Source organism: Paraburkholderia sp. HC6.4b (assembly GCF_014200875.1).
In the GTDB taxonomy this organism is placed as follows: domain Bacteria; phylum Pseudomonadota; class Gammaproteobacteria; order Burkholderiales; family Burkholderiaceae; genus Paraburkholderia; species Paraburkholderia tuberum.
In genome coordinates, this window is the sequence record NZ_JACHDC010000009.1 from 172722 (window position 1) to 230392 (window position 57671).

Annotated in this window: 57 protein-coding genes (2 of these 57 cut by a window edge); 47 read left to right on the plus strand and 10 right to left on the minus strand. The window is 58.7% G+C overall.

Features of this window, described 5'->3' with window-relative positions:
- The 3 genes from HDG34_RS15830 to HDG34_RS15840 all read left to right on the plus strand — a co-directional run.
- On the plus strand, nucleotides 1-1405 hold the 3' portion of the coding sequence (locus tag HDG34_RS15830) for a hypothetical protein (RefSeq protein WP_184061190.1). 1238 nt of this gene lie to the left of the window's left edge; the window shows 1405 of its 2643 coding nt (coding positions 1239-2643); the start codon falls outside the window, past its left edge; its stop codon occupies nucleotides 1403-1405.
- Nucleotides 1406-1423: 18 nt separating this feature from the next.
- Nucleotides 1424-3133, plus strand: coding sequence for a hypothetical protein (locus HDG34_RS15835; protein WP_184061191.1), 1710 nt, complete (start codon nucleotides 1424-1426; stop codon nucleotides 3131-3133).
- Between the two features lie 67 nt (nucleotides 3134-3200).
- Complete coding sequence (locus HDG34_RS15840; protein ID WP_184061192.1) at nucleotides 3201-5447, plus strand: hypothetical protein; 2247 nt, start codon at nucleotides 3201-3203, stop codon at nucleotides 5445-5447.
- Between the two features lie 70 nt (nucleotides 5448-5517).
- Here the strand turns inward: HDG34_RS15840 and HDG34_RS15845 are convergent, their stop codons facing one another.
- Entirely contained in the window at nucleotides 5518-5796 is a 279-nt protein-coding gene (locus HDG34_RS15845) for a hypothetical protein (protein WP_184061193.1), read from the minus strand.
- Between the two features lie 316 nt (nucleotides 5797-6112).
- Here HDG34_RS15845 and HDG34_RS15850 point away from each other — a divergent pair, with 316 nt between their 5' ends.
- The 3 genes from HDG34_RS15850 (at nucleotide 6113) to HDG34_RS15860 (ending at nucleotide 11608) form a co-directional block, all read left to right on the plus strand.
- Nucleotides 6113-8581: a type VI secretion system Vgr family protein gene (locus tag HDG34_RS15850; protein WP_184061194.1), complete on the plus strand. Its 2469-nt coding sequence runs from the start codon at nucleotides 6113-6115 to the stop codon at nucleotides 8579-8581.
- The gene (locus HDG34_RS15855) at nucleotides 8578-9930 is read left to right on the plus strand and encodes a hypothetical protein (RefSeq protein WP_184061195.1); all 1353 of its coding nucleotides are present in this window, start codon (nucleotides 8578-8580) and stop codon (nucleotides 9928-9930) included. Before HDG34_RS15850 ends, HDG34_RS15855 begins: the two co-directional genes overlap by 4 nt.
- A gap of 1018 nt (nucleotides 9931-10948) precedes the next feature.
- Nucleotides 10949-11608 (plus strand): hypothetical protein, encoded by a 660-nt coding sequence (locus HDG34_RS15860; protein ID WP_184061196.1) that lies wholly within the window; start codon nucleotides 10949-10951, stop codon nucleotides 11606-11608.
- A gap of 145 nt (nucleotides 11609-11753) precedes the next feature.
- On the opposite strand, the gene HDG34_RS15865 is transcribed toward HDG34_RS15860, so the two are convergent.
- From HDG34_RS15865 to HDG34_RS15875, 3 genes are all read right to left on the minus strand, one after another.
- Nucleotides 11754-12983: a hypothetical protein gene (locus HDG34_RS15865; RefSeq protein WP_184061197.1), complete on the minus strand. Its 1230-nt coding sequence runs from the start codon at nucleotides 12981-12983 to the stop codon at nucleotides 11754-11756.
- Nucleotides 12984-13030: 47 nt separating this feature from the next.
- Nucleotides 13031-13666 carry a hypothetical protein gene (locus HDG34_RS15870; protein ID WP_184061198.1) on the minus strand — a complete coding sequence of 212 codons (636 nt, stop codon included), beginning with the start codon at nucleotides 13664-13666 and terminating at the stop codon, nucleotides 13031-13033.
- Nucleotides 13667-14174: 508 nt separating this feature from the next.
- A complete protein-coding gene (locus tag HDG34_RS15875) occupies nucleotides 14175-14978 on the minus strand; it encodes a hypothetical protein (protein WP_184061199.1) in 804 nt (267 codons plus the stop codon).
- 119 nt (nucleotides 14979-15097) lie between these two features.
- Between HDG34_RS15875 and HDG34_RS15880 the strand changes: the two genes are divergently transcribed.
- From HDG34_RS15880 to HDG34_RS15940, 13 genes are all read left to right on the plus strand, one after another.
- Nucleotides 15098-15439 (plus strand): hypothetical protein, encoded by a 342-nt coding sequence (locus HDG34_RS15880; RefSeq protein ID WP_184061200.1) that lies wholly within the window; start codon nucleotides 15098-15100, stop codon nucleotides 15437-15439.
- Nucleotides 15440-15467: 28 nt separating this feature from the next.
- Nucleotides 15468-15884 (plus strand): hypothetical protein, encoded by a 417-nt coding sequence (locus tag HDG34_RS15885; protein WP_184061201.1) that lies wholly within the window; start codon nucleotides 15468-15470, stop codon nucleotides 15882-15884.
- 105 nt (nucleotides 15885-15989) lie between these two features.
- On the plus strand, nucleotides 15990-17009 hold the full coding sequence (locus tag HDG34_RS15890) for a hypothetical protein (RefSeq protein WP_184061202.1): 1020 nt from the start codon (nucleotides 15990-15992) through the stop codon (nucleotides 17007-17009).
- A 108-nt stretch (nucleotides 17010-17117) separates the two neighbouring features.
- On the plus strand, nucleotides 17118-17411 hold the full coding sequence (locus HDG34_RS15895) for a hypothetical protein (protein WP_184061203.1): 294 nt from the start codon (nucleotides 17118-17120) through the stop codon (nucleotides 17409-17411).
- A 24-nt stretch (nucleotides 17412-17435) separates the two neighbouring features.
- The gene (locus HDG34_RS15900; protein WP_184061204.1) at nucleotides 17436-17942 is read left to right on the plus strand and encodes a hypothetical protein; all 507 of its coding nucleotides are present in this window, start codon (nucleotides 17436-17438) and stop codon (nucleotides 17940-17942) included.
- A gap of 198 nt (nucleotides 17943-18140) precedes the next feature.
- A complete protein-coding gene (locus HDG34_RS15905) occupies nucleotides 18141-18599 on the plus strand; it encodes a hypothetical protein (RefSeq protein WP_184061205.1) in 459 nt (152 codons plus the stop codon).
- A complete protein-coding gene (locus HDG34_RS15910; RefSeq protein ID WP_184061206.1) occupies nucleotides 18511-19176 on the plus strand; it encodes a hypothetical protein in 666 nt (221 codons plus the stop codon). Before HDG34_RS15905 ends, HDG34_RS15910 begins: the two co-directional genes overlap by 89 nt.
- A complete protein-coding gene (locus HDG34_RS15915; protein ID WP_184061207.1) occupies nucleotides 19169-19666 on the plus strand; it encodes a hypothetical protein in 498 nt (165 codons plus the stop codon). The genes HDG34_RS15910 and HDG34_RS15915 overlap by 8 nt, the downstream gene beginning before the upstream one ends.
- Nucleotides 19663-20103, plus strand: a complete 441-nt coding sequence (locus tag HDG34_RS15920; protein WP_184061208.1) for a hypothetical protein — start codon at nucleotides 19663-19665, stop codon at nucleotides 20101-20103. The genes HDG34_RS15915 and HDG34_RS15920 overlap by 4 nt, the downstream gene beginning before the upstream one ends.
- A gap of 10 nt (nucleotides 20104-20113) precedes the next feature.
- Nucleotides 20114-20533: a hypothetical protein gene (locus HDG34_RS15925; protein WP_184061209.1), complete on the plus strand. Its 420-nt coding sequence runs from the start codon at nucleotides 20114-20116 to the stop codon at nucleotides 20531-20533.
- Nucleotides 20502-21029, plus strand: a complete 528-nt coding sequence (locus HDG34_RS15930; protein ID WP_184061210.1) for a hypothetical protein — start codon at nucleotides 20502-20504, stop codon at nucleotides 21027-21029. Before HDG34_RS15925 ends, HDG34_RS15930 begins: the two co-directional genes overlap by 32 nt.
- 8 nt (nucleotides 21030-21037) lie before the next feature.
- On the plus strand, nucleotides 21038-21445 hold the full coding sequence (locus tag HDG34_RS15935; protein WP_184061211.1) for a hypothetical protein: 408 nt from the start codon (nucleotides 21038-21040) through the stop codon (nucleotides 21443-21445).
- 15 nt (nucleotides 21446-21460) lie between these two features.
- Nucleotides 21461-21868, plus strand: coding sequence for a phage DNA polymerase-associated SH3 family protein (locus tag HDG34_RS15940; protein WP_184061212.1), 408 nt, complete (start codon nucleotides 21461-21463; stop codon nucleotides 21866-21868).
- A gap of 383 nt (nucleotides 21869-22251) precedes the next feature.
- On the opposite strand, the gene HDG34_RS15945 is transcribed toward HDG34_RS15940, so the two are convergent.
- Nucleotides 22252-22686, minus strand: a complete 435-nt coding sequence (locus HDG34_RS15945; RefSeq protein WP_184061213.1) for an SET domain-containing protein — start codon at nucleotides 22684-22686, stop codon at nucleotides 22252-22254.
- 140 nt (nucleotides 22687-22826) lie between these two features.
- Between HDG34_RS15945 and HDG34_RS15950 the strand changes: the two genes are divergently transcribed.
- Nucleotides 22827-25028 carry a family B DNA polymerase gene (locus HDG34_RS15950; RefSeq protein ID WP_184061214.1) on the plus strand — a complete coding sequence of 734 codons (2202 nt, stop codon included), beginning with the start codon at nucleotides 22827-22829 and terminating at the stop codon, nucleotides 25026-25028.
- Between the two features lie 51 nt (nucleotides 25029-25079).
- Nucleotides 25080-25403: a hypothetical protein gene (locus HDG34_RS15955; RefSeq protein ID WP_184061215.1), complete on the plus strand. Its 324-nt coding sequence runs from the start codon at nucleotides 25080-25082 to the stop codon at nucleotides 25401-25403.
- A gap of 27 nt (nucleotides 25404-25430) precedes the next feature.
- Here HDG34_RS15955 and HDG34_RS15960 read toward each other — a convergent pair whose 3' ends face one another.
- Nucleotides 25431-26549: a hypothetical protein gene (locus tag HDG34_RS15960; RefSeq protein WP_184061216.1), complete on the minus strand. Its 1119-nt coding sequence runs from the start codon at nucleotides 26547-26549 to the stop codon at nucleotides 25431-25433.
- 390 nt (nucleotides 26550-26939) lie between these two features.
- On the opposite strand from HDG34_RS15960, the gene HDG34_RS15965 reads away from it, so the two are divergent.
- The 13 genes from HDG34_RS15965 (at nucleotide 26940) to HDG34_RS16025 (ending at nucleotide 41118) form a co-directional block, all read left to right on the plus strand.
- Nucleotides 26940-28988, plus strand: a complete 2049-nt coding sequence (locus tag HDG34_RS15965; protein WP_184061217.1) for a hypothetical protein — start codon at nucleotides 26940-26942, stop codon at nucleotides 28986-28988.
- Nucleotides 28989-29160: 172 nt separating this feature from the next.
- Nucleotides 29161-30660 carry a hypothetical protein gene (locus tag HDG34_RS39845; protein WP_184061218.1) on the plus strand — a complete coding sequence of 500 codons (1500 nt, stop codon included), beginning with the start codon at nucleotides 29161-29163 and terminating at the stop codon, nucleotides 30658-30660.
- Nucleotides 30661-30768: 108 nt separating this feature from the next.
- Nucleotides 30769-31386, plus strand: a complete 618-nt coding sequence (locus HDG34_RS15975; protein ID WP_184061219.1) for a hypothetical protein — start codon at nucleotides 30769-30771, stop codon at nucleotides 31384-31386.
- A 138-nt stretch (nucleotides 31387-31524) separates the two neighbouring features.
- Entirely contained in the window at nucleotides 31525-31971 is a 447-nt protein-coding gene (locus HDG34_RS15980) for a hypothetical protein (protein WP_184061220.1), read from the plus strand.
- Nucleotides 31968-32660, plus strand: a complete 693-nt coding sequence (locus tag HDG34_RS15985) for a hypothetical protein (RefSeq protein WP_184061221.1) — start codon at nucleotides 31968-31970, stop codon at nucleotides 32658-32660. Before HDG34_RS15980 ends, HDG34_RS15985 begins: the two co-directional genes overlap by 4 nt.
- Nucleotides 32587-33306: a hypothetical protein gene (locus HDG34_RS15990; RefSeq protein ID WP_184061222.1), complete on the plus strand. Its 720-nt coding sequence runs from the start codon at nucleotides 32587-32589 to the stop codon at nucleotides 33304-33306. The genes HDG34_RS15985 and HDG34_RS15990 overlap by 74 nt, the downstream gene beginning before the upstream one ends.
- Entirely contained in the window at nucleotides 33293-34408 is a 1116-nt protein-coding gene (locus HDG34_RS15995) for a hypothetical protein (RefSeq protein WP_184061223.1), read from the plus strand. The genes HDG34_RS15990 and HDG34_RS15995 overlap by 14 nt, the downstream gene beginning before the upstream one ends.
- The gene (locus HDG34_RS16000; RefSeq protein WP_184061224.1) at nucleotides 34408-35307 is read left to right on the plus strand and encodes a hypothetical protein; all 900 of its coding nucleotides are present in this window, start codon (nucleotides 34408-34410) and stop codon (nucleotides 35305-35307) included. Before HDG34_RS15995 ends, HDG34_RS16000 begins: the two co-directional genes overlap by 1 nt.
- 88 nt (nucleotides 35308-35395) lie before the next feature.
- Nucleotides 35396-36079 (plus strand): hypothetical protein, encoded by a 684-nt coding sequence (locus HDG34_RS16005; protein ID WP_184061225.1) that lies wholly within the window; start codon nucleotides 35396-35398, stop codon nucleotides 36077-36079.
- A 216-nt stretch (nucleotides 36080-36295) separates the two neighbouring features.
- The gene (locus tag HDG34_RS16010; protein WP_184061226.1) at nucleotides 36296-37861 is read left to right on the plus strand and encodes a hypothetical protein; all 1566 of its coding nucleotides are present in this window, start codon (nucleotides 36296-36298) and stop codon (nucleotides 37859-37861) included.
- 3 nt (nucleotides 37862-37864) lie between these two features.
- Entirely contained in the window at nucleotides 37865-39355 is a 1491-nt protein-coding gene (locus tag HDG34_RS16015; protein ID WP_184061227.1) for a hypothetical protein, read from the plus strand.
- A 73-nt stretch (nucleotides 39356-39428) separates the two neighbouring features.
- The gene (locus HDG34_RS16020) at nucleotides 39429-40796 is read left to right on the plus strand and encodes a hypothetical protein (RefSeq protein WP_184061228.1); all 1368 of its coding nucleotides are present in this window, start codon (nucleotides 39429-39431) and stop codon (nucleotides 40794-40796) included.
- 73 nt (nucleotides 40797-40869) lie between these two features.
- Entirely contained in the window at nucleotides 40870-41118 is a 249-nt protein-coding gene (locus HDG34_RS16025; RefSeq protein WP_184061229.1) for a hypothetical protein, read from the plus strand.
- Between the two features lie 414 nt (nucleotides 41119-41532).
- Here the strand turns inward: HDG34_RS16025 and HDG34_RS16030 are convergent, their stop codons facing one another.
- Complete coding sequence (locus HDG34_RS16030; RefSeq protein WP_184061230.1) at nucleotides 41533-41928, minus strand: hypothetical protein; 396 nt, start codon at nucleotides 41926-41928, stop codon at nucleotides 41533-41535.
- Between the two features lie 117 nt (nucleotides 41929-42045).
- Here HDG34_RS16030 and HDG34_RS16035 point away from each other — a divergent pair, with 117 nt between their 5' ends.
- The 5 genes from HDG34_RS16035 (at nucleotide 42046) to HDG34_RS16055 (ending at nucleotide 49254) form a co-directional block, all read left to right on the plus strand.
- Entirely contained in the window at nucleotides 42046-44346 is a 2301-nt protein-coding gene (locus HDG34_RS16035) for a hypothetical protein (RefSeq protein ID WP_184061231.1), read from the plus strand.
- The gene (locus HDG34_RS16040; protein WP_184061232.1) at nucleotides 44343-46331 is read left to right on the plus strand and encodes a hypothetical protein; all 1989 of its coding nucleotides are present in this window, start codon (nucleotides 44343-44345) and stop codon (nucleotides 46329-46331) included. Before HDG34_RS16035 ends, HDG34_RS16040 begins: the two co-directional genes overlap by 4 nt.
- 73 nt (nucleotides 46332-46404) lie before the next feature.
- Nucleotides 46405-47934, plus strand: a complete 1530-nt coding sequence (locus HDG34_RS16045; RefSeq protein WP_184061233.1) for a hypothetical protein — start codon at nucleotides 46405-46407, stop codon at nucleotides 47932-47934.
- A gap of 145 nt (nucleotides 47935-48079) precedes the next feature.
- A complete protein-coding gene (locus tag HDG34_RS16050; RefSeq protein WP_184061234.1) occupies nucleotides 48080-48646 on the plus strand; it encodes a DUF4262 domain-containing protein in 567 nt (188 codons plus the stop codon).
- The gene (locus HDG34_RS16055) at nucleotides 48646-49254 is read left to right on the plus strand and encodes a hypothetical protein (RefSeq protein WP_184061235.1); all 609 of its coding nucleotides are present in this window, start codon (nucleotides 48646-48648) and stop codon (nucleotides 49252-49254) included. Before HDG34_RS16050 ends, HDG34_RS16055 begins: the two co-directional genes overlap by 1 nt.
- Here the strand turns inward: HDG34_RS16055 and HDG34_RS16060 are convergent.
- The 3 genes from HDG34_RS16060 to HDG34_RS16070 form a co-directional block, all read right to left on the minus strand.
- The gene (locus HDG34_RS16060) at nucleotides 49235-50485 is read right to left on the minus strand and encodes a Replication protein O (RefSeq protein WP_184061236.1); all 1251 of its coding nucleotides are present in this window, start codon (nucleotides 50483-50485) and stop codon (nucleotides 49235-49237) included. The two genes, HDG34_RS16055 and HDG34_RS16060, sit on opposite strands and share 20 nt — an antisense overlap.
- A 251-nt stretch (nucleotides 50486-50736) precedes the next feature.
- The gene (locus HDG34_RS16065; RefSeq protein WP_184061237.1) at nucleotides 50737-51729 is read right to left on the minus strand and encodes a ParB N-terminal domain-containing protein; all 993 of its coding nucleotides are present in this window, start codon (nucleotides 51727-51729) and stop codon (nucleotides 50737-50739) included.
- On the minus strand, nucleotides 51729-52931 hold the full coding sequence (locus tag HDG34_RS16070; protein ID WP_311734764.1) for an AAA family ATPase: 1203 nt from the start codon (nucleotides 52929-52931) through the stop codon (nucleotides 51729-51731). Before HDG34_RS16070 ends, HDG34_RS16065 begins: the two co-directional genes overlap by 1 nt.
- Before the next feature lie 849 nt (nucleotides 52932-53780).
- Between HDG34_RS16070 and HDG34_RS39195 the strand changes: the two genes are divergently transcribed.
- From HDG34_RS39195 to HDG34_RS16105, 8 genes are all read left to right on the plus strand, one after another.
- On the plus strand, nucleotides 53781-53903 hold the full coding sequence (locus tag HDG34_RS39195) for a hypothetical protein (RefSeq protein WP_260321189.1): 123 nt from the start codon (nucleotides 53781-53783) through the stop codon (nucleotides 53901-53903).
- Between the two features lie 227 nt (nucleotides 53904-54130).
- On the plus strand, nucleotides 54131-54472 hold the full coding sequence (locus HDG34_RS39200) for a hypothetical protein (RefSeq protein ID WP_260321190.1): 342 nt from the start codon (nucleotides 54131-54133) through the stop codon (nucleotides 54470-54472).
- Between the two features lie 62 nt (nucleotides 54473-54534).
- Nucleotides 54535-54849 (plus strand): hypothetical protein, encoded by a 315-nt coding sequence (locus HDG34_RS16080; protein ID WP_184061238.1) that lies wholly within the window; start codon nucleotides 54535-54537, stop codon nucleotides 54847-54849.
- Nucleotides 54846-55154 carry a hypothetical protein gene (locus HDG34_RS16085; protein WP_184061239.1) on the plus strand — a complete coding sequence of 103 codons (309 nt, stop codon included), beginning with the start codon at nucleotides 54846-54848 and terminating at the stop codon, nucleotides 55152-55154. The genes HDG34_RS16080 and HDG34_RS16085 overlap by 4 nt, the downstream gene beginning before the upstream one ends.
- Before the next feature lie 189 nt (nucleotides 55155-55343).
- On the plus strand, nucleotides 55344-55772 hold the full coding sequence (locus HDG34_RS16090) for a hypothetical protein (protein WP_184061240.1): 429 nt from the start codon (nucleotides 55344-55346) through the stop codon (nucleotides 55770-55772).
- A 128-nt stretch (nucleotides 55773-55900) separates the two neighbouring features.
- The gene (locus HDG34_RS16095) at nucleotides 55901-56203 is read left to right on the plus strand and encodes a hypothetical protein (RefSeq protein WP_184061241.1); all 303 of its coding nucleotides are present in this window, start codon (nucleotides 55901-55903) and stop codon (nucleotides 56201-56203) included.
- Between the two features lie 119 nt (nucleotides 56204-56322).
- Nucleotides 56323-56553 carry a hypothetical protein gene (locus HDG34_RS16100; protein WP_184061242.1) on the plus strand — a complete coding sequence of 77 codons (231 nt, stop codon included), beginning with the start codon at nucleotides 56323-56325 and terminating at the stop codon, nucleotides 56551-56553.
- Between the two features lie 425 nt (nucleotides 56554-56978).
- A protein-coding gene (locus HDG34_RS16105; RefSeq protein WP_184146075.1) for a toll/interleukin-1 receptor domain-containing protein crosses the window boundary here: on the plus strand, nucleotides 56979-57671 show its 5' portion. The gene runs 264 nt beyond the window's last position; the window shows 693 of its 957 coding nt (coding positions 1-693); the start codon lies at nucleotides 56979-56981; its stop codon lies off the right edge, out of view.

Consider the following 57671-nt stretch of genomic DNA (forward strand, 5'->3'; position numbering starts at 1 on the left):
GAGCCCTCTCATTCCGGTACTGGAATCGGGCCAGCTGATCGTCAGCCTGCCCTACAACCTGCAGAGCAACGTCACGGCGTGGGAATACAACGAAGACGGCACCCTGCTTGGGTATTACCCGCATGCAAGCGGTGGCGTGTATGTCTGCCAGAACAGCGACTGTGCACTCGTCGAGGTGATCTACGGTGCGGCCAGCCAGCTGCCCGACGACACCTACGGACAGGCGTCGCAGGTGATCGACCCGCGGCTCGACTACCGGATGTACACGTGCGACATCGCGTCGGTGACTGGCAAGCCGCTCCTGAACTGGACCGATGTGACCGGCAGCAGCCAGTATGCGATCCAGGACGGCATTCTTACCTGGCTAATCGACACCACGAAGACTTACACTTGCGTGAGAAGCAACCGGACGATGCTCGCGTACACGCTCTACATCCAGCCGCAGGAAGGCATCCTGCCGATCACGATCCAGCAGCAGGGCATTCTTGACTACGTGCTCCAGCTCTTCTCGATGCAGATCCCGATGGGCCAGCTCGACGTGTTCGTGAACGGCCGCTCGATGATCCAGGACCTGGACTATGTGATGCGGTTTCCGGTGATCATGATTAACAACGTCTCGGCCCTCTCCTTTCCGCAAGACAGACAGCAACAGATCACACTACGCTGGACGGGCTTCTGCAATAGTGATCTGTCAATTCCGCTGCATCGCGATGTCGGCTGGGTGCAGTATGGGCTTCTGTCGAACAATAACCGCTACAACATCCGCGACGACGATGTCACGCGCATCGTGGTCGGTGGCGGTGTATTTCCGAAGTCGAACCTGAAGTTCGCCGAGGATGACGCCAACATTCTCTCGCCGCTGCCGATCAATGGCCTGCCCTATCAGGTCCAGAAGGTGATCGTGCCGATGCTCGGCGTCACGAACGAGGACACCTGGACCTACTTCGACCGCGCCCTTGCCGTCGACCGCGCGGTCGAGGACTACATGACCCTCTACTATCCACTGCCTGCACCTGGCGTAGCAAGTGGCCCCGATGTCATCGAAGCACTCTATCCGCTGTTCAGCCCCTTCTGCTGCAAGATCATCTACGACCTCGTGCTCGGCATCATCGACGAGACGCCCCTCCAGTCGTTCTACAACGACGACTTCGTGCGCGAGGTCTGTCAACCCTATGAGTACCTGCTGGCGTTCGACCCGACCCAGCCAGCCAATACACAGGATCCGCGGTTCGTGACGATCCGGCCGCACAACCTCACGGTGACCATTGCGCTCGAGATCTATGCGTACAACTTCGTGAATAACGCGATCCGGATCTACCTTGGAAACCAGGTGCTGCTGAACAACTACGTCTCCATCGCCGACCTCACGGGTAGCAACGCGATCACCAGCGCAACCAGCAGTTGAAGCACAGCGGAGATTTTCATGGCCGACATCTTATCCGGTGCCGTCGAGCTGCCGGTCGGCACCGACGGCGGCGTCCCGATCAGGGGTCCTGACAACAGTCTGTGGGAGATATGGGCATACCAGAATCTCTGGCTCGGCGCCGCGGGCACTAACAAGTACATCCCGAAGGTCAACGACTACGTCTGTGACTACACCATCAACCAGTGGTGGCGCGTGACGCTCATCGACCCCATCACGTATGTACCGACACTGGTGCCGCTCACCACCACGCCCAACGCGGCCATGACCGAAGGAGACCTGCTGCAGGGTGTAGGCCCGGGCACACTTGCCGACACCTTTCGTGTGTATCTGGACACCAGCGTCATTCCCTTCATTCTGGCCGTCGATGGCCGACTCTGGTACCCGGGGCCCGATGTGGCTTCGGTCAAGCTGTTCACGGGGTCGGATTTCACGACCAACGAAAACTGCGTCAGCGGCTACTACGATCAGTCCGGCACGCTCGTCTCCCAGGCCATCACACTCGCGCCCGTCACAGTCCAGTTTCCCGATGGTTCGACCGGCACCGTTTCAGGTGTGCCGGTTTGCTATACGAACGTGCGTCTGGCCGACGCCACGCCGGTGACCGCCGTCGCCTATTCATCGACAGGCGCGGTCGTCTCCATCCGCCAGTTGCTGATCCAGAATACCGGCTGCATCCGCCTGGCCGACTCCGGCGTGAAGTATGTCGTCGGCATCGAGCTCAGGACACCCTTCCTGTCGAGCTCAGACCCGACGCTCATCCAGTTCCCCATTAACGTGATCCTCGCGAACCTGAACCTGATGGGCATCGTGCGGTACAGCGACGGCACGAGCGCCATGCTGCCAGTCGACAACACAAAATTCCAGATACTCGGCTTCAACGCCTTCGTCTCGACGATCGTCGGGCAGTCGTTTGACGTGGTGCTCAAGTACAACCTTTCACCCGACGAAGCGGTCTTCAATGCGAACTCGGTCGATCAGGTCGGCTTCATCACGCGGGCCTACCGCATGACGTCCATCAATTCGGCCGGCGCCTACGCGCTGAAGCTTCTCGCGTTTCCCGTGTGGCGTGACAGCATCACGGGTTACCGGCTCGACTGGTTCCTGTACAACCTCGATCGCAGCACGTGGTGGAACGTCACGAGCCTGGTGCAGTTCTCGCCGGCGTTCCCGCCATTCCAGCCGCTGCAATATGGTGTCCAGCAGGACATCAACGCGCAGGTACAGTTGAACAAGGTGGATCCCAGCTTTACGAACTATCTGTTCAGCGCAACCGTGGCCATCACCCTGCTCGGGCCCGGTATGCAGGATTCCCCGTGGCAGATCCAGTTCGAACCCGGGCAGATGCCCCCTTACGGTCCCGGCAACGTCGCGGCCGTTAATGAAGTTCAGGCCAACCAGTACACCATCAATATCGCGAGCGGCTACCGGAAGCAGGCTGACTGGCTGCAGGCCCTCTACTACAACACGCTGCCTCTCACCGACCCGGCCACCGAGGCGCAACTGCCCGTGCCGACGCATTTCGCCATCCAGATGCCAGATGGCAGTGCTCCGATCGTGTGCCCGATTTCGCAATGGGCGTCGACCTTCAGCACAGGCGTGACGATTCCCGACGACAGCACGCTCTATGTGACCTTCTACATGCGCACGACGACAAACGACCTGCAGCTGAGCATCTGCGGCCTGCCGGTGCGCTATCCAGGTACGTAGCGGACACAGAGCCGGCATGCGGCCCCCTCCCCTGCGAGGGAGGCAAGCCTCAAGCGGAGGCGACCAGATGATCCTCTTCCTCGACGACTTCAGACAGTATCCGCAGGCGATCATCGACACCGACACTTCCAACCAGAGCTTTCTGAGGCTTGCGACGATCTACCGCCGGATGTCGGTGCACAACAATGCGTTTCTCCTCGCCCTCATCAACCCGGATCTTCAGGGCGTGGATCCCTTCTCCGCCGATCTCACGCTCGAACAGATGGCTGCAATCGCGCTCGAGTGCAAGTCAAACCCCTTCTATTTCTTCCGCGAGGTATGCCGTATCCCGGTGAGCGGCACCAACGAGGCAGTCCCCTTCCAGGCCAACCGCGGCAACATCGCGCTCATCTGGTGTTTCTTCAATCACCTGATGATCTTCCTGATGATGATCCGGCAGACCGGCAAGTCTGTGGCGGTCGACTCGCTCATGGTTCTGCTGCTGAATTTCATCTGCGTGAACACCGAGCTCAACCTGCTCACCAAGGACGAGGTCCTGCGCCGCACGAACGTCGACCGCGTCAAGAAGATCATCGACGAACTCCCTCCCTACCTCCAGCAGCGCACCCGCCAGGACACCCACAACGGCGAAGAGATCACGATCAACCGCCTTGGGAACAAGTACAAGACGCACGTGCCCCAGGGTTCCGAAAAGGGTGCCTACAAGGTCGGGCGCGGCCTTACCACCCCCGTGATACAGATCGACGAGGGGCCGTTCCAGCCGAACGTGAGCATTGCCGTTCCCTCGGCGCTTGCCGCGCGCAACGCGGCGGTCGACGCCGCGCGTGCGAACGGCTCGCCCTATGGCGTGATCTTCACCAACACCGCGGGCAAGATCGACGACCGTGATGGCGCCTTCATCTACCGGATGCAGGGCAGCGCCGCACCATGGACGGAGAAATTCTACGACGCGGAAAACGCCGAAGAGCTCGAGCGTCTGGTGCGAAAGTCCTCGCATGGGGAAAAGACCCCGGACGGCAGCCGGCGCAGCGTGTACCGTGTCAATATCACGTTCAATCACCGACAGCTCGGCAAGACGGACGGATGGTTGCGCGAGAAGATCGAGGAGGCCGCCGTAACCGGCGATGATGCGAACCGCGACTTCTTCAACATGTGGACCTCCGGCACGCAAACGCATCCCCTGCGGCGCGAGATCCTCGAGCTGATCGTGAGAAGCCGGCAGGAACCGAAACACATGGAGATCAGCCGGGAAGGCTACATCACACGCTGGTATGTGCAGGAGCGCGAGATCGAGGCCAGAATGCGCCTGGGCCGCTTCGTGATCGGACTCGATCCGTCCAACGCTTCGGGCGGCGACGACATCTCTCTCGTGGCACTGGACATCGACACCCTCGAAGTGATCGCCGCCGGCACCTACAATGAGACCAACATCCTGCTCTTCTGCGGCTGGGTAGCCCAGTGGCTTATCCGCTGGGATACCACGACACTCGTCATCGAGAACCGCAGCCTCGGCCAGGCGCTGATCGACTACCTGCTCTACATGCTGCCAGGCCACGGCATCGACCCGTTCCGGCGGCTCTTCAACCGCATCGTCCAGGAGTACGACGAGCTCCCGGCCCGCTATCATGAAATTCAGGTGCCCATGGGGCGCCGCCCGACGGATATCTACACACGCTACAAGAAGGCGTTCGGCTTTACGACCTCCGGCGGCGGCACCTATGCGCGCAGTGAGCTCTACTCGGCCTCGCTGCAGCTCGCCGCAAAACGTGCTGGCTCCAATGCCCACGATCCGGTGCTCATCCAGCAGGTCGCGCACCTGACCACCCGCAACGGCCGTATCGATCACGAAGAAGGGCTGCACGACGACATGGTGATTGGATGGCTCCTCGCGCACTGGCTGCTGACCCGCGGCAAGATGCTGTCCTTCTACGGCATCGACGATCGCCGCATCGGCTCGGCGCTGAATGCCGGAGGGCAGGAAACCATGATCGACCATCAGCGTCGCCGCGAACAGCAGGCGATCCAGGATGAAATCGGGCGTCTGGCCGACGAGCTCTCACGCGAGCCCAATGAATGGGTCGCCGCGCGCATCGAGCATCAGATGCGGCTACTCGATCGACGGATCGTGCTCGAGGAAGGAGAGATCTTCAGCATGGACACGCTTATCAACCAGGCCAAAGAGAAGAAGCGCGAGCGACGGCTCCTGCGCCGCGCAGCTACGCCGGCGGATCCCCCCAACCCGTCGCCCCTGGGATTCTTCAGCGATACCCCGCCCGGTGCCAACATCCACACCCTCAAACGTGGTGGCTGGTAGTGCGACTGTCACGGCAGACAAGCCGCGTCGGGCTTTTCTGCCGCTATACCGCTAGTGCACGTACGAGCACTTACTCGCCGGCCGGGCCCTGCGCTCGCTTCGCCGGGTGCTTTTTGTGATGGTGGTGAGCGCCCTTGCTAGGGACACCCTCATGAGCAGGCTGCGCGTCCTGATCGACTACAGGCGGCTGGGCCTGGACGTCCCTCGCATGTTGCACAATCTGTGCAGCGACATTGTCGTCATGGGTCATGACAATGCCGTTTTCCGTCGTTTGTGCCGATGCTGCGCCTGCCACGAACAACGAAGCGAGCAGCGCAAAAGAGATTTTTTTCATGGTCAGTTTCTTCACGTTGACAATTGGTCGCGAGCCGCTCCACAAAAGTTTGTCACGGCCCGCGCCCGGATTATCCATCAGGGCGTATAGAAAGTGGAACGAGATTCAGGTCAGGAATCGCGTCGTCAGGCAGCGTCCGGTCTCATTTATTTTGAGACAGTTGCGTCTTGACAAGAAATGACAATTCAAAGGGGTCCGAACCGTTGATCCTGACACGATCAAACGTTATAAAGTCAGGTGGACCAATCGCGGTCGCAGTCACGGCTCATCTCAGATTGCAGTTCTACCCTCCGGGCCGTGCCTTCCTTAAATTCCAGGGAGCCACACGCCTATGGCGGACTTGCTGAACGCATTGCAATCCATATCGGGACGGCAGGCGTATTTCCTCGAAGTACCCGGCACCGACACTGCGTCGGCACTGTCGGTCGTGTCATTTGACGCCAATGAGATGATGGGGGCGCCCAATGAAGTGAGCATCGAGATGACCCATCCGATGCAGCTCTCACGAGCGGACTATCTGAATCGCGATGCGGTCTTCACGATCGTGCCCGACGATGGTGTGCCAAAAAAATTCTCGGGCTACATCGAGCGCTTCTCGACGATCCAGACAACAAAGGACTTCACCCGGTATCGGGCCGTACTGAAATCGCACTTCGGGCGCCTGCAGGCCGTCACGAACACGCAGGTCTTCCAGCACCTCACCACCCCGCAGATCATCAGGAAGATCCTCAGCGCCCACGGCATCCGGGATCACCAGATGTCGTTCCGGCTGCGCGGCAAGTACATGAAGCATCTGTGGCGCTTCCAGCACCAGATGACGGACTATGACTATGTGCACATGCTCATGGAGAAGGCCGGCATCTACTGCTATATCGTCGAGTCCGAATACGGCGACCAGATCGTCTTTGGCGACGACATCGACCACTACATCTACGATCCGCGGTTGATTGTTCCTTACCGTGAAGCGGCCGGCCTCGAGGCGGGTGGCGTGGAAGCGGTAACGTCCATCAGCACGCACTCCGTGATCGTGCCGCAATCCGTCGTCGTTGCCGATTACAACCCTGAGCAGGCCTGGGAACGTCTTCGCGACCAGGCCAATATCGCACCGCAGGACGAGACCACTTATGGCCAGAGCTACGTCTATGGTACCAATCATCTGGACCAGGATGGCGCGAAGTGGGAAGCGCAACTGCGTCACGAGGCAGCCATCGCCCGCCAGGTAATCTTCGAAGGCAAGAGCACCGTTTTCGCTCTGCAGTGCGCCCGTGTGCTGGAGACCGACATCGCGCTGCCCGATGCGCCGAAGGGCGAAGTGATCGTTGAGATCAGCCACAGCGGCGCGCGCGACAAGGCCTATTCGAACAGCTACAAGGCCATCCCGGCCGACCGGCGCTTCCGGCTCCAACTGGAGCCGGCGAAGTGGGCAAAAATCGCGGGCACACTCAGTGCACGCGTTTGCAGCCCGGACAAGTACACGTATGGCTACCTGAATTCGGTTGGTTACTACGTGGTACGGCTCGATGCCGACTTCGGAGAGTGGCCCCGCGGTGGCGAGAGCGTGCCGCTGCGTCTGGCAAAGCCGTTTGCAGGCAAGCTGCAGACCGGCATGCATTTCGTCGCGCTGGATAATGACGAGGCAAAGATCTCATTCCGAAACGGGGATCCCGACAAGCCCGAAATCAGCGGCTTCCACCACCACAGCCAGGCGCGCGACCTTGTCACCAACGATCGTCGCTGGCTCTCGCGCAACATGATCCGTACGCAGAAGAACAACAAGCTGCGCATGGAGGACTGGGAGGGCCAGGAAGGCATCAAGCTGAGCACGGAGCACTCGGGCAAATCACAGCTCAATCTGGGCTATCTGGTGAACCAGAAGCTCGAATACCGCGGTGAAGGCTATGAGCTCAGGACATCGGGATACGGCGTAAACCGCGCAGGCAAAGGGCTCTATCTGACGGCGTACGATCGCCCGGCCGCCAATGGCGCCCAGCGCGAGATGCAGGAGTCGATGGCCCAGCTTGAAAGCGCACTGGAGCTCGCCAAAGCGCTTGCCAATTCGGCAAGCAGCGCGAAAGCGGAGCCTGCCGACACAACCGCCCAGCAGCAGGTCAAGGACGATCTCGACGGCCTGAAGAAGCCCGGCCTCCTCATGAGCACGCCAGCATCGGCGGGTCTCGTGGCGGCCGGGGGGATCCAGTTTTCGGCGAAAGACGACATCGCGGGCGTGGCCGGCCGGAATGCTGACTTCAGCGTTATGAAGCGCTTTACTGCGGCGGTGGGCGAAAGGATATCGCTCTTTGCGCAAAAGCTAGGCATCAAGATTTTCGCAGCGAAAGGCCCTGTTGAGTTTCAGGCGCAGGGCGGCCCGATGTCGCTCACTGCGGCCAAGGACGTCAACCTCGGCAGCGTCAACGGGAAGGTCAACCTGACAGCGGCCAAGGAGATCATCCTTGAGTGCGGCGGCGCTTTCATCCAGATCAAGGACGGCAGCATAACACTTGGCGGTCCGCTCGATCTTTTCATCAAGACCATCACGATCCAGAAGCAAGGCACAGCTTCGATGCAAACGGCGATGCCGACACTACCGAAGTTTATTGAACACCTTTTCGATCGCCCTGTTTGGGTCGTAGACGAACGTGGATATTCGATTCCGAATCGGCCTGTTCGAGTCCATTTGAAGAACGGCGAAATCTTGAACGGAAAGACCGATCACGACGGAATTACGCAGCTCGCCATCAGTGACGAAGCCGACGTATTGAAAATCGAAGTGCTGAAAAAACTCAGCGGGAAAAACGTATGATCAACAACAACCCGTTCCAAATTCCGGAAGTATCTCAGACTGACGCAGATACGTTCCCGCCATTTACACGGCCCGTTCCTGCTGAGAATAGCGAGTACCGTAACGATCTTTACGGTACTCCGTTCGCTTACGAGTCAGGATTCGCCTGTACCGTTACACTTGCCGACGAGTTACTGGAAAAGCTTCGGAAGAACGGGGAGGACACCGAGGTGCAGCATCGCGACGACGTACCACTGACGCCAACAGCTGCCCCGGCATCGTCGAATGGACAGCCACCGCAAAGCTCTCCAAAGTCTCCACCCTCTACTGGAGCACCGGCAGCACCTAACAAGAGAAACAAAAATGATGCGAATGATCATCAACAACTTATAAATAAATTAAATAAGAACCCGCACGTCGTTGAATTTAAAGGTGCGGTTCTAGATAGGAACGAACGTCTTAAGATTATCGCCGCTGTCGCAATGTGCGAAAGTGGGCGAGATCCATTTGGCGCCGAAAATACCGACCAGGAATTTGTTGGCCGAAAAGACGGAAACAAGGGAATTGAAACTAGTTATTCACGTATTGTTCATATTGGGTTGTCGTATGGAATTATTCAATTTACACAAGATGGCGGCGCCCTCGGAGGGGTGTTAAAGAAGTGTAATGAAAAGAATCATGAAAAATTCGTTGAGATTTTTGGTGACAACTGGCAAGAATTGCTCACCCTAACGAGCCCCGGAATTTTTGTCCCCGGTGTTGATTATATATCTGGCCTTGACCACTGGCACGCGATCTCAAAAACCAAGGAAGGTGTCGAGATTAGCAAGTCGGCGTCAAAAGGCCAATTGCCAGTTGGGCGTGAAATTCGCGGGAAGCGCGTCCAGCCAATATCCGTACAGGTTGGTGGGGTGAAGCAGGATCTCTGGATTGGCACGTGGAAGCAACGTTTCGTGGATGCAGCACGTGTAGTAGACTTTCAGGAAGCACAATTGGCGTATGCCGTTGAAAATTATCTGAACCCCACATTTCCATTCTGTAAAACCAATAATGTTCGCTCTGGAATTGGAATTGCGTTCGCGGTTGCATGTTATGTGCGTGGTGTAAGCAAGCAACTCCTGACTGATGCCGCCAGACAAAAAGGTTTAAAAATCCCCTTTGAGTCTTCCGCTGACGAAAAAGCGGCTGTTGTCGCGATCTCTAAGGGTGAAATTAAAGAATATCAGGTAACTCGCAAAGGTAAGACGAAGAGCCTGAAGATTGCAGGCGAAGAGATCACGCGGGCGCGGAAGCTAGACAAGGACGAGACGGGATTTCTCGTCGAGGATATGTACTGGACTGACACATTTGATGACGGGAGCGACAAGTGACCAATGCTGCCCAAATAAAGTATGGGATTCTTTTCGCGTTGGTTGCATTGACCAGTTCCGCACATGCAGCTGGTCTGTGCAGGTCCAACGAGGCCACAATATTCAACTGCGATATAAAGGAAAGCAAGAAGATTGCATCGATATGCACTTCGAATGATTTTGCAGAAGATCGAGGGTACATTCAGTATCGATACGGGACACCAAATAAAATTGATCTCGAATTTCCTAAAGATCTTCAAAATTCTCGAAGTGAGTTCGGTTATGATGAATACTCGCGTCCCGATCTCTCAACTTTTGTTGTGGGCTTCAAGAATGGGGGCTACCGATATGAAATATCGGAGACGACCGAAGGAGGGGACGAAGGTATCACGACGCGATCACTCTTGGTGAGCTCCGAAAAGAGAAACCGAGGTACAAAGTTGACATGCCTCGACAATGGAAACGTTGTTTCTTCAATATCCACGCTCGATCAGATATTGAAATGCGACAAAGAGCACGAAATAGTTGATGGCTCATGCGACTAGTGGAGCATCCATGCGTGGAAATATGGCGGAGCGTGGTATGCCGATCACGTCGCAGGTCACTAGAACAATTTTTGTCGTCCGGGTATTTATTGCTGTTTGCGAATCGTCAATGGCGAGACTCAGTTGCCGCCTTCAGTGGAATTGAGTAACCACGAAATTATCTCGGCAAATGCACTCAAAATTGAGATAACTGATAGCAAGGGAAAGGCAATTAGAATTCGAGTTCCGTTTAAATTTTGGTAAAACTATTTCGAGCTTGTCTAAAATTGCCTTTCCAGAGTCAAACTCCCTCGTAATTGACGGTCGAGAATTTGTTCTCGTTATTGTCGGCGAGCCCTCAAGCAGCCAGCCAACGGGGTATTGTGGAGCTGGCATTGAGGGCAAACTAAACGTTCGCGCGACTCTGTCCCCGGCGGTTGGCAACATCTCCCCCGAGGGCATTGGCCGCGACCGTCTCGAAGGACCAGTAGCGTGGATCGTGATGGAACGCAAAGATGACGTCGAAGAACGAGCAGCCCGAACCTAGCCGGTACTTTTCTCTTTTTCCTCTGCTCGCGCTGGCCCGCGACGTGGCCGGTGGCCAATACGATGTATCGTGCGAGGCGGGTGAAGACGGGCCATCGGTAGCCTGTTACACCAATCCCGTCACCGCGGTCATCGATGCGACGCAGTATGCCCGGGCCCGGGAACCGGGGTACGCGCCCAGGTTGGCCGGCTCGTTGGAGCGGGCGCTGTTCTACCGCGCTGACTGCCGCTGCCTGATGACCGACGTCCGCATCGGCTGGCCCGTGTTGAATCGCAGGATCATCCTGCGAACAGACAGAACGTTATCGTCGGTTTCGAGGCACATCCGGGTTCCCGTGTTGCACGGCGAAGCGCCAGACTCGTTCGAGCTGGATGAAGCTGGACTCCAATGGCTCGATGACATTCATGAACGTGCGGGGCTCTTTGCCTGGCGCGAGACGGCGCGTGCGGTCGCTTCGTGGCCCCCCGACAGGGTAGCCCAGGCAGCGAATCGCGCGCTGCGCTCCATCGAAGTGACGGTATGTGATCCCGCCTTGTGCGATGAGGTCGCGCTGTTCGATCCGGAAACCGGGCAATGGCACTTCGTGCCATCGAGAGATTTCGTGAAGGCGAAGTACCTGAAAGTATGAAACAGTGCGAGGAATCTGTCCGGGGGTCGCTGCCGATCGCATCTGCTTATCGCGGTGCACCCCACGGGATAACGAGCTGATGAATGACGGCATAGGGCCGGAGGACTTTCGATTCTCCGGCCCTATGCCTGTATGGCTTCCAACATCAGCTGCCTGTGTAGTGCCGCATGGTCATCGTACGGATCACGAGATAGAGCAGCACCGCGGTGCGCACCGACGCAATCACGCTGTCGTTCCGGTTGCCCGTCGCCTGCTTCACACACCACTCAGCCTTTTCCCTGAGCGAAAAGAGAGCAGGATCAATGCTGCGCGATGATGTATAGACGCCGCGCAACCTCGCAAGCAGCGTCGGCAGATCGACGTGAGTGCGAACCATGGTGCGCTCTTCGGCGAGATAATCGAAACTGTGGATAAGCGTCTCATCGAGAAGTTCGCCAACGCGCTTTGCGCGCGCCTGCCGGTAGTTGTCCGAGATCCACTCGAGCGTCTGCCGGAAGAGCCGCGGCGGCGTTGTGTACATGAGCTTGCAGATCAGCTCCAGCAGTTCCTCCTTGATGAAGGAATGCCGGTCGGAGACAATCGACTGCAAGTATCGCGTGTAGGCGAGCAGATTCCGGTTACGGTCCTTGAGCACCACCTCGCCGTCGTAGTCGACCAGCGCCGAGCTCGACTGGATCCGCATACCCTGATGATGGACCTGCAGAAAGACGTCGTAGATGTTCTTGAGCATGTCGCGGATGCGGCTCTGCGTATCGTTGAGCAGGTAGATCACCTCAAGGTCGTTGTCCATCTTCGAGATAGCCTTGAAGTGCAGCCCCTGGGGCGAAATCAGATCGCGCGTGCGCTGCTCAAGTACCGCATTCCAGGTGCCGTACTGCTTGATCGCGAACTTGCCCGAGAGCAGCGCGTACGTGGCCTCGGCCGTCGCGCGATCCGCCGGATAGCGGAAATGCCGGAAGAGGCGCGAGGTAAGAAATTTGTACTGCAGCACGAGCCCGACGTCCATCATCGCAGCCTGCTTCTGCGTGTCGTTGAGTTTCGGGCTCGCGTAAAGCGTATGCATCAACCACGCGCACGAGAGGTTCATCGTATCGCTCGACACCTTGAACGTCGGGTTCACTGTCGGCAGCGCGACGAGCTCCTGGGCGAGCACGCCCTCTTCCACCTTCAGGATTTCCTCGAACCACCTGTCGCGGTCGTCATCGGTAAAGCGCACGACCTCCACACCCGTGAGATTGCCGCCAAAAAACTTGATGTGGTCGGCATTCTTGAAGACAAAGGCATGCCGGTACTGGCTGATCCTGCGGGCAAACATGGCATCGATCACCAGGTCGTGACAGGCCTCGGCGAACACGCCCTCGATGTTTTTCGCCATGAGCGCTCCATGCGAGAACCTGCCGGGGATAGCCGGGGAAGATGGAATCAGGACCCGTGTCTGCGCGCGAGCCAGTCTTTCGCGAACGCTTCAAGCGACGGGTAGACCCTCGCACCCCAGGCGTTCACCAGTGTCTCGAGCGCCTGCCCCAGCTCGACGACACGCGGCTCCGGATTGCTGTTATCGCTGCCGTTCACCGAGGGCTGCGTCGCGACCATGACCACCACGTAGTTGTCGGGACCGGTGCCATGCTGGCCCCGGGCAGCCAGGTCCTGGCTGACTTCGACGATGTCCTCGGGTTTCACGTCGGCAGCTGACACGCCATAGACGGTCGTGCCCGGACTGCCGGACTGCGCATCTGTGCCGGCAAGCTCGACATTGCTGATCAGCTGGGCGAGCGCGAGCGCATCATTGGCCTGTGATTCAAGCGCCTGCGACTGCCCGCTCACGCCTGTCTGTTCACCGCCATCCTGGACGCCAGGCGATGCCACTGCATCCTTTGAACCGGCAGTGGCATCGCCTGCGCCCGGTTCGGCCGGTGGCACGTCGGGACGCGCATAGACCTGGTTCAGGGCTTGGGAAAACACCTCCGACAGGGGCCCCTTGAGCTCCATCAGTTCCTTCTCGTCCTCTGGAGGGTTGCCCAGCTCGCCCTCCAGTGCTGCCCTTAGCAAGGAAGCCATGAGTCCTCCCTTCACGCAAACTCGCGCAAACCGCGTCACACGATTCGCGTCAGGAGAAATTTATGGTTGGTACTTCTCGCGCGTATACGAGAAGCATCCTTAGAGAAAAGAGAGCAGATACTCCGTATCTGCTCTCTATAGAATCAATACATTAAGCTAAAAGCTATACTTAATAACGCTTAACGCGCGCGCGGGCGTGCGCGAATTTCCGGCGACGGTAAAATTTGTCGAAGGTCCCCAGTACGCCTTCCTCGAAGAACCACAAACCTCACCAGCCCCTCAAGATCGCCCTCCCTCCGACTCGCGAAATGCTGTTCCGGGCCGCGAGAATCGTTCGCATGCCGATTCTGGAAGCCGGACAATACGAAGGCATCCATCGACCGTACCGATGGCATACAGCCCGTTCTGGCAAAACACCGGGCCAGGAGTGCAGGGATAAAGAATACGTGACCAGCAACTCCTATGCACGGGGGTTTGTATCCGCCCGTCCCGACACCCTGGCGCGATATCACCGGGGTCCGCCAATCTGCATGCGCAGGATTCTCAACCACCTCTCCCCGTCGTTCATGATCGCGATCTTTGCCCACTTCTCTTTCAGGTAGTCCTCGTAGTTCTGCTCGGCGTCGGCGTAGCTGTCGATGACCTCCTTGATCTTGCCAAGATTCTGGCCCCCCCTGAGCTCCCCGATGTCGAGTTGCACCGTGTAGGTGTTGTAGATGTACGACTTGACCGCGTACTCCACCAGCTTGCAGAACGCGTGGAAGCTGCGTAGCTGGATGTTGTTCAGGTTTTCGTCATTCGCCACGATGCAGCGCAGGTACGAGTTTGACGGTACGGTCAGCACGTCGCGCACGTGCACCACGTTCTCGCTGATCAGCTCGATGCGCGCGGTCGAGGTGATCGGCACCATGCCCATCGCATCAACCACCGCGTTACCCACCTGCAGCATCGTGTTGGCCTGGTTAAGCGCGGCGATGCCGACTGACGAGATACGCGTCGGATCGGCGAACGACACGTTCAGCGCCGTGAGGATGCTACGCCCGTTGGTACGCTTCTTGGGAATGCGGAAAACCGTGTCGAACGGTGTTTCCCCGCGCTGGCCGCACCCGTCCAGCAAAACCCACACTTCCGTGCCTCCAAGCAGGTTGCAGTCGATGAGCACGCGGGGCCTCACCACGAGACTCAGGATCTGGTCCTCGATACCTGCCGTTGTATCGCGCCAGTACTCCTCGCGCCTGAAAAAAACCACATGCAGCACCTCCGGCGGAATTCTGTAGCGCACGTCAAAGATGCTCTTCGAAATGGCATTCATGCAACGGCTCCCGCCCCGCGCCGCGATCGCGCGGTGCGGCCAAGTTAAAAAAAGAACGGTGATATATCACCCATCCGGAGCAGCTCGAATCTCCAAACAATTTCTTTCATGAGGAAACCATGAACGCCGAGATAACGGATCTGTTTGACCTCTATAGCGATTATTTCAGAGCACTCGACGAGATGGTTGGCATCGACACAGCCATCAACTACCGCCAGGTCTATCTGGAGAACTACAAGATCGTCCAGCTGGGCCTTCGCAATTCCGACGGCAGCCGCAAGCTAACGACCCGCGTATTCGATCGCGACGGCCATCCCGTAGGGAAAGTGAGACTGCCTTACACCGATCAGCGCAAGTGGCACACGCGGCTCGTCGTCGAGGAAGGATTTCCCCTCGAAACCGTCAGGGAGCTGCTCGATGAGAACAGCCTGGACTTCTACTGGCGCGAACGCATGGAGTAGACGAAGGCCCTGTTTCCGGAGACTTGAGATGAACTATCACGGCACTGCACGTACGAACTACGTGAGCATCATCGACATCGATGGCCTTCGTGCGGCCATCGGACCATTCAACATCGACGTGTGCGAGCACCCCGAATTCGCCGGCAAATATGCCTTCTTCGTCAGCAACGGCCAGGGCTGGCCCGATCACAGCGTGGATGACGACGGCAAAGATATCGGGCTGAACGTCTGCAAGGTCATCATGCCTTTCGTGTACGACGGCGAAGTACTCGTCCTGATGGATTCCGGCAATCAGGGGCACCGCTACGTCTGTGGGCGTGCCGAGGCCTGGCGTCGCCATGCAAACGAGACGGAATCGGTTGCGATCTGCCTGCACTCAATCTACGCCATCGCCGCGGACAGGTTCGCTGTCCCGGTTGGCCACATCAGCGACGCGCTGCACTGAGTCGATACCGCTTCAGGCGGCATTCCATGGCGAAAGCCATATTTCCCCAAGGCCCCCACGTCAGTGGCGGGCCTTCTTCTCCAACTTTATCTGAGGTAAGCAAGCATGGATATTCACGAGCGCGCACGCGGCGAGGTTCGACTTTTCTGCTGCGGCGGCGGTGGCATGAACATCGGCCACAAGGTCGCCAGTTATGCCAGCGACAACAATAAGAGTGACAAGTTTGCCAAGCTCGATGTGGTGTACATGGACACGTCGAAGGCGAACCTGCGCTCCGACATCAATCCCGAGAAGTTCTATCTGGTCAATCGCCCAGGCACCATCGAAGGCTCGGGGCAGGAGCGCGCCGAAAACTTCGATCCGATCAGCGCTCGCGTGGGCAACATTCTGCAGAAGTTCAAGCCGGTCGATCTGAATATCGTTCTCTCCACCGGCGGAGGTGGATCCGGCGCGGTGATAGCAGCCTCGATCGTGTCGGAGCTGCTTGCGCACGACGCGTCGACCCTCGCGATCTGCGTGGGCGATGACAGTACGAGGAAGTTCGCTCAAAACACGCTCAAGACGCTGAAGTCGTATGAGCGCATCGCCACGGAAACGCGGCACTCGCCGGTGAACCTCGTCTATCTGCAAAATAGCCGGGACATGACGCGTGCGGCCATCGACAGCCGCATCCAGCACGTCGTCGCCGCACTGTGCATGCTCTATTCGGCCCGTAACCGCGAACTCGACGCCAAGGATCTCGAAAACTGGCTGCGCTACCAGAAGGTCACCTCCTACAGGCCGGCACTCGCCTCGCTCACGCTCATCAGCGATCTGGGCCGCGCGTGTCTCGATGATCTCGGCAATCTCATCAGCGTCGCGACGCTCACCCAGGCCGATCACGACCCAACGCTGCCCGTTCGCAACGATGTGCAGTACATCGGCTATCTGGAAGGCACGCTGCCGGAAAAACTGAACCTGAAGGCACCGTATCACTACGTCATCTCGGACGGCATCCTGCCCAGAGTCGCAGCCGACCTGAATGCGGTGCTGCAGGAGATGCAGGAGCAGAGCGACACGCGCATTCTGCCCAATGCGATCAGCTCAACGACGGACGTGAGCACCAGCAACGGCGTCGTGCTGTAAGCGCCGCCGCGCAGATTCATCCTCCCGGGGGCGCGGCTGGCCCCCGGGGAGCACGTACATCACCCGCACGAACTCCATTCCACAATTTCACACAAGGATCGAAACCATATGTTTGCCAAGATGATGATGGGCGCTACGAACGAAAACCGGCACGTGGGGGTGCCATGTTCGATGGTCGAAGGTGAGCAAATCGAGTTCTTCTACGACCGAAGCGGACGTCCTTTCATGAAGGTCTGGAAAGCTGGATTCCTCAAGGAGATGCCGGTATTCGGCGATGTGTTCCTCATGAACGAAACCGGCGAGACCTTCTCGCGTTTCAGCCCGCCGCTCGAATTCGTCGGCCGTAACGCCGATGGATGGAGGACGATGGATGTGACGCCGGTGGCGATTGGGGTACCCTGACACGCTATGGAACAGGGAGGCAGCATGTCTGACTATCCAAGGAAAATCATCGTGCTTCGCGAGGCCGAGAAATCCACTGGCGATGGCGATCAGGGCCTCTCGCCGGTTGGCCGCAGACGTGCGGAACGGATTTCCGAATTTGTGATCCGGAATTTTGGCAGGCCGGATTGCATTTTCGCGACCACGCCAACCAGGCATAGCCTGCGTGCGCTACTTACGGTACTGCCACTGTGGCAAAGCCTCGAGGGCGTGCCTCTGAACGCGTGGGTGAGCCCTGGCACCGAGATGGAGTTATGCTGGTCCATCGCCGGTGTCAAGCAGCGCGGCAAAACAATCGGTGGCGACGAGTACGCTGGAAAAAGCATCGTCATCTGCCTGTATCGTGAGGTGATACCGATGTTCATGCGCTCACTCGGTGCGGCGGCAAGCGATTGCCCGAGCCCATGGCCCGAGGATGATTTCGGCAGCGTTTATGTCCTCGCACGCGACAACGAACGGGTCATTACGACCCGCTTCGAGATGTTCTTCTAGTCATTCGCCACCTCCGGCCGCCATTGCGTTCGAGTGATTTTTCCGGCAGCGCGGGCAGGTGAATTGCTGCTCAGGTAATCACCTGCCCTGTTTGCTTCCACCACACCAGACAGCCCGATCTTTCAGGGCGACACATGCATCTGCCTGAAGTTGTTTAATACAGGTAGTTGCCATTCTTTGCCCGGGGAACCCGCCACCATGTTTCGTCAGGCCACCCTGATTCAGGACGTGACCCTTTACCGGCACAGCCTTGCACCCTGGCTGGCCGAACTCATCACACAACACGCCCATACAGGCTGTGTCGAGGAGGACGTGCTGGAATGGGTTATCGCCCACCAGATCGAGGAGTGCTACTGCGTTGTCATCGCCAACCATCATCGCAACTATCGCGAATATTCGGAACTTCACGACAGACTGAAGCATGCCCTGCCTTTTGCGCTGGAGCGCCTCACCCGGCATCTCGTCAAGGTACCCAATATCTATGGCGACCAGACGCTTACACTGAAACTCACACGGCGCGATCTTTACCTGCACTACCACCTCGACGCCCCACCCGCCTTTGATCATCATGAACGCAAGAGTCGAGTATCCGGTCATCCGGTCGCTGGTGATCGATCCCCTCCCGACCGCCTTCATCATCGAGAGAATCCTCGGTGATTACCTGATTCCTCCACTGGAGGGCATCTACACGCTCGGACAGGCCGTGCCCGTCATGCGGCCCGATCGAACGTATTACCAGCAACGCATGGACGCGCACGGCGAACAGCAACGTGCCGCCGTTTCGCACCTTGAGGATGTCCAGCAGGGCACGCCCGTCATCGACGATCAGGGCGAAGTTGCGGTCACCGCCAGCCAGATTCCGTTCCTCTGCTCAGCTTCCCCGTATCCCGTACGCGCGATCGAAGTAATCGAGCGCACCCTGCGCGAGGTCCTCAGGCACTACGGCGATCCGGATGACCGACGGCTTAACACCGATCCCTGCTCGCTGTATCTGGATCTGCTGCGCCCGGAGTGGCGCCACGAGCTCGAAATCGTCGACCAGATCCTCCTGCTTGTAAGCGGCCTCAGAAGTCAGGTCAAGGAATTCGCCGGACACGACAGGTGGATCATCCATTTTCTCAGACGCCAGCGCACTACCATGATCATCGAACAATCCATTGACTGGCGCATCGTCCAGTACTACAGGCTCAGGGACGAGCTTCGCGAAGAAGCCCGGGAGCAGCCAGATGGGTAAGGCAATCGGATATCAGCCTTGCACGGACTCAGTGTCGTCCCCAGCGACGTCCCGTGTAACCACGCTCATTTCATTTGCCGGTATCGTCACCGTGCTCCGACACCGGATCAGGGAGTGTCTGTCGCGGGACGAATCGGGCTGGGCGTTCGAGAATATCCGCTATCTCACCGACGGACAGATCGACGTGTCGGATTATCTTGCCGTGCTGCTCACGGAGGTCCTCACGGGCAACCAGAGCTATATGAGGCATCCCTGTCCGCAAAGCCAGAGCCAGTCAGTTCTGCGCCACATGGGGCTCGATGACGATTGCGCCCGGGAGCTCAACAGGGAGATGTTTTTCGCGGCGCTGGAGCGGATCCTGGATCACCTGCCGCAATCCGCGTTCAACGATCGCGGCGAATTCGATTTCCTGCTGACCCGGTTCGACCTCATCGCGATCAGAAACCTCAACGGGACCCACGCCTCCACCGCCGCGGGGCCAGTGCCATGAAAGCAATCGTTCTCGACACACGTCCATTGGTGAACGAATATCGCGAGTACGAGCCGTTCTTCGCATTCTACGAAAACGGTATCCGGGATCTGCTCAAGGAAGCGGTACTTATCCATTCAACGAGCAGCCCTTTTTCTACCACCTGGCATCCGAAGGGGCTCGTCGGAAAGGTCGAGGCGGATTTCGACTATGCACTGGACTGCTACCGCGACTCGTGCGAGGAGACGGCCATGCCCCTGTTCGACGAGCGGTTTCTTTTCAGCAACCTTGATGTGATCCGCTTCGCCGCCCAGTCCATGGAGGATGCGGTCGAGAAGCTCTTTCGTCTCCATCTTCCCACACGCTTCTTCGAGATCGCCGACGAGCATCAGGGTCAGGCATTCAGCCCGCGCTGGATCGGCTCGGACCTCCTTGTTCATGTGCGGCTTTTAAGCTAGGGGAACTAACATGGATATGGTGCAACCTGGACCGATCCTGGTGTGCGCCGCGATCCCGCGCTATGTCGTCATGGAGACTCCACGGGAGCTTCAGGAACTCAGGGAATGGGTGGAACACCCCTCGAAACCTACGGTCGACATCGAGGCCTTCTACACGCAGCTTTTCGACAGCGTGAGTCTCGCCGGCAGACTCGCAGCCGACGAACTGCATGAGTTCGCAAGTGACGTGGGTTATGGCGATGCACTCTACGGCCAGCACGAGCTACTGAGATACGAACAGCACCGGCTCGCGATGCTGGTCGTGGAGGCGGGCTACGCAATCACGAGGCAGCTCAACGCACTGTGTCTTTACGATGCCGACGGCATTTTCCCTTACTACTTCAGGGCTTGTTACCCAAATGGGCTACTCCTTTTCGAAAACTACGACTGATCCGGAAAGCGTGATTCTCGAAACACGCCCTCTTCTTGATGACCTCTTCACCCGCTATCCGGATCTTGAGGAAAACCATGAGGAGTTCATCGGGCGCATCGTCGACTGCCTTGCCTACGAGAATCGCGCCCCTGAACGGCTCGAGGACATGTGCTCTCAGATGGTACAGGATGCGCTGCAGTTCGTTCCTCGCGAAAACGACGGGGCCTGCGTGTCACAGACCGACGAGGACGATGAACACAGGCGCCGCATCAACGCTGTCATGCGCACGGCCAACGAGATGTACCGGGTTGGCATGCAGCTCCATGCGCTCATCCGACAGCTCGGACTCTACCGGGATGGCTACCTGCATTACCAGTTCGCAGATCTCGTCGGCCACGCCATTATCCTTCAACGCCTGATGGCGCCGCTGCTCGTCCTGCGTGGGCCGGTCGATTATCTGACCGACGATGAGCTCTGGGCCTGGAGCGATACCATCCGGCGGCGTCGTCACTGAGGTGCGCCATGGAACGTCGCAAACCCGACGGACAATACCCGTCGCGGATTGTGCTGCCCACCGCGGATCTGATCCGCGCGTTTCGCCGGCAGCTGCGAGGCGTGACGCTGTCGGACGCCGGCTTTGAGGAGATCGTCCGGCAGGTGCTTGACGTATTTCTGGACTGGGACGGCGACGGGCAGAAGCTTGCCGCGCTGCCCGACATTCACCGGTTGACCCTTCCCGAACTCGAGGAAGACCCGGCACACACCATCCATATCCGTCTGATCAACGCCACGCAGTCTTTCGCGCACCAATTCTTTGAGCGCCTGATGACGTATGGCCTGTTTCGTGCGGGCAACCCGCTGACCGACCTGGATTACGGGTTCGACTGTTTTCTTGGCGACGACATCGTGCTGTTTCACTGCCCGTACTGATAAACGGGAGGTATCGTGTCGTATAACTACCAGATCGGGCAGGTCCTCACATTCGATGTGTACCCTGCTCCCGTGCTCGGCAACAATTTCCAGAATGCAACCGTGCAGGGCATCCTGAACCAGGAAAGCGCCAATCAGGTGATCGACACGGTGGGGATGCATATCAAGGTCTGGCCCTGGCTTGAAGCTCAGGGCACGCCCAACGATCCATCACAGTACAACTACATCAAGATCAGAACGCAGTCGGGATCGGTGACCGCGCTGGGGATGCCGTGGATCAACGAAAGCACCATCCGCGCCTCCACGAGCCAGACCATCACGGCACTCATCGGCAACGTCACGGCGGGCGATATCCAGGGTGTGCAGAACGCGCTGATCAGCAATGGGTACACCGCGATCGACGTTTCTATCTCAAGCTCGTGAATCAGGTCACGCGCCTGAAACGACGCTTCTTTTTTTGGATACTTTTTACAGGCATTCACCATGATGTGTGGGGCAATCGCGCATCTTATGGCTTGGATACAGCACAGATTGCGGGTGGTAGAAAGGGCATGGGCCGTGTCCGGTTTGCCTGCTGGCCGACGCGACAGGCAACGTCGCGTCGAGGCAGGAACTTCAGTGGGGACTGAGGAAGTGCCGCCGGAGACAACGTAGTTATCGTGCGCGCAACCGCCGTGGCGATCTTATCCTTGGGGTCGCCCGCAGCGGGACTGGGCGTGATGGCGTCTGGCGTGCGCAGGTGCGTTGTCTTCTCCAGCGTGGAGGTGGGCCGCAGGTCACACTGCGGCCCACCTCCTTTTTTTCCGCTAACGGGTCTGCTCACCCAGCATCGTGCCCCTGCAATCATCGCCGCCGCACCGGCATGCATACTCCGCGAGCGTTGCCTCATCCAGACCGGCGTCCACTTCGAGCGCGTAATTGATGAAGAGCTCTTCTCCGGGATCGATGTCGCGTGTGGCTTCGATATAGACGCGTCCGCCCTCTTCTTCGATGGCCTCACAGTTTGCGGCGCAGGAATGGTTCAGCCACCGCGTCGCGTTACCACCACGGCCACCGTCGATTACCCGCCCATCAGAACGCCCGAAAAGAAACGTGTGCCCCTCGTGCTGATGGCGCGACGCCTCCTTCCACGTCGTCACCAGCCCTTTGTATTCAAGAATGCGCTCTCCGGTGATGAGCGGGCGAAGCGCGAATACTCCCTTGCCGTGTATCGAGGAGCGCCTGACAGTGACACGTTTCATGTTTTCTGAAGATGGAAAGTTATCTGAAGTATAGCTTGCGAACTACCGCCCGGAAGGGCCGCGCGGGATCGTCCATCAGGTGACATGCAAACTTTTACCGGCGCTGGGGATGGTGTGCCAGATCTCATGGATGGCAAGACATGGGCAATGCGACCCCCACCCCTTTTACTCTGCGCGCCGATCAGTACGCGAGAGATATCGACGTGCTCGGGCACTATGTCCGGCAGACCGTCAGCTACCTGACAGCAATGACGGGGGCATCCCGCGACGAATGCCTGAGGTTCGTTCAGTCAAACCTTGAGTCCGATGGTACGTTTGCCTTTCAGGACCCAGATGTCACTTACCTTCAGCGCAATGAGCGCGGCGACCGGGAACTCAGGACGGGCACACTGCAGGCCTTTCTCGCGACGACCGTCGCGCAACGTGAACTGATTGCCCCGACTTTCACGACCTATCTTCATCCGCAGGTCAGGGAGTCGCTGCTGACCGGCTTTATCGGGGCGAACAAGGTGCAGCGGGGCGTCGCCAAACGCGCAATGTTCCAGGCGCGCAGCGACGGCAACACGCTGCTCGAGATCCTCAAGGATAACGAGCAGACCAACATGAAGCTCGCGAGCAATGCCTGCTCGGGCGCGCACGTTTCTGCTTCCACGCCCCTCTTCAACCTCTCGGCGCACTCCACCCTCACCTCAAACTGCCGCGTCACTGCGAGCTACGGTTCCGCGAACAACGAGAAGCTGCTCGCTGGCAACCGCCACTACTGGTCGCCCGACGTCGTGAAAAACAACATCACGTCGATCAGGTTGAATACCGACTACGGGGCGCTTGATGCCGCCATGAAGCGTCACGGTATCCGGCATCCGGAGCTCGAGGAGACGATGGCTTGCATACTGCGTTCCACCCACTTCTATTTCCGCGACCCCGCACATCATCGGCTCATCGGGCAGTACGTCAGCCAGCTCACGCCAGCCGAGCGCAGTGCGTTCGTCTACACGGGCGACCTGTATCACCTGCGGTACTACAACGACGCCGTTATCCGTACCTTCATCAGCCGACTGGCTTCGCGCATCGAGCTCGTGCATCCCGATCCTGGCACCGTGCTTGCGTCGGCATCACCTGAAGTCATTGCACTCGCTGTGCAGCTGTGTCCACAGGAGATGCGTGGCAGGAAGCTTGACGGGGTTGCCGGCACAAACGCACATGGCATCGTCGCATCGACCGTCATCAATATCCAGACGGTGCTCGACGAATACCGCGATCTCATCCGCGCGTTCTTTGTCACAAAAAACGTGCCTGCGTCGGTGGCGGCGTTTCCTGAAAGCATCCGACGTGTGGCGCTGATGGGCGACACGGACTCGACACTCTTTACGGTCCAGGAGTGGGTGATCTGGTTCAACGATGGGCGTCTGGGGTTCGATGCGCGCTCGCAGGCCGTGGCCGCGGTCCTCGTGTTCCTTGCCTCCATGACGGTGGCGCATCTGCTCGCACGAATGTCGGCCAACTTTGGTGTCGAGGAACAGCGCCTGTTCGATACCGTGATGAAAAACGAATACCGGTTTGTCACCTTCACGCCAACACCCGTTGCCAAACACTATTACGCGCTCATCGACTGCCGCGAAGGCCAGCTTTACACCGAGCCCGAAGCGGAGATCAAGGGCGTGCATCTGAAGTCGTCGAGTGCTCCGCCGGCCGTCACGGCACGCGCAAAACTGCTCATGATCGACATCATGAAAACGGTCGCGCATGAGGAGAAGCTCTCGATCATGAAGATCCTCGGCGAGATATCAGCGATCGAACACGACATCATCGACTCGATCATGAAACGCTCGAGCTGCGAGTATTTCCGTATCGGACAGATCAAGCCCGCGGGGGCCTATACGCTGCCGCCCGAGCGGTCCGTTTACGCGCACTATCTATTCTGGAACGCCACCTTCGGGATGAAGTACGGCATGGCGGGAACACCCCCCTATACAGCGATCAAGATTCCGGTCGACATGGGCTCGCCGGCACGCATCAAGGCGTGGCTCACGGCAATGGCCGACCAGGAACTGGCAGCACGTCTTGGCGCATGGCTCGCTTCGCACGGCAGAAGTTCGCTCACGACTTTCTACGTTCCAGAAGAAGCCATTCATGCGGGAGGTGTTCCACGTGAAATCCTTGAACGCGTTGCCATTCGCAAGCTCGTGAAGGACACCATGAAGACTTTCTACCTGGTGCTCGAAAGTCTCGGTGTCGCCATGGAGAACAGGCAGATCACGCGGCTCGTGAGCGACGACTATCCGCCTCTCGTGAAAGCAACGGCAGCCGATGGCACTGCGCTGCTAAACACAATGACGGCATAGAGGCCGCGCGGCATCTGCCGTGGCCTGTCGGGAATAAACGTGGAGACGAACGTGAAGACACCCTTTGCCCAGCGTACACGTGAACACTGGGAAAGTTCACCCATCGAGACAGATGACCTTCCGTGCGGCTGGACTGACGTACTGATCCAGCTGATCGAGAACGGACCCGTAGACGATGGTGATGTTGCGAGCAAGCCTGCCCGTGACGCACTGATCGAATGCGGCTTCGCTGCAAAGGTCATTATTGGCCAGCAGGAAGCCGGCACGTGCGCCACATACTACGGCCGCGAACTTTACTGCCAGCTCATTGACGAATGGGGGCTGCACGAGGCCATCGCGAAGCGTCAGGCAACATCGGCTCTGAAACGTTATTGAATGACCCGGTGCGCAATCTACCAGTACTCACGCAAGACTCGTGCTATCCGCGTGGACAGGATTTGCCTTGTGACGGATTGCATCGAACTCGTCGAGTACCGCCTGGTATGTAAGCGCATTCATCACGCCTTCGAAAAGACGCTCCTGCTGCCAGCCAAGAAAGGTGCGGTTCAGCAGGTTGATTTCCGACTGGTTAAGCGTACCTGGCGTGTCACCCGATGCGCCCAGTACGAAGTCGAGCATCGGCAGGCGAGCGATGGCGAGCGCCCACATGACCTGTCTCGTCGGCGCCATGTCAGGTAGATGCATGGCCTCTTCAAGAGTGTGATGTGCTGCTACCGGCACGCTTTGTAAAACCCCGATGAAATTCTTGCGTTGCCTTGTGAGGCCCACTAGGATTTCTTCATAGCAGTGATCAAGTCGCACCGAGTAATCGGCCAGCGCAAACGGATGTTTCCGTGTCGACCACCCCGCAGGTACACGCGCCTGCAGGCGGCGAATCCGGTTAAGGAGAGTTTGATCGAGTTGACTGAAGAGCATGTTGGGTAGCACGAACCTGTGCACGAACATCGTGACGGACTTTTCATCCACGCGACCCGCGCTTCTTTTTTCTTCTTCACGAAACGCGCGATACTGAACCATCAGCATGGGAAGATTGATAGCGATTACAGCCATTCCCGTTTCCGACCCTGTGAAGTGACCGTCGGGTAAATTCATTTCCAGATCACTTCTGGCATGTCTCAATACACGTAGAGGTGTGGCATTGCGCCAATCCCGATGGGCCAGCGCGAGATCAAAGTACTCCGTATGGACAACGAGTATCTCGTCATGGCCCGCGCCGTAAAACTCACCGTTCCAGACTTTTCCCCTGAATATCGAGGACGTCATTTTCATTGCCATCGACAGGTTGAGCGCCATCGCGTCGACATTGGCATGGTAACGCTCGAGCGCGAGTGAGAGCGGAACATCGACGCTCTGAACCAGTTTCACCAACGGATGACTGCTTTTGACTGCCCCCGGCGCATGCCGGTAGTACCGGATGACCTGTCCCAGATTGCGACGCAGGCCATCCCGGATGGCGTGCCACGCTCCCGGCACCTGAATGCCCTGGAGCGAGCGTGGTGACAGGTTGAATAGCGTGTGCATGGTTCGATATATCGGATGACAGAACTTCGCCCATAACATTGAAGCGACCCCGTGCCGGCACCCAGTACGGGATGCGCCGGACGCGTGCGCGGGTTGCTGTCCACCCATTGGAGAGAACTGCGTCGGGTAAGAATTTACCGCCGCTGTCTATATCCTTTGGAGGGGACACTTCGCATTCCTTTCCATCTGGCTGACCGAAACAGGCCCGGCCAGGGAATGCCGTGTCATGTCTCTTTGAACAGATGTGATCTTCCGAACGCCTGAGCGCACTTGCGTGATATCGGCGCGGGTGGTTCGATTCAACGGAATTTCACTGATATATCACCTCATTGTCATTAGCAGGACTGCTAAGGACCACATGTGTGTTTAACCCAATCGCAAGGAAAAGCCATGGCAGTGAATCAACCTTCGAAGAATGCTGCGCGCGACGCGGGCGCGGACCCGGGCATGGTGCATGCATTCAATCAGGGAATGGATCCCGAAGGCCAGCAGCAGGAGCAGGCACCCGGCGCATCCGCTTCCCGGACCCGTGGCCAGAGCGGCCAGTTCTCGTTCACGTCGGCCAATGATTACGTCCCGTCCGTGATCTCCCGGCACAAGGGCGGTGAGGCTCTCGGGAAGATCACCGAGATGCTCAGGAGCGAGTTCAAGGAACGAGATCCGGACCACGAACTGGAGCTCATCCCGATCAACTGGAAAGATACCGTTGACCTGTATTTCTCGGCCGTAGTGGTCACCCTGCGCCACAAGGCCTGGCTCGACCGTGGCGTCGCCTACTACACCCTCATCATCGAGGGCTCGGCGCCGGCACTGGAGTCTGTGTCGCGCTTTGTGGCCAACGAGACCATCACCGAGCTGCGGCTGACCGGCGATACGAACAACCAGATACTCAACAACGAAGTCAGGAATCGCCTCGAGAAGGTGTACCCGATGGTTCCGCAATGGGGCGCCGGTGTCTGCGTGGTACCGCGTGACTTCAACCCGGCGAACGAAGAGCTCGCGCACAAGCTGGCCGTCTGTGCCGGCAACGCGTGCTCGTCCGAGCTCTCACGTAACAAGCCGGGCGGATGGCATGACCTGAACCTTGCTGACGCGGTCGGCAACGAGGTCCTGACGGTGCGCCCGAAGTTCGGCAATGAGCAGATCTACAACGCCGTGGGCCATCCGGTGCGGGCCGATGTCGAAATCCGCACCACGGTTCCTGGCCAGCTGGTCCAGGGCCAGCAGGATGCGGCCGTGCGCGACACGACCGTCACGCTCGTTCGTGGCTTCGTGGATCTGGTCTGGGCACCGGTTGACCAGCAGAACCAGCCCTACGCCCAGTGGGTTGCGCCACAGCAACTTCAACCGGGTGGCGTCCATCCGTCGCAGTACCAGAAGTACCTGCCGCGGTTTGTGGCAACACAAAGCGAGTCGGAGAAGGTGCCCACCCTCGGCGGCCAGCTACTCTCGCTCGTTTCTGCGGCGTGTCTGTCCACGAACATGCTGTGGGCTGAAGCCTTCCGTCCTGCGAAGGAGCGCAGCGGTGGCAGCGACGTCGACTGGAAAAATATCGGGGCGCTCAATATCGAAGCGAACTTCGAGAATAGTGCAACGGGTTACGGCGTGCCTCTGGACAGCACGCTCGATTCATTCACCCGGCAGAACCCCCAGAATGGCAGCGAGTTCCACAAGCTCATCGCCAGCACGATCCGGCAGCGGCTGGCCGTCTCGGTCGACATCCCCGAGTGCGGTCCGGAGACGGCGCTCTCTGAGGCGATCCTGCTCGCCGGCGACAGCGACGCCGAAAACCGCCGTACGGGCAACCGGATGCTCGTCGGCTCCTCCATGGACCTGACCAACGGCCTGTTCGTCAAGAACTACATGGCTCTCGTCGATACCCTGGCGCGGCAACAGCATCCGGACGCCCTGAGCCGACAACGGCTGCAGCTGGAGGACCACCGGCTCGTGACCGACGAGTACAACCGGATTCACCTCGGTTACTTCATCTACAGGACCGGCGAGAAGCTCGATATCCGCTTTATCGACTATCTCGCGCTGCTGGCAACCCAGGGCACCAGCAACCACCAGGATGTCCTCGAATGGTCCGATACCTTCTCCGACGTCAACCTGCCGCTGAACCTGCGGATTTCCCGCCGCCAGAAGATCATCGAGGGAATCGTTGGCGAACGCAACGTGACGTACACGGGCTTTGCGCGTCGCTGCACGCTCGACAACATCTTCTTCACTGCGCTCCTGATGTCGATTGCCGAACTCAAGATCAAGATGAACGTCGACTCGGTGGCCGGCCATCAGCCGCAGTACCGGCGCCCGATCAATCCGTTCGTCGCAGACGCCGCCCTCGATCCCGGTATCAATCTCGGGCTCTTTGGCTCCAGCTACGCAGGGCCGTCGCAGCAGTACGGCAACCGTGCGGGCTTTAACCGCTTCATGTACTGAAGCATCCAGACTGCCGGCAGGGGAGGCTTCCCCTGCCGGCGTTTTTTCCGCCACAGCAAGGATGTTCCGGCGCAATGACAGCAACACCGTCGAACGACAGGCATTTTTTTATTGAACCGGGCAATCCAGTGCAGCAACCGCCCTTCCCAGGTGCCCCTGCTGGAGAACCAACGTGGCAATCAGTTCCCGACTCGTCAGTCACGATGAGATCTTTCATTACCGTACGTCGCGCGAACCCATCATCATCAATGATCTTCCCGACATCACCAGCGAAGAGAAGGAGCACGTCGATAACCTCATATTCACCCGCTACGATCTCATCCACTCGGATTCTCTCTCGAACATCCCGTCGTGCGCATGCGGCAACACCCTCGGCGTCGACAAGCTTGGCGACGGCCGCGGCGTTCCTGCGATGGTCTGCCCCGACTGCCACACCGAGGTCACCGCCCCCTACCAGGGCGATCTGGAGCCGCTCATCTGGCTGCGTGCGCCAAGAGGCGTCAAGGCGCTCATCAACCCGCATGTCTGGACCATGCTGCGCGAGGGATTCCAGAAGAACAGTTTCGATGTGATCCGGTGGCTCTGCGATCGCACCTGGAAAGCACCAGTCAGGGAACCGCCGGTGATGGAGGCGATCCGCTCATCGGGACTGCCACGGGGCTACAACAACTTCGTGGAGAATTTCGACGCCATCATGGCCTTCCTGTTCAACCTGAAGGACTACGCGAAGAAGGAGCTCGCGCCCCTCAAGGCGTGCCTCGAGCAGTACCGGCACTGCGTCTTCTCGCAGTACCTGCCACTACCAAACCGGTCGCTGCTGGTGCTCGAAGACACGCATCACGCGGGCTACACCGACAGCACGACGCCCATCGCGGTGGACGCCATTCGCATGATGGTGGGAATTGATTCCCCGATGTCGCCTCACTCGGACATCGTGCGCGAGAACCGCACCATCCGCATGATTGCCCAGACGGCTGAATACTACGACATCGCCATACGTGACCTGCTTGCGTCGAAGACCGGCGTGTACCGCAAGAACATGTACGGCACGCGCTGCCACTTCGCGTTCCGGGCCGTCATCAGTTCGTACACCGACCCGCACGACTATACCGGGGTGCATATCCCGTGGAGCGTCGGCGTCGTCGTGTTCGAGTTGCATCTGAAGAATTTCCTGCTTCGCGAAGGCATGACGCCGTGGGAAGCCGAGACCTATCTGAACGCGCACGTCAATCAGTACAGCGAGAAGCTTGACCACTTCTTCCAGCGGATCATCGCGGGTTCGCGCGGGCCAGGTGTGCCGGTGACCATGCAGCGCAACCCGAGCCTGCACCGCGCAAGTATCCAGCTGCTCTTCATCACGCGCGTCACCACCGACGTGAGCGTGCCAACCGTCTTCTTCAGCATTCTCGATGTGACCGGGCCGAATGCCGACTTCGACGGCGACATGATGAATCTCGTGCTGACGCTCGATCACGTACTGACCGACGAGCTCTACAGCCTGATGCCGCATCAGAGCACCTTCAGCATGAACGAGCCGCGTGCCCTCTCGAAGAATCTCTCGATGCCGAAGACCGTCGTGCTCACGATCAGCAACTGGATCCACTGGCCGGAACCCGATACACCCGATCCAGAAGTGCTGCGGCGCATGGCACTTATCCCCGAAGCTGCCTGAGGTACCTGAGCGAATGGCGCTGCCTTAATGCAGCCCGATCAATCAGGATCACAACCCATCAATCAAGGAAGAAACGACCATGTCTGAATGTTATCTCCGGAGGCAGCCATGATGCTCACCGCAGGCGACGAGAGTGATTTTGATGCGCTTGTCTATGGCGGCAGCAAGCATCCCGGCACGATCGCCTATCTCCAGAAGCAGCTGGAACCGTTCAGTGGCGGGCTAACCGAGTTTGGCAGACAGTTCGCCGGTTCAGCGCGCAACCTCTTCGATGCGTTCAACGGATCCGAAGCCATGCGGCTCGCCCGTGCGGCCGTACGGCGTGTCGACAGCCTGTTCATGAGCGACACGATCCAGACGATCTGGGACATCGGCAGGCTGCAGAACGCGCCCCTGACCATGCAGCGCTGGATCATGGCCGAGCCTGAGACCCGAAGGCTTTATCACCAGCAACGCTGCGACGGCTATTCAGAAAGCTACGTCGATATGGACCCCGGCCTGAGTGGCGAGGACCACTACGACTGGCGCCGCATCCATGACGGCGTGGCGCAGGAAACGGCCGACGGTCAGGTGGTGTTCGAACAATACTGGGAACCGCTCAGAGATGGCGACCGGCATCTGGAGCTCGACGAACAGAGCGACATCATCGCCACGCACGAGTTCGCCCGCGCGTATGCGCTCGCCGGCAAGGAGGATCACACGAGCAAGGAAGGGGGCATGCTGTAGTCGCCAGTCTGATACCCGGCAGCCGCACCAACGCGCCTGCCGGGTACCGTCCCACTGCTCACCCGAGGCAACGACGCGGCCACCTTTCTCCAGAAGGCCACCCGCCTTTAGCGTGAATTCGCGTGCAGGTAACCCATCATGACCACGCCCGTACCGACACTCTCGACCGCTGGCTGGATCGTTTCGCCCCAGCAGAAGGCTGACCGGTTAATGGCTCATCTGTACGAGAGCCAGGCCAACCAGTCGTACATTTTCAACGGCAACGTAACGAGCCTGCAGTACCTCATCGCGAAGAACGCGGGCAACATTCCCGGTACCTGCACTGCGCTGCAGGCCGCCCTGACCTCCTTTTTTTCGCGCTACTACGATCTCGCGAGCGTGCAGGTCGCGAGCGACGATGTGCTGAATGGTAACGAAAGCAGCCTGATCACGCTCTACGTCTATGCGGAGCTCACCGAGGATGGCGTCGTGTATCCGCTCAGCGGCCTGATCGAGCTGTCCAGTTCAAGACTGGTGCGTGTGCTGGCGCTGAACAATGCCGGCGTCACGGCAGCGCAGACAGTGCTTCAGGACATCGCGTCATGAACATCGAACCGCAAGAACCGGGCGGTGTGCCGGCTCCCGTTGCCTACGGCGACCCGCGTCGCCTTAACAGCAACGGAGGAAGCCCCTGTACCGATGGCCAGTTACGGCCCGATGCCCCCATACCGGCGCGGGTCGAGAGTTGCGTGCGGCGCCTCGAGCGCGCGATCTACGGTGCCATGATGTTCGACCAGCACGAGTACCTCGAGCATCGGCGATTGCCTCATACCCTCCGGACCTGGGAAGTCCGTACCACACCCTGGCTGCTCGAGGATGGCTACATCCTCGCGCTGACCGATTTTCCCGTGGCAACGGAGACCTGCTGCGTTGTCGCCTTTACGCCAGTCTACGCGGATGGGCGCACGGCAATGGACCGGAGCACGCAAACCGATGCGATGTCGCTGGAAGTCGTGGACTACGAGGTGTTCACTTATCAGGAGCGGGGCCACACCGCGTATGAAAACGCCCGCATGATTCTTCACCCGCGTTACCTCGCCGAACTCAGACGGCAGGCCTTTGCACTGAAGCTTCAGTACATCCAGTTTTTCTACTTCACCCAGCTCATTCCGAAAGTTCGCGAAGCCTTCGAGGATCCTGAAGGCCATCTCGAAAGGATTCTTGAACGATTGCGCGAGGTATCCCGCGCGGGATCGTCACCGGATCAGCCAACGCCCGTCGGCGGCGCAGGATGAATGGCGCGGGTATCGATCCGGGCCGGACGTCCATTCCCCCATCATGAAACCATCTACTGAAACCCCCGCTTCACCCGACGCCCACCCGGGTGACTTCATCAATACGGTGGCGCAGAACCTGCATGAGATCGCCAGCCAGGACGTCGCCAAACTGCCCGAGGACCAGTTCGTCCACGTTTTTCTGCCGCTGCTCGCACGCGATGCCGAACTGCCGTATCCCGTCACCATGGCCGACTGGATCTCCATTGCCGGTGGCCCCTGCAAGCCGGTCGACGTGTTCGACAACGCAACGGGCCAGACGCTGTTTCGCGTCCCCCCCTTCCTCGACTACCACGGCATCAATCCCGTCAGGGACATCCACAACCGCGCTGCTGGCCAGGCCGCCTTCACCGACATCGTCGCGACTGCCGCGAAACTTGCGGGACTGCACCCGAATCAGGCGAAGGCGTTTATCGAGCAGTCACTACGTGAGCGCGCCAGTTTCATGAACAACACCGCGGTGCTCGCGCTCCATGTTCTTCAGTGGAACGCCATTCTCGGGCGCTACGGTCGCGAACCGTTGTACGCCGAATCAGAAAAGGCGGCCGGCGCTGCGCTCGCCGCTAAGGGCGGCCCCGTTACTCCCGACGTGTATGAGGACTTCTGATATCCATCTCGCGGTTGCCAGCGACATCCATCTCGGCAACCGGCGCACGCCTACGCAAGGCATCCTGCGCAACCTGCGGGCCGCCTTCCCCGATAACGAAGAAACGGCACAGCTGGACGTGATCTGTCTGGCAGGCGATGTCTTTGACACCCTCTTCCCGCTCAACGATGAAGATGTGCCGCAGATCGACTTCTGGATCCGCGATCTGCTGCTGCTCTGCAAAAAGCACGACATCATCCTGTACGTGCTGGAGGGTACACGCAGTCACGACTGGGAGCAGTCGGCACGCTTTGTCACGATCAATGAGATCGCCGGCATCAACGCCAGACTCAGATATGTGCGCGAGATCAGCATCGAGTATGAACCAGCTCTCGATCTCTGGATCGGGTTCGTACCAGATGAGGCCACGCCCGACACCGACAGGACGCTCAGCGAATTCCGCAGCCTGATGAAGGCAAAGGGGATCGGGAAGGTCGACCTGATGTTCATGCATGGTCACTTCGAGTTCCAGCTTCCGGCGGCCGCGCGCGTACCGAAACACGATTCAGCCGCGTGGCTGGCGATTACACGTTATCTGGCGTTCATTGGTCACAACCACCGGCATTCATCCTTCGACCGCATCTACGCGCAGGGCTCCTTCGACCGGTACTCACACGGACACGAAGAGCCGAAAGGTCACCTGAGGGCGGTGTTGCATACCTCGGGAGACCATGAAGTCACCTTTATCGAAAATACCGGCGCGCGTCTGTACATCACGATCGACTGCACCGACCTTGATGTGGAAGCCGCATTACGCGCAATTGACGGGCGTGTTCGCGAGCTGCCAGAACATTCTGCGGTTCGCATCCAGGCCATGCATGACCATCCACTGCTCGCAGACATGGACGCGCTCATCAGGCTTTATCCGTTCTTCAGCTGGAGCAAGCTTCCGGTTCGTCCCGACGAGGAAGAGCGCAAGGCTTACGACGACAGCGAGGTCTTTGAACCCGTCACCATTCATGCCGGCAACATCCTGCAGCTGCTCACGGAACGCATGATCGCCTCGGGCGTGAGTCCAACGGTCGTCGCCGTCGCACAACAGAAAATCCAGGAGGCTATGTGATGTCCGCCACCGCTGGCCTCACCGCCCGTGCCATGGGCTATTTCCCGCTCTCCGTTGGCACGTCTCTCGCACTCGAAGGCGCGTTCGGCATTCATCCTGACCACCAGGAGTCTCCGGCGCCAATCCTTCGTTATGACGAACTCTGGTGCAACCTGAAGACGCTCTTGCGCAACTGCATGGGCGCGCTGGATAAAACGACGGCAGGCGCCGTGTTTCCCGACGAGCTGGCATGGACACTTCAGGAAGAGCTCAGCCAGCTTTCGGAGCTCGTCGCCGAAGCCACACAGAACCGTTGCAGGACCGTGTACTACGTAAGCAATTACGCGGGGCTCGCGCAGAAATATCCCTTCGCTACGTTGCGCACGGATTCGACCGCACGCCAGAAGCAGTATGCCGCGATCCAGAAAGACACTATCGCCCTCATGCTGAAGACAGCACGGGCGCAGGAACGACAGGAGGATGAGCAGCGGCATGACCGGATCGCTGTCTTTGATCTTAAGCTTGCGCCAGCGACTCCGGATCCCAAATCATCGTCGCCAAAAATCCTGCTGCTGACCCACTACGCCTACGACCTCTTCTCCGCGAAGCGCTTCAGGGAAATGACGCTGCTCGAGTCACATACCGGGCGGCTCAAGGAGAAAGCCCTCTGGCACACCAAGTACGCCCAGGGGCGCGAGCTCACGATGATCCCCTTTCGCGAGGATCTCATCCAGGTGTTCGGCGATTCGGAACTCTTTGCTCCCATGCGTCTGGAACTTCGACGCGAACTGCTGCAGATCGCACAGAAAATGCAGTGGAACCCGACCACCACCTTCGAGCGCATCGCGCTCGGCGTGGATCTCATGAAAAACCCCTATGCCCGCGAAGTCCTGAAGAAGATCATTTCCAGCCGCTACTAGATCACGCGATCAGCGACACGGAAATTTTTATTGAACGCGGCCATGCTGTGTCATGCGACCGTGCCAATCCAACCATTGAGGATTCCCCATGCCTGAAAACCGCAAGGCGCGCAGCAAAACCATACTCGACAGCCGCCGGCTCATGCTTTCCGCACCGCTTCAGGGCAAGACCGGCAATGACGGCAAGAAGATCTGGGCGTCACTGTATGTCACTGTGTTTGCCAATACACCGTTCATCACGGTGTTTACCAATGATCCCGATGATCGCGATAACGATGGCGGGCGTATCAGCGCCGAAATTTCGCCGGTCGAATTCATTGGCACGCTCATCGACTTCGAACGGGTGATCGCCGGACCCGATGGCAAGGAAAACAAACGCCAGCTTTGCAACGTCGAGCGTGACCGCAATCCGGCCCAGGGCGAGAAGCCCGCGGTACGCTCTGCATTCTGCTACGGCAAGGATGAGGACGGAATCGTCTGGGTTGCGCTGTCGGCCAAAGGGCGGCCCAATATCCGGTTCGATTTCGGTTACAGCCGCTATCACTTCCTGCAGCACAAGGCCGGCGAGCAGTACAGCAAGGCAGAGGCATCCCAGCTCTTTGCGCTCGGCTGGATACATCTCGTTCGACAGTTCGTCACCGACCTGATGCGAACGGAGTACGAACATCCGCAACCCCAGAACGATGGTGGTGGCAAAAATAACAGGGGCCGGGCTTCAACTTCTGCAAAGTCCCACTATGCTGAAGTTGAGGAGGACGATATTCCCTATTAGCGAGTCAGGAGTCGCCCCGCCTTCTGCATTGCCCGGATAACTTCCCTTGCGTCGCCATCGTCGGCAGCAGCCAGGACAGAACAACTCCGGCAGGTCAGTCAGACCGGGCTGACCTGCCCTATTCCCCCAACAGAACGAGCCCGACGAATCGAAACGAATCTGGGTGACATATCACTATCTTGCTGAAATGCCGACGCGTTTTAAGGGAGATAGAAATTGAAACTGCGAATCAGCAGAATCGGCCTGACTGACAACAATCTCACCGAGGTTGCACTGGAGCATGGTGGAGAGAGTCTCGAATGGAATATTTCTGAATTCAAGAACATCGTCAGGAATCTCGACTACGACGTTTTTGACCAGATCAACCAGTACTGGGCGAGGATGCCACCGGAGCGGCAGGACGAAGCTTACGCGGTATATGCGGAGATCCGTGATGTGTTCCGGGAGTGCTACGAAACACATGCCCTGACGCGCAGGCTGCATGCTCCGGTTGCCCGACTCTGCGAGTTGCATCCACTCGAAGATATCCGGCACTGGATTGCGTTTTACAGCAATCTTCGCTGCCCGGACGATGTGAAGGACGAGTTCGTGCCGTACGAGATGCCCGGCACGCGTGACGGTACCTATGTACGCGAGGAATATGAATGGCTCGTCGCTCTGTCGATTGCGCTGCGGGTGATCTTTCCCGTGTGGGGCGAATTCATCGCGCGCATCCGTGCCGAGGTGCCGACCGGCTGGAAGGAGTTCTACGCCTGGCAGCTACTCGCAGCTACCGGCCTCGGTCAGAGCCCCCCGATGGAGCGTCTGCGCGGTTACGTGGAGTACTGGTCGCGTGTCGGCGCGGGACGGCACGATGTCGAGAAGTCCGCGCACGTCTTCAGGGGCATCAGTACCGAAGACTATCCGACGCTGCTCACGGCACTTGTGCTGGTGCGCAAACTCACCATTGCCGATGTGCGAGGGCTCGACACGTCGTCGAACCTCGTCTCCTGCGTATTCACCTTCATCAGGCACAAGACACGGCCCGGTTCGGAAGGAGGCTTTAACGCGATCATCAAGGAGAAGAAAGAAACCGAAACGTATGGTCAGGATATCGAGAACCAGCAGTCGCGACTCGAGGCATGCAAGGAGAAGATGCCGGTCGCCGACGGCAAGATTGCGCCCATCAGGTATTACGCGCGCGACATGCGCCACATCGCGCGGCAGATTGCACCAGACATGCCAGCCGATTGCCTGGAGATGTCGTTCGAGTCCGTGAAGGTGCTCGAGCACGTCAGGGAGCGCAAGGTCCAGATGACCCTGACCATGTATGTCCTGCAGTACCGCAAGCAGTTGCAACCCCGCGCCCTCTTCCATTTGCCGCGCGCCTCGATCCTGCAGGCGTTCGCCGTCGCCCAGGCCGTGTACTGGCACAAGGGCTATCGCGAGCTGGCCGCGCTCGTGAGTGCGCTCCCGGTATCCGATGCCGACGTCATGTATCTCGGCAGCCTCGAGGCACGCTCAAAAATTCCGGCCGCCATGATCGCGGAACTGGAACGATGGTTTCCCTACCGGCGCATGCCGGGCGGCAAATCGAAAACAGCGCGTGTACCGACCTGTGCCGAGCTGGCGATTGATGACGTGGTCAGGCAGCTCGGCGAAACCGGCTGGCGCCTGACCCTTCCCCCCGAATGGGTGGCCGAGCTCACCCGCAATCCACGCGAACGGCATTACGCGGTGCCCGGCAACATCCGGATCAAACTCGCGCAACTCAGCATTGCGCTTGCATCAAGGAGCTTTTAAGTGATGGACATCCCAACCCGCATCGTCGTCCGGCGGCTGATCATCAGCCCGACGGGCACCTACAACACCCAGTACATGCGCCCCTACGACAACACGCTCCAGGGGCCGGGTCTCAATGCCATATGCGAAACGCTCTGCGGTGAGAACCGTTATACGCCGGCACGTCTTGCCGGCATCGCCAACCAGATCGTGTCGCCCGCAGCGACGCCCGAAAAGGCTATCGGCATCGTCAATGGCTGGGACGCCACACGCTGCCGGTATTTCATGGAAGTGGAATCACACAGCATGGGAGGCGCTGTGTCTGTCGTCAAGGTGCTCGGCTGGACCAACTACATGGGGATCGTCAACACGGGCAGCTGCCATATCGATCCCAACATGGAGTTCTATGTGAATTCCGTGGTCCAGGTTCGCGAATATATCGAGACCACCCCACTGGGCAACCAGCCTCATACCAACGTCGCGGAGAATGCGCACGTGCTGGTCGATCCGACGTACTTCGATGCGTATGTCAAAGAGAAGACGATGAGCATGCGGCCCGAGGACATGTACGCAACGATGAGTCTGAACCATCTGCACAACATGGGCGACACGCTCGACACACGCACGACACTGACGCGCGTACCGGTTGCGTCGACCCGGAGCAATTCCATTGCGGCGTTTTACGCGGCCGCAGTGCTCGACAACTACAAGAAGGCGGCGGACAGCAACAACTTTGGCCTCCAGCCGGAAACCGAGGTACTCGATTCGGCACGCGGTTACGCGCAGGACAGCGTCCTGGCGCTCAACCCGTTTTTCCGCGCGATGCAGGAGTATCGTGAGGGCATGCTCACGAACTTCTTTACCTGGAGTGACCTGTGCCGGCTCGACCCGGATGTGGTCCACAAGGTCAAGGCACTGGAACTGCCGGCCAGCACCCGTGTGCATCGCGTGGGTAGCGGCATGTCCCAGGACTGGGGGGGATCCGACCGGCTCACGCAGGTGGCGACGATCCTGGCCCAGTCCGTGCTAGCCCTGATGTCCGTGTACACACTGACCCGATTCGCCTTTACCGCTACCAATCGCCAGGTGTTTTCATCGAATGCGCCCAGCGGCGTGGACGGGCACTCCTCCATCACGTTCATTCCGGGTGATGCAGAGAGTTTTTCGAGGCGCGATCTCTCGCCTTTCATCGAGCAGTTCAGGATCAACCTGGAGCACATGATCCTGAAGGACGTGTCGCACAACAACCAGATCGACTTCTGGCTGGAGATGAGAATCAATCTGCTGGGCGAGACGTGGATAGATATCTCGCTCGACGGCGGCCCTGTCATCACTTATGTGTCACCCAGCTTCGCCGATGCATTAATGGTGCCGGTCGTGACGACCCAGACCCATCTGGGCCAGCGGCTTGCCGGGGACTTCCACGAAATCTGCACGACCATCGCCAACTACGACGGCATGACCAGCACCCAGCCGGCAGCCATGCCCCAGAAGCCACGCTACGGGCTCATCTGAATCCGGCCTGATCCCAAACCAGAAACCTGACACTCACAGAGCGGGAGCGCGAGAAGCGCTCCCGATTCAATCCATGACACCAACCCTGCTCGAAGTCTATCGACAACTGCTGAAAACGGCGAATCTCACCGTCACCGCCGACAACATGATTTCCGGAACCATCCTCGCAGAAACGGAACCTGTTCTCGTCGAGGGAAAGCGGCTTGTGCTGCCCACCCCCGAATTTCAGGCGATGGACAAATCGGAGATCGTGCTCTTTCACCCGCTGAGCGAAATGATTACCCGGGGCAAATCTCCGGTACTGGAGAAGTTTCGTTCCCTGCTGATCTACCGTTTCAACGAAGTCGCAAGCGGTCATATCGTCAAGCTGCTGCGTATCGCGGTGGAGAAAGAGAATCACAAACACCTCACGCCAGACCAGTCAGAATTCCTTTCGCTCGTCAAGCACGCCGACCAGAGCACGCGGGATCTCGCCAGCAAGGTTCTCGATGCCATGGAAGTGGGTCAGACCGCGCGCCAGATTGTCACCCTCTTCCTGAAGAAGACCGGTCTGGTTGCAGGCAAGAGTCACAAGCGCGTGGGCGTCGTGAGCTTTCCGCTATATGAGGAGCTGAAAAAGCCGGAGCATGACATCTGGGGGATCAAGTGCCGGGTGAAGGACAAGGAGACCCTCGCCGCGCTGCTGGAGTTCATCTTCCCCCGGATCGGCGAAGCGCAGGCGTACGATCGCGGCACGGACTCCGATATCGCACCCAACCTTCACGCGCTGATGCAGGCATCGCTTGGCATTATCCAGGCGCTCAACGACATCACCGAAAAGTTCGAGAGCCAGATCAGCACGCCCGAAGTCCCGGCGAGTGTTCATCTGATCGACGCCGACTGGCAGGAAACGTTCATGAATCTCGGGATGATGCAGGCGCAGATCTGGCGCGTTCCGCCGCAGGCAGGCAACGAGGGTGTCCCCTGGGACGAACCGGAGCCAGCTGCGTCCACCACGCAGGCGCCACAGCCGGCGGATCATGCGCCTCGCCCGGTAGCCGCATCCGCACCCGGCGTACATGTTCCGCCGGCACGTGTGTCGCTTGACGAAGTGATGGCGCGCGGGGCATCTGCTGCACAGTCTCAGGCGCAGCCCCAGCCCCAGCCCCAGCCACCGCAGTCTGATCTGCGCTATACCGACCGGGGCCTCGACTTCAGTTCCGTCATCCGTAGCAATCCCGCACTGGCCAGCGTCGAGCCGTTCGCACCGGTTCAGCCGCCACCACCGCCGCAAACGTCGGAATGGGCCCAGCGCGCCACGCTCGCGCTTAACCGTCAGTCGGTCTACCCGGGCAACTATCCCAGCAATTACCCGGGCACCTACCCTGCTGCCTGGCCCGGCAACCCCACCGGCCCGGGTCCATACGGCGGAGCGCCAGGCACAAGGCGCGGACTGATCTGAGTCCGTAACGAGGATGGAGAGGGGAGCCCTTTCTCCATTTCTCCCTTGGAAGGATCTTTACGAAGGATAGCTAATGATAAAAATGCTGGATCGTGCCCAGGCTGAAGCCGCCTTCTCAGCCATGGTCGCGATGAACAACGTCTGCGGCACCGTTCACGTCCGCATGGGACTCAAGGATGACGGCCACCTGCATGTTGCCGAGCACAGGGATGGCCGCGTTCACGTGTACATCCGGGGATCGACCAGCCGCTACCGCGTAGGTACCTCTGAATGCTACACAAGCCAGAACGCCTTCGCGAAAGCCTACGGCCTTGAGGACTGACCCCCTCCTCTTCCCAACAGCTTCATTTAACGAACAGGAACACAAGATGAATGTAAGGCAATCCGACCCACGACTGACCCATTTCATCGTCGTGGACGGCGGCGAGTGGGGAAAGGGCACGACACTTCTGGCGGCAGCGAGTGCACGTCCGTACTCGAAGGACAGACCCATAGGTCGTGCGGCACAGGCCTGGCGCGTTTGCGCGGACGCGCACATTACCGACGAAGGCCAGATCGCGTATCCCACGGGTCAGGCACGTCCCCTTCGTGTCGATGTCAGGACTGGAGAACCGGTCCCGGAATAAGGAAGTCTGGCAGCCTCAGCCCCCTCTGCCAGGAGGGGGCGAGATGGACTAACCGCTCCTGGCGTTTGACCTGCAAGGCCCGTACTTCTTTTTTGGAAAAGGGAGTCCAGTCACGCAGTCATGACGCTGCTGGCCATATATGCCGAGCGTATCTGCTCGATCACGTTTTGCGGAGGCAGAAGAAGTAGCGATGCACTCGCGCCAAATTCGGTGGGATCGGTGTAGTTGTTCATCCGCATCGCCACCCAGTGATACTGGGGTGCGATACCCAGGCTCTGGAGGAATCCGAACAGATCATGTTCGAAAGCCCAGTCCGAATCCTGGGCGGATACCGGGACGAGCTGCGTTGCCGGGTGTGCTCTGAGAAAGCCCATGTGGTCTTCGAGAACCCGACGAAATGCGTCGGTGTAATAGACGGCGGGGCCCGGATTCAACATGAGACTGCCTATTGGTGCAATCCGCACGACAGGCGTGATCGGGGTGGCCGATGCGGTCGACGCGGCCATGGTGCAGATCCTTACGAAAAACGGTTGAGACCTATATCACTCATCTGGAAGCCATTCAGGTCACAGGCCTGATGGCCTTGCCTGCTGGCTGGTGAATGCGTTTTTTGAGAGGTACCCATGAACGATCTGAGTGAGGCTCCGTATGAATCCGATGCTGGCGTATTGCGTGAAGAACCGAATGAGTTGCACATGGAGCTGCTCAACGTCCTGAGCCTCAATCCGTGGGACGGCAATGACAGCGCAGTGCGCAAACAGATGTTTGCCTCGCACCTGGGACAGATGCTGACTTTCCGCGGTGCAACCGAGCGGTACTGCCAGACCGGCGCCGAACGGGAGTTCGCCAAATACACCTTCTCGACCCGCGTGCCGGTCGACTGTCAGGTCATCCGCGTGATTGACCGCTACCGCGCAACGCTTGGGGCAGATTGCGTTATCCGCAACCGTGAAGACAATCCCCACACGCTCATCATCTACGAGGACGTTCATACCAACGAGATTGGCTGTATCGATGTGCAAACCCACACGTCGTATCACACACACTTCGGATTCCGCAATGTCATCAAGCCAGCGCTGTCACGCCTGAAGGCGGGCGACTGGCTCGCCGCCGGCACGATCCTGACTGATTCACCCTCAGTCACCGACGCGGGCGGCTACAAATATGGTCGTGAGTGCAATGTCGCCTTCATGACCCATCCCGCAACATCAGAAGACGGAGTGCTGGTCTCCTCGGATCTCGTCAAAGAATTCGTCTTCAACAAGTTCGAAGTTCGCGTGGTGGAATTCGGCCACCGTTACTTTCCGCTGAACATCTACGGCGACGCGGAGAACTTCAAGGCATTTCCCGACATCGGAGATTACGTCCGTCCCGACGGACTGCTGATGGCACTGCGATCTTACGATCGCGATCCGCAGAGTTACGATCGCGAGCTCGCGATTGTAGAGCAGGGCATGCATGACCTCATGGAGCCCGATCACGTGTTTGACCGCCTGACCTACGCTCGCACCGGTCGTGGGCGGGTCATCGATATCCGCGTACATCACGACCGCCAGGCGAGTGTCTTTCCGACTCCACGGGGCATGGAAACACAGGCCGCACGATACGACGAGGCGCTGCACGAGTTTTACAGCGAAATCGTGAAGGAATACCGGCGGCTCGAACGCGAGCGCGGCAGGGAATATCTGCACCTGACACCCGAATTCCACCGACTGGTGGTGGAAGCGCTGGCAGCCACGACGCAGACAAAGGAACGCGTCTTCAAGCTGTACCGCAATGCACCGGTCGACGACTGGCGCATCGAGTTCGTGATCGAGTACGAGATCACGCCAACCGTCGGGTTCAAGATCACTGACACTCATGGCGGCAAGGGAGTCATCTGCAAGGTGGTGCCGCCCGAAGCCATGCCCGTTGACGCGGACGGCAACCGCGCGGAAATCGTGTTTGCCCCAAACTCGATTGTCTCGCGCGAGAATCCCGGGCGCGCCTATGAACTCTTCATCAACGCGTATTCGCGCGATGTGGTGAATCAGATCTGCCGGTGGTTCGGGCTCAAGCCTCACGAGCAGAACACGCTTGCGAGAATCCGCGAGATCGAAAACGCAGGCCCTGCCCTCTTCAGGCAGGCAGTCGACTGGCTCATCGGCTACTACGAAATCGTCGTGCCGGACATGGCAAAGTGGTTCACACCCGGCTCAGATCAATCTACCAACAGTCGCTACCAGAGGCCCATGGCTGAGCATCTGGCAAGCATCATCGCGGCCGGCATACTCACCCTGCACTACCCTCCCGATAATCCAAGGCACACCGCCGACATCGTCCGGCTGCTGGAAAAGAAGGGCTACTGGTCCACCTACGGGCCGGTTACCTATACCGGCAATTCGGGGCGCGAAGTAAGAACGAAGGTGCCGGTCCGCATCGGCAGCATGTACATCATCCTGCTCGAGAAGATCGCTGACGACGGGACCGCGGTGTCGTCGGGCAAGACACAGCACTTTGGCGTCCTGTCTCCCGTCACCAACGTCGACAAATATGCCCTGCCCTACCGCCCGCAGTCGATCAGGGCATTTGGCGAAGCGGAGATGCGACTCATCGCGGCATATTGCGGACCGCGGGCGGTGGCCGAAATCGTTGACCGCAACAACAGCCGGGAGACACACCAGGCGATTCTGGATTCAATCCTCTGCGCGGAGAACCCTGCCGACATTGCCAGTGCAGTGGACCGCCCGGTCGTCCCCTATGGCAACAACCGCCCGCTGCAACTCGTCAGGCACCTGCTTGCCTGCATGGGCGTCGAGTTTGTCTATACGCCTCACGTGCCGGATTGGCCCAACCCGTGGCCCAACGGAGCGCAGCCTGTCGTTCATCCCGACAACGGAGAACCCACCCAATCAGAGCCCGCCCCATGCGAGGAAATAACATGAGACGCATTTCTGCCAGAACGCTGCTGGACTACAGCACAGAGAGCCTCTGGGGCATGCTTCATGGCACGTTCCGGCTGATGTTCGACGATGGAGAACTGCAGGTCGATCACCGTTCGACGCTGTACAGCAGCTACGGATGGGATCTGCTCCGGGAATATCCAGCTGCGCCGGTCCTCATGAGACATCACGTCACGCACGTCCTGGATGGTCGCCGGCTGGACACCGGTACACATCTGAAACTGCTGGCCAATGTAGCGTGGGACGTGCTTGATGCCTATGAGTCAGATCCTGTTGTCACGGTCGACCGGATCGGACGACGCACGTATGAGATCGTCAACACGATGTACAACGATCTCTCGTTGCGGCTCGAGGAGTACATCGTTTCCTTCGATATCTCGGACTTCGTCAAGGTAGTCGATCATCCTCCCGTTGTGGAAGCGAAAAGGCCGGTGTACGCAGTGCCGCTGGGTGAAGTCACTGACCGCATGCTCGAAGACGCATATTCTCAGGTAGGCACAATCATCCGCGAGGACCCCGCGCTCGATCGCAATCCGATCGTGATCGCCGCGCGCTCGGGAACCGTGCGCTTCGAACAACTGCTCGAGTGCGTCGCATTTCGCGGAAAGATTACGGATATTGACTCGAACCAGTTCGAGCTGCCGGTACTGCCGAGCTTTACCGAAGGCATCCGCAGTTTCCGGGATTCGCTCGTCGAGTCGAGATCGGCCGCCAAGTCCCTGTTCTTCGCCGCGGCACCACTGCAGGATACCGAGTATTTTTCGCGGCGCCTGCAGCTCATGTCCATGAACATCCAGCGGTTGCACCATGGCGATTGCGGTACCGATCAGTATTCGCACTGGATGGTGCGCACGGACGATATCGCGCTGCTGGCCGGCATGAACTATCTCGATGAAGCATCCGGTGAGCTCAGGACCATCCGCAAGCGCGATACGGATCTCGTCGGCAGGACCATCCGGTTGCGCACGGTCCTGCATTGCGCTCATCCGGATCCGGCGGGTGTGTGTTCAGCCTGTTTCGGAGAACTATCCCGATCAGTACCGAAAGACACCAACATCGGACACCTGTGCTGCATGCTGCTCACCGAGAAGTCATCGCAGTCGGTGCTCGCAGTCAAGCACCTGGATAGAACTGCATCGATCGAACCAGCGGTGTTGCATCAGGCGGACCGGCAGTTCCTGAGACTGGGCGCCGATGAAAATTCGTACCTGCTGGCCGCGCGACTGAAAGGCAGGCCGGTCAGGCTCATTATCCCGGGAGAGGCAATACCCAATATCAACGACATATTTGAAGTCGAAAACGTCGAGAACCTGAACATCGCGCGCTTCTCGCAGGTCCCGTGTATCAGCATTGTGACGGGGGAAGTCGGCGTTGCCACGGGTCCAGAAATTCCAACCCGCGCGGGGCAGCGCGTCGCGTCTATCACGCACGAGCTCATGCGCCACATCCGCAAGGTCGGCCTGACGAGCGACGAGAGAGGCAACCACGTCATCGACATGGAGGGATGGAACAGTTCGTGGCCCATTCTCGCGTTGCCACTGAAACACTTCAGCATGGCGGATCATTCGAAGGATATTGCCAAGCTGCTGGAATCGAGCGTGGGCATGATGCAGAAGCGGGACAAGAGGACGTTGCCCGATGATGCGCTCGTCGAACTTTTCGATCTCGTCAACAGCAAACTCGACGTAAATCTGACGGTCCTTGCCATGGTGCTGCGGCAGGCCATGATCGTCTCGGCCGAGACGCTTGACTACAGTCTGCCCAAGCCGTGGACGACCGCGGGTCTTGGTGTCATGTCGCTATCAATGAAACACCGCTCGCTCTCGGCTGCGATGGCCTTCGAACATCACCGCGAAGTGCTGACCGATCCAGTGAGTTTCATTCACACGAGGCGCATGGATCATCCGTTCGACGTGTTCCTCTCTCCTCGCGAGATTCTTCAGCCCGAGACCTGCGTCTCCGGTTGAAAGAACCTGCGTTGCGGGGCGTCAGCTGGAAGTCCGATGCCCCCATATCACCATTCTCTTTACCAGACCGGTCATGGCGGAATTACGTTTATCAGTGCGGTCGCATCATTTCGTGGTGGACCGGATGTCTCCCCAAGGACGCGAAGTCGTCGAAAAGTTTGCGAGGCAGTTTATCCAGTACGGCCGCCGACGCCGGGGCCGCCGGTATATCAGCGGGCGGCTGCATGATTACTTCGCCTGGCGGGAAGACCATCGCGAGTGCCGGTTCCACATCAATGTGCTCGAGCGTTTCGAGCAGCACCTCGTTGGGTGTGGAATCGGTCATGAATCGCTCATCGAGAGGATCGAGGAGCCAGTACCTGTTGCGCGGGAGATTAATGTGTCCATCCGCGATAGATGGACGTTGCGGGATTATCAGGAGCCCGCGGTCGATTACATCACCGCGGATGGCGAGCCGCGATCGCGCTTCATCGGACTACAGACCGGCAAGGGCAAGGGCATTGTGTCCCTCTTCGGTATAAGCCGCCTACGGTTGAGAACGCTCATCGAGGTGCTGCCGAAGTACATCGAAAAGTGGGTGCTGGAGATCCGCGAGATCTGCGACGTTGAGCTTGAAGATGTCATGGTGGTGCGCGGTGTGCGGCATCTGAAAGCGCTGCTGGCGATGGCGGCTTCCGGTACCCTGCATAGCCCGATTGTAATCATCAGCAGCAAGACACTGCAGCGATGGATCAACGTCTATGAGCGTCACGGCGAAACCACGCTGCAGATGGGCTACGCCTGTCTGCCAGATCAGCTCATGGGATGGCTCGGCGCCGGCCTACGTCTCATCGATGAAGTGCACGAGCATTTTTCCATGCAGTTCCGCTTCGACCTCTATACGCACTGCCAACGATCACTTTCGCTGTCGGCGACGCTGCTACACAGCGATGGATTTCTCAACAGGATGTACGAGATCGCGTACCCGACTCCGACGCGCTACAAGAGCCCGGCCTATGACCGGTACGTGAGGGTGACCGCCCTTTTCTACCGCTTCAGGCATCCCGAACGTATCCGCTACCGCGATCCACTCACCAAAAACTACTCGCACCAGCGCTTCGAGTTAAGCGTCATGAAGGATCCCGAACTGCTTCACCGCTATCTGGATCTCATCGATGGGATCGTCCGGATGAGGTATCTGGAGGGCCACATTCCAGGCGAAAGACTCGCTGTCTTTTTTACCACGGTCGCCATGTGTACGCGGGCAACCGAGTTCTTCCGCGGACGCCATCCCCATCTCGATGTGCGGCGCTACATCGAAGAAGACCCTTTCGAGAATGCGATCACGCCGGATATCCGGAGCACCACCCTCCTCTCGGGTGGCACGGCAATCGACATCCCGAATCTGACCACGGTAATCCTGGCTATTGCGCTCAGCAGCGTGCAAGCCAACCTGCAGGTACTCGGGCGCCTGCGCAGGCTCACCAGTGGCAGGGTCCCGGAGTTCATCTACCTGAACTGCATGGACATCATTCAGCACCGTGTCTATCACGAGCGCAAGGTCGAACTGTTCCGGTATCGGGCACTTCACCATGACACGGAGTTCATCCACTCCCCCATTTGAAGCTTACGATCAGACGCCACAGGGTCAACCCGTTTATTTCGTAGTCCTAATTTAAATGAAAACAAACTCCGACAGATATCACCACTGCGGAGCGCCATGAAGGCGCCCGCTTCACACCAGCACATCCACAAGGAGGAAGGTCATCATGTTGACACTGGCTTATAGTGCGGACCGGGTCCGCGAGGCAGAAAATCGGGTGCAGGATTTCTGCCTCGACATCAGGGAGCGAATCCGGGCGCACGGCTATGTTTGCCTTGACGCGTCGAACACGATCGCCGATCGTACCGACCAGTTTTTCTTCACGGCCGGACTGACGGAATCGCAACTGCCCGAGCTGATCGTCTCGGGCAATATCAGCCGTCGCTCTGCCCTGCTGCTCATTGAACGGGTGGTCCGGGAGCTTTCGAAGACGAAGGGGCAGACGCCGCTTGGCATCCGAGACGATCTGATCCCTGGCCGGGTTGAGTTGCGCCTGATAGCCACGCCGGATACGGCGACGCCGGGGGAACACGCCGGCATGAGCCAGTTGCTTGATGAGCTGTATCCAGGCCGTGCCTGCGTGGTGCAGATCATCTGGGCCGATGCAGACAGGCAGCTACCGGATTCAACGGGAGGTCAGGCGACCCAATGCAGACAGGTCGTGTTTCCCCAGCTGCCGTTCGTGACCGGTACCGTTTGTGACGCACCCGCATCGGAAGAAGGAGTATGTTGATGTCCGTGTACGAAACCCTGTGCCGCGATCAGGGACAGAATCGGGCCGAATTTGATCTGCTGGAAGCACAACTCGTCGAGCTGCTGGAAAAATCCGGTGAGGGCGGCCGGATACCGGAAGGCATCCGGGACTTGCGTCACGTGGCCACGCTCAGGCCGGGTGACACCGAATCCCGGTGCGTGGCTGCGCAGCAGTGCGCGCGGGTAGTGTGGTGGCTCGCCCGAGCGTTCTGGACCGCGGAAGTCGCCTGCAGTTTGATCTATGGTATCGATCCTCCTGTCGACGCAGCAGACGACGCTGCGCCGGTCGAATGCCATGCGCTCGACGGACGCTTGCTGACCGGCAATTCCGCCGAAGTGTACGACGCCTGGGTGCTGCTCCAGTCCCTGTTGGCCTGGGTGGATCGACAGGTCGAGCAGGCCGAAGCGACGCCGGAAACACCGGCTTGCGAAGTCAGCCCCGCGGAGTTCATTAACTGGTGTCAGGACGAAGGCATCGATACCAGTTACCTGCGGCTCATTCGTACGTTGATCGGCGTAGGCAACGGCTCGCTTGTTGGACGTCTGCCGCTTGCTGATGTCCAGATCTTCAAACCGGGGAAGCAATGACCCTGGTAGTTTCCAAGTGAGGCTGGAGAGATTCCAGCCTCACCCTCCCCCCTTCATTTTTTGGCCCTGCCTTGAGGTCCTTCCGGCCGGGCTTGAGCACATCCCAGATACCCGCGATGTGAGCGCGTGTTGCCGGCGTCACTGGAACCCTGGGTTCGGTCCTGGCGAAGGACATTGCGACGGTTGCGAGTCCGACAGGCACGGCTTCTCGCAGCCGGCCGCCGGCGAGAGCAGTTGCAAAGCCTGCCTGCCAGTTCGTCGCCTGACGCTCGATTCCTTCCTCGTGGCTGTAGACCGAGAGGTGTTCGCCGGAAGCGTCGACGCTATAGCGCAGCTTTCGATCGACGTCCTCGAAGACCTTCCCGGCGCTCTGCTTCGCCACCGCCTGTGCCTCGACCGCGCGCTGCCTGCGGGCCTCGGCTTCGGCGCTGGCCTGGCTGCGTTGGCGCAACTGGTGCGAAAAATCGACAGGGTTGCGGAGCAGGGCGCCAAGGTAACAGATGGGTCGCTTGGCGGCCTTCAGATGTTGCCACGTAACTTCGACGACATCGGAAAGTCTCTTGCCTGCATCACGCGCTTGGCGCATGAGTTTGAAGATCAGGAAATCAGAAAAACCCAGGGACCGCAGGCGCTGGAGGTCCGCAGGCACTTGCCCCGGTTGTCTCTTTTGAAGAGAAGCAGGGTAAAGATCCTTATATATAGCACCGTGTGCCACAGTGGCACACGGACCATTTGCCTGGTCTGGGCCCTTGCCCTCGTCGGAGCCGCCCGCGTCTGCAGTGGCGGGGACAACCGGAGCCGGGCGTTCCTCCACGAGGCCGAGGAGTTCCGCGGCCTGCTGTGTCAGGTGCAGGTAGGCACGACCAAAGAGTCCCGCTTCGACATAGCGGTTTTGGGGGCGACGCTCGACCAGGCCAGCGGTTTCGAGATCATGGAGGGCTCGGTACAGTGTGCGCATGGATTGCAGGGCACGGCCGGTGAGGAGTTCACGCCGGGCAAAAATCGAGGCAAAAGGGCGATCGGCGTCAACGGTGCGGGCGAGTGCCGAGAGCAGGGCGCGTGCGCGTTGTGAGATGCCGTCGATGTGATTGGCGCGAAAGGCAGCGCGAAAGATCACCCACGGGAGATTCGTGGTGTCGCACTGGAATGCAGAAAGGGCGGCCTGATCGGAATGGGCTGGAGAAGGGTGTGTTGATCCCTCGCCAGCAACGAAATGTTGCGCGATAGACATGTCGAGCGTTCCATTTTTAGAAAATGGATTGAAAACGCTTGACTGGCTATCTCACTGCGCTACACTCCGATCTTGTGAGTTGACCTTTCCAGTTTCCAGCTGGAGAGTGTAGTGAGCGAAGGTTTCCAGCCAAGCCCACTTACGCAAAAGCCCTCAGTTTCCAGCTGGGGGCTTTTGTCTTTCTGGCAGTTATTTCACTGCGCTCTCCTCATCCGTACTACGGATCGCAATAAAATCAATCACTTAGCGTTTTAAGACTTCGCGGCGAGTAGTTCGAGGTGTTGCTTGATGGCCTCTTGAACAGCATCTGCTACGGCTTCCGACTGGAACTCGATGCGCATGATGTTTTTTGTCGTGCGAACGTCGCACCATGTGCTTTTCCCAGTCTTGACCTTGTACACCGCGGCAACCGCCTTGGCTGGCTTGGGCGTCTCGACGGCCTTAGCATATTTGACCGCCTGCGCCTGATCCAGCTCACGCTCGGAGAGGCGTCGCACCGCTTCCACAACCCGATCTGCGTTCCCGGTCTCTGCAATCGTTGCCAGCTCCGCTGCCGCGTTGGCACCCATGATTGCCTTGTTGGCGTCGAGGATGGCCCGTGCTTGCTCTGGCAGGCGGTTGAAGGAGAGAAGGGCGTTGATGTGCGAGCTGCTGATGCCGACGCGCTCACCAAGCTCCGCCTGACTCAGTTCGGGATGCTTTGCATGGATGCGCGTCAAGCCGATGTACTTCTCATAGTCGGTCAGGTCTGATTGCATCAGATTGGCCCAGAAGGCGCCGTCATCTGCTTCGTCACCCGTGGCATCGCCCAGTACACAGCGAATGGTCGAACGTCCTAGTTCTCGATAGGCGTCGACCCGGTGGTGACCCGACTGGATTTCATATCCGCCTTCGGCACGAGGCAGAATAACGACCAGTTGGATGAGCTTGTTGTGACGCAAGTTCTCCCGCAGTTCGATGAATTTCTCCGGTGGCATATAGCGCCGGCGGCCGACGACTTCATGTAGCTGGTCGAGCGGAATCTCGACACCGCTAGGTGCGCCGCTCTGCTTCTGTGCTCGGAGTTCGGCCAACTCTACGGACATTGCGTCGATTTCGGCTTGCTTTTCGCGCATCGCCGATTGGAACGCCAACGCCCCACCAGGGGCAGTTCTTGGACGAAAGGGATCACCAGCTGTCGAGTGGGAGGGCTCGGGGACCTCGATGTCCTTTGTTTTTTCACTGAGTCGTTGTGCTGCGCGCATTAGACCTCCATCTGGGAAGACGACCACGCTTGAACAAACTGTGAGTCGATGTGCCTGACCAACTGATCCATCGGATCCTTGAATCGCGTGTATGCGGCGACGCTGCCTTCGGGCTTCGTTAGGTCATAGACGGTAGAAAGCTGAGCAGATGCGCTCTTGGGGACGACCGACTCTGGGATTTCATACGGAAGAACGCGATCCCCGTACGCCTTTTGTAGCCAGCCCCGAACAACGCCGGAAAGATCATCGTTCTTGGATTTCGTCAGGACGACATTCACAAAATCGAAGTTCTTCGTCTCGCGCATTGCCGGAACGTGGCGCGCCATTTCCGTGAAGAGGAACCAGAATTGCGTTGAACTCGCGAAATCGAGGCCCTCAGGCGGGCAGGGCATCAATAGTCCGTCAGCCGCCATCAGAGCATTGATGGTCAAATAACTCAGAGAGGGCGGGGTGTCGACGATAATGGCGTCGTATCTGTCCTTGATGTCGACCAGTCCTTGATTCAGGATGTTCCAGAACGCGAACTCGTGGTCGCTGGCCAGCTTGCCCGGAATATGAAACTCAGCGCTGAAGAGTCCAGATGACGCAGGGATCAAGTCTAAGTCTTGCCAGTAGGTTTCTTGAATTGCGTAGTCCAGCCCCGTCTCATCCCCATAGATCAGAGGCATTAGCGTCCTTTCTTCGCCGATTTCAGTCTCGGGGGAGAAGCCACAAAGTTGTGTTGCGGTACCTTGCGGATCACAGTCAATGACCAGAACTTTTCGGCCGCGCAAAGTGAGTCCCTGTGCAAGGGAGACGGCGGTTGTGGTCTTCGCTACACCACCCTTGAAGTTGGCGACGGTCACAACCTTACCGGGCGCGTTTTGTGGTCGCGCAGGACGATTGCCAGCAGCGCGGATGTAACGTAACGTTTCGTCCAAGGTAAAGGTCTTGCTCTTGCCGTTTCCGACTGATGTGCCAGCGGGGAGGTCTCCCTTCGTGGTCAGGTACTGAAATCGCAGTTTCTCAAGTCCACAAAGGTTGGCGACCTGTGCGCTGGTGAATGTGGGTGGGCGCTTGCGCGGGTATGGTTCAAGCATCCGGTCGCGAATTTGATTGAGAACCCCAGCCGCGCGCTCGGCCACGTCGGACAAGGTGTCCATGGATGCGGCAAAGTCCAGCGCAGGCGGCAGTTTGGTAGCGAGCAAAGTGCTTGCATTCACGAGAGATACCTCTTGATTGTGGATTCCTCGGTTTTCAAAAAAATCACCATGTACCGAAGAATGTGTCGCACGACAGAATTTTGGTGAACTCTAGCCGGTAAACGGGGTGAGAGCAAGTTAACTTTCCTCCGGCCAAGCCCCGTCGGGTAAGGTGTTGGCGGGAAAAGCTAGAGATCGGTTGAAGATCAGACCAATCCGTGAAACATCGTTGAAAAAAGAATGAGGGGCGCGAACCCTTTATGGATCATGGGCTTGCGCCGAAAACCGTGAATTGTTCCACGCAGAAAAAGGGCAGGGCGGGCTCCAGTTGCCCATGATGGCGCGATAATGCGTTCGCAAACCCGAACCGGAGCTTGGAGCGGCGATAATGTATTGTTCGTTACGTAAGTTGTAGTTTCGGTATTGATGGATGATTTGAAGCGGTTCGCATGCACGTAGGGCTGCGGATCGCAGCCGATGCGGGCAGGGCATCTAGACACGGACGGCGCTGGATCGATCGATCCGGACAGCTGAGCCCGTGAGTGGGGCGGGCAGGTCAGAGGGCGACCTGCCGATGAAGCGGGGAAGGGTCGTTGAAGCGGTAAGTACAGAGTTCGTCGATATCGAAGTGTTGGAGGATTGGGAAGGTCAAAGCAGTATCGTGGTTTGCATGGTCCACTCCAGCACAGAATCACTCAGGCCAGTATTTTCTGCTGGCATCGCCCCTCGTCATCCGGGCACCTGACATCTCATCGAAGCATATCCGATCGTGCCCGGCATCGTATGGGAAGGTCGCGCTCCAGCTCATCACTTCCACCACATCAGTGAACGGGCGCGTCCGTTTGTGTGGCAACGCGCAAGAGGTAGGGGATGACAGCACAGGAACTGAAAGAAACGGAGAAGGTCACGTTGCGGGTCGAACGTGCGATCCCGCTCTGGGGTGTATTAACCGGGATGGGGGTGTTGATCGCGACCGGCGTGACCGTTATATAGCACGTTGCCGATATCGCGCATGACGTTGCGACGATGCGTGATATCGGTCTTTAGATACGGGCGGAACTGAAGGAAGAGAACGTTCGAATGGCAGCAATGATGCGCGGCTGACGCGCGTCGAAACACTGACGCAGGAACATCAGCAGGCGATAGATCGCCATTGCGACAAAAGGTCCAGGGCGGCCTCACAATAGATAGGCATTTCAAACGATCCCATCAGGAGTGGTGTGAGAAGAAGCAAAGAGAACAAGCTTGAGGTTGTTGGCGTGCGGCTCGATCCGGCCATAGCGCATCGGTTGCGCTTGCTGGCCTCGGTTACTGGCCGCAAACAGTCAGTGTTCCTTCAGCAGATTATTGAACAGGGAATCGGCGCGATTGAAGAAGTGAACCTGCCGCCAGAGATGGTCGAACAGATTCGCGGGGGGAACCTGCCACCTGTGCCGGGCGAAACGGTAACAGTTAGCGAGCCAGATCTTTTCGGGACGGCCTCAGTGGAGGCGGTGCCGAAAATGCCGCGGCGACCGCGGGAGAAGAGGAGGGTAGAAGAGGGCGAGCGCCCGACAGATTGACTGCATGTCATCAGGCGCAGCTAGAATGTGGGGCTGGAACGGGGAACACGACAACCATCACGATGGCCATCTACCGCGAATTTGACAACGGCTGGACCCTTGCCATGAGCGACGAATCCTGCACGCGGGTTGTTCCCAGCGTGTTCCGGTTTGGCCGGATGTTCTACGGCCGAGCAACGATCGAATTCTGGCAGTGTGGTGGGGCCGAAGGCATGCGCGCTTTCGCGCCGGGTGAGACCGAATCCTCGGTGCGGGCATTTCTTGTTGAACTCGGTTTCATCGAGGCGCGCCGATATCGCACTGATGGCGATCTCGATCTTGAACAGGTCGCCGAGGTGCTTGGTCTGAAGGCGGCTCCGACCGGAGAGCGAGAGTGACGAGCATCCCCGTCAAATTTGATCCTGACTGCATCTTCGCCAGCATCGAACTGTGGCGCCAGTCCATCGACTTCAAGATCGCCATGAGGGACGGGCTGAAGATCCACCTCATGGAGAATCGCCGGTCGATCCTTGAGGGTTACGTGCGTGCGGCCGGCATCTGGCTGTCGATGCTCGGCGCGATGCAGCCTGGTGATCTCGGTGCCGAAGCCGAACTGCGATCGGTGCGTGCCGAGGTTGAGGACTTTGCCGCGTGGGCCGAGAGTGAGCTGTCTGCGCTCGATGATCTCGCGCAAGGAAACTGACCGGGCGCTTGCTCGACACTCATTCCCGACGGACGACGTGCAAGCACCTGATTCGTAACGGCAGACAGCCCGGCGCGCCCAAACTGTCCACAGCTTTTTCCCCCGAAATTGTGGACAACCTGGGTGTAGCATTGTGAATCGGGCAAGCGTCTAATCAGACAAATGCGCTTTCCAACAGATGGGGGCTCCATGGATCTCGATGACGCACTTTCTGCCGTGGAGCATCTGGCGGCCCGGCATCGGCTGCTGGTGGGTCGCGGATGTCAGCCCGCCGAGGGTGAGCCGCCCGACATCGACTGGGGTGCCGGAGACATCCGGGACGTGCGCAAGCTCCGCGGTCTTGAATTCGTCAGCGAGATTGGTCCCCAGCTGGTCGAAATCTACGAGAACTACGTGGCCGGCCGGCCCCATGCCGTGACGAGCATCACCTGGTCAAAAGGAACCCTGACCGTCATCGTGCTGGGCGCCGAGTCGCCGGAACAGGTGGCCGAGGCACTGCGCAGTGGCGCGGACGAACTGGTCTCGCTGACCGTCAAGGGCTACCTGTCGGATCGTTTTTCAGACTGGAAACAGCCGCTCGCACAGGTTCTGCGGTTTCCCGGGCGTCGCAAATCGTGAAATTTATGCTGCACGTGGAAAAAACGAGCGCTCGTTCAAAATGTCGCCAAATCCCGTTATGAATAATGAAAATGGTGCTGTCCGCGAACTGCTATCGTTAATCCATCCGGTTGCGCGTGAGAGAAAAAATGAAAACGCTGGCGGCTCTGGCGGTGGTGAGCGCCTGTATGTCAGGCCTGGCGGGCTGCGCCCCGACGCAGACCTATGACCAGATACATGTGCGTGGATGGACGCGTGAGGGCCTGGAGCGACGGTTCCCGACCGGCACCTCGCAGAGGCAGGTACTTGAGAAGCTGGGAAGCCCCTACAGCCAGAGTGCCGCTGACGGCCTGATCCGCTGGGACTATGTCGGCGGCGCATCGGGCCATAGTCACGTTGTGTTCCTTTTCAGGAACGGGGCGCTCGTGCAGAAGCAGTTCGACAATTTCTGACCGGTCGTGGTCGACGGGGCGCGCGTTCGTTCCAGCAGGAAGCGGGCGCGCACCCTCCCTGCCTGAAAGTGCTCCTGCGTTCTATCATGGGAGCATGTCCTTTCGCAGGGGGCGCGGTCATGACTGCGGAAAATCTGCTGACAGGATGCCATCGGGAATCGATCCGGCAGGCGGCCTATAATCTGGCCGACAGCGGCCGCCATGCCGGCTGGCAATCGATCGAGGGCATTCTGTGTAGCCGGTACGGTGTGCTGGCAGCGCGCCGGTTGTTCGTTGACGGGAGCTTCTGCCAGACCGTGAACCAGCGCTGCAGCATGGCGCAGCGCAAGCGCCGTACGTCGGGCGCGTAAGTGTGCGTACATGCGCGCATCGCGTTCGTTCCCGCCATGAAAAAAGGTGTTGGCGCAACCATCAAAGCCTCCCGGGCTGGATTACTGGAGGTCGGTCAGCTTGCTCGTCAGGACTGCAGACGGGTCCGCCCGCCTTGACTAGGGGTTGGGATGGCACGAGAAAAACGAACGATCGTTCAAATGTTGACAATTTTCTTTATGTCAAATTGCGGATTTCTATCCTCACGCCTCATCGATCCCCGGTCGGTCTGCAAAAGAACTTAGCTTCACTCCTTCACATTTTTGTTCTCAGACTTTGAACGTGCGGAGTACGTCAGCGAGAAAACCGCCTTTGGCGGCATGGCGTAGGCGCGAGTGAGATGTCGTTCGAGCATCGAACATGACTTCCACTAGAATTACATTTTCTCACCCGCCAGGAATAGATGATGATTCGAGCCTTTGTCTCGTACTGTCATGCAGACGAGCAATATCGCGCAGAACTCGAAAAACACCTTTCGCTGCTGCGGCGACAGGGGGTGGTGGACATCTGGAGCGACCACCGGATTCCTCCAGGTGGGGAGATCGAGCCGCACATTAGCGCTGAACTTGACGCGGCCGATCTGATCATCCTCTTGGTCAGTTCAGACTTCATGAACTCGGATTACTGCTATGGCATCGAGATGCAGCGTGCCATGGAGCGTCATCAAGCAGGTTCAGCGATCGTTGTGCCGATAATCGTACGTCCTTGTGACTGGACATCTTCGTTGCTTGGCGGACTCAAGGCACTCCCAAAAGATGCCAGGCCGGTAGTCAAATGGCCCACCCTTGACGATGCGTTCGTCGATATCGTCCAGTCGCTGCGCAAGTTGCTCGCCCCGAAGACCGGAGGCACAACGCGACCTGTGTCCAGCTCTCCTGTACGTCAGTCACCTGATCAGGTAGCTACTGTCGCGCCGCCGCGCCCGCGATCCGGCTCGCTGTCCCTACCGCGAGAGTTCCGTGATATTGAGCGCGACAACTTTCTCACGGAGGCCTTCGGCTACATTGCCGTCTTTTTTGAGAATTCGCTGGAGGAGCTAGGTCCGCGTAACCCCGGATATGAAGGCCGGTTCCGTCGCACGTCGGAGACGGGATTTACC

Bases quoted from the DNA above. Each gene is read 5' to 3' on its own strand.
- HDG34_RS16030 (WP_184061230.1), bottom strand. From the start codon at position 41,928: ATGGCCGCGTCGACCGCATCGGCCACCCCGATCACGCCTGTCGTGCGG.
- HDG34_RS15915 (WP_184061207.1), top strand. From the start codon at position 19,169: ATGGGTAAGGCAATCGGATATCAGCCTTGCACGGACTCAGTGTCGTCC.
- HDG34_RS15890 (WP_184061202.1), top strand. From the start codon at position 15,990: ATGGATATTCACGAGCGCGCACGCGGCGAGGTTCGACTTTTCTGCTGC.
- HDG34_RS15960 (WP_184061216.1), bottom strand. From the start codon at position 26,549: ATGCACACGCTATTCAACCTGTCACCACGCTCGCTCCAGGGCATTCAG.
- HDG34_RS15850 (WP_184061194.1), top strand. From the start codon at position 6,113: ATGGCGGACTTGCTGAACGCATTGCAATCCATATCGGGACGGCAGGCG.
- HDG34_RS16095 (WP_184061241.1), top strand. From the start codon at position 55,901: ATGAAAACGCTGGCGGCTCTGGCGGTGGTGAGCGCCTGTATGTCAGGC.
- HDG34_RS16025 (WP_184061229.1), top strand. From the start codon at position 40,870: ATGATAAAAATGCTGGATCGTGCCCAGGCTGAAGCCGCCTTCTCAGCC.
- HDG34_RS15880 (WP_184061200.1), top strand. From the start codon at position 15,098: ATGAACGCCGAGATAACGGATCTGTTTGACCTCTATAGCGATTATTTC.
- HDG34_RS15860 (WP_184061196.1), top strand. From the start codon at position 10,949: ATGACGTCGAAGAACGAGCAGCCCGAACCTAGCCGGTACTTTTCTCTT.
- HDG34_RS15935 (WP_184061211.1), top strand. From the start codon at position 21,038: ATGGAACGTCGCAAACCCGACGGACAATACCCGTCGCGGATTGTGCTG.
- HDG34_RS15840 (WP_184061192.1), top strand. From the start codon at position 3,201: ATGATCCTCTTCCTCGACGACTTCAGACAGTATCCGCAGGCGATCATC.
- HDG34_RS16055 (WP_184061235.1), top strand. From the start codon at position 48,646: ATGTCCGTGTACGAAACCCTGTGCCGCGATCAGGGACAGAATCGGGCC.
- HDG34_RS15855 (WP_184061195.1), top strand. From the start codon at position 8,578: ATGATCAACAACAACCCGTTCCAAATTCCGGAAGTATCTCAGACTGAC.
- HDG34_RS15925 (WP_184061209.1), top strand. From the start codon at position 20,114: ATGGATATGGTGCAACCTGGACCGATCCTGGTGTGCGCCGCGATCCCG.
- HDG34_RS16065 (WP_184061237.1), bottom strand. From the start codon at position 51,729: ATGCGCGCAGCACAACGACTCAGTGAAAAAACAAAGGACATCGAGGTC.
- HDG34_RS39195 (WP_260321189.1), top strand. From the start codon at position 53,781: ATGACAGCACAGGAACTGAAAGAAACGGAGAAGGTCACGTTGCGGGTC.
- HDG34_RS16000 (WP_184061224.1), top strand. From the start codon at position 34,408: ATGTCCGCCACCGCTGGCCTCACCGCCCGTGCCATGGGCTATTTCCCG.
- HDG34_RS16020 (WP_184061228.1), top strand. From the start codon at position 39,429: ATGACACCAACCCTGCTCGAAGTCTATCGACAACTGCTGAAAACGGCG.
- HDG34_RS15945 (WP_184061213.1), bottom strand. From the start codon at position 22,686: ATGAAACGTGTCACTGTCAGGCGCTCCTCGATACACGGCAAGGGAGTA.
- HDG34_RS15905 (WP_184061205.1), top strand. From the start codon at position 18,141: ATGTTTCGTCAGGCCACCCTGATTCAGGACGTGACCCTTTACCGGCAC.
- HDG34_RS16005 (WP_184061225.1), top strand. From the start codon at position 35,396: ATGCCTGAAAACCGCAAGGCGCGCAGCAAAACCATACTCGACAGCCGC.
- HDG34_RS15965 (WP_184061217.1), top strand. From the start codon at position 26,940: ATGGCAGTGAATCAACCTTCGAAGAATGCTGCGCGCGACGCGGGCGCG.
- HDG34_RS16090 (WP_184061240.1), top strand. From the start codon at position 55,344: ATGGATCTCGATGACGCACTTTCTGCCGTGGAGCATCTGGCGGCCCGG.
- HDG34_RS16050 (WP_184061234.1), top strand. From the start codon at position 48,080: ATGTTGACACTGGCTTATAGTGCGGACCGGGTCCGCGAGGCAGAAAAT.
- HDG34_RS15995 (WP_184061223.1), top strand. From the start codon at position 33,293: ATGAGGACTTCTGATATCCATCTCGCGGTTGCCAGCGACATCCATCTC.
- HDG34_RS15885 (WP_184061201.1), top strand. From the start codon at position 15,468: ATGAACTATCACGGCACTGCACGTACGAACTACGTGAGCATCATCGAC.
- HDG34_RS16060 (WP_184061236.1), bottom strand. From the start codon at position 50,485: ATGTCTATCGCGCAACATTTCGTTGCTGGCGAGGGATCAACACACCCT.
- HDG34_RS16035 (WP_184061231.1), top strand. From the start codon at position 42,046: ATGAACGATCTGAGTGAGGCTCCGTATGAATCCGATGCTGGCGTATTG.
- HDG34_RS16040 (WP_184061232.1), top strand. From the start codon at position 44,343: ATGAGACGCATTTCTGCCAGAACGCTGCTGGACTACAGCACAGAGAGC.
- HDG34_RS15865 (WP_184061197.1), bottom strand. From the start codon at position 12,983: ATGGCGAAAAACATCGAGGGCGTGTTCGCCGAGGCCTGTCACGACCTG.
- HDG34_RS15870 (WP_184061198.1), bottom strand. From the start codon at position 13,666: ATGGCTTCCTTGCTAAGGGCAGCACTGGAGGGCGAGCTGGGCAACCCT.
- HDG34_RS15835 (WP_184061191.1), top strand. From the start codon at position 1,424: ATGGCCGACATCTTATCCGGTGCCGTCGAGCTGCCGGTCGGCACCGAC.
- HDG34_RS16045 (WP_184061233.1), top strand. From the start codon at position 46,405: ATGGCGGAATTACGTTTATCAGTGCGGTCGCATCATTTCGTGGTGGAC.
- HDG34_RS16015 (WP_184061227.1), top strand. From the start codon at position 37,865: ATGGACATCCCAACCCGCATCGTCGTCCGGCGGCTGATCATCAGCCCG.
- HDG34_RS15910 (WP_184061206.1), top strand. From the start codon at position 18,511: ATGAACGCAAGAGTCGAGTATCCGGTCATCCGGTCGCTGGTGATCGAT.
- HDG34_RS16080 (WP_184061238.1), top strand. From the start codon at position 54,535: ATGGCCATCTACCGCGAATTTGACAACGGCTGGACCCTTGCCATGAGC.
- HDG34_RS15895 (WP_184061203.1), top strand. From the start codon at position 17,118: ATGTTTGCCAAGATGATGATGGGCGCTACGAACGAAAACCGGCACGTG.
- HDG34_RS15975 (WP_184061219.1), top strand. From the start codon at position 30,769: ATGATGCTCACCGCAGGCGACGAGAGTGATTTTGATGCGCTTGTCTAT.
- HDG34_RS15900 (WP_184061204.1), top strand. From the start codon at position 17,436: ATGTCTGACTATCCAAGGAAAATCATCGTGCTTCGCGAGGCCGAGAAA.
- HDG34_RS15875 (WP_184061199.1), bottom strand. From the start codon at position 14,978: ATGAATGCCATTTCGAAGAGCATCTTTGACGTGCGCTACAGAATTCCG.
- HDG34_RS16100 (WP_184061242.1), top strand. From the start codon at position 56,323: ATGACTGCGGAAAATCTGCTGACAGGATGCCATCGGGAATCGATCCGG.
- HDG34_RS15930 (WP_184061210.1), top strand. From the start codon at position 20,502: ATGGGCTACTCCTTTTCGAAAACTACGACTGATCCGGAAAGCGTGATT.
- HDG34_RS15920 (WP_184061208.1), top strand. From the start codon at position 19,663: ATGAAAGCAATCGTTCTCGACACACGTCCATTGGTGAACGAATATCGC.
- HDG34_RS15950 (WP_184061214.1), top strand. From the start codon at position 22,827: ATGGGCAATGCGACCCCCACCCCTTTTACTCTGCGCGCCGATCAGTAC.
- HDG34_RS15985 (WP_184061221.1), top strand. From the start codon at position 31,968: ATGAACATCGAACCGCAAGAACCGGGCGGTGTGCCGGCTCCCGTTGCC.
- HDG34_RS15980 (WP_184061220.1), top strand. From the start codon at position 31,525: ATGACCACGCCCGTACCGACACTCTCGACCGCTGGCTGGATCGTTTCG.